The organism is Kitasatospora sp. NPDC057904, assembly GCF_042887925.1.
Taxonomy (GTDB): Bacteria; Actinomycetota; Actinomycetes; order Streptomycetales; family Streptomycetaceae; genus Kitasatospora.
Genome location: NZ_JBHVOL010000004.1, coordinates 520,551 through 574,506, shown reverse-complemented (window position 1 = coordinate 574,506; position 53,956 = coordinate 520,551). Strand labels below are relative to the sequence as shown.

General features: G+C 74.1%; 56 protein-coding genes and 1 pseudogene. 29 read left to right on the top strand and 28 right to left on the bottom strand.

Annotated elements, in window-relative coordinates; translation table 11 throughout:
* Positions 1 to 137: 137 nt before the first annotated feature.
* Positions 138 to 707, top strand: coding sequence for a hypothetical protein (locus ACFVSN_RS14250; RefSeq protein ID WP_380436372.1), 570 nt, complete (start codon positions 138 to 140; stop codon positions 705 to 707).
* A gap of 33 nt (positions 708 to 740) precedes the next feature.
* On the opposite strand, the gene ACFVSN_RS14245 is transcribed toward ACFVSN_RS14250, so the two are convergent.
* Both ACFVSN_RS14245 and ACFVSN_RS14240 read right to left on the bottom strand, forming a co-directional pair.
* Positions 741 to 2,210, bottom strand: a complete 1,470-nt coding sequence (locus tag ACFVSN_RS14245; RefSeq protein WP_380436370.1) for a glutamate synthase subunit beta — start codon at positions 2,208 to 2,210, stop codon at positions 741 to 743.
* A gap of 110 nt (positions 2,211 to 2,320) precedes the next feature.
* The gene (locus ACFVSN_RS14240; protein WP_387591958.1) at positions 2,321 to 2,797 is read right to left on the bottom strand and encodes a hypothetical protein; all 477 of its coding nucleotides are present in this window, start codon (positions 2,795 to 2,797) and stop codon (positions 2,321 to 2,323) included.
* Positions 2,798 to 2,856: 59 nt separating this feature from the next.
* Between ACFVSN_RS14240 and ACFVSN_RS14235 the strand changes: the two genes are divergently transcribed.
* From ACFVSN_RS14235 to ACFVSN_RS14225, 3 genes are all read left to right on the top strand, one after another.
* Positions 2,857 to 3,813, top strand: coding sequence for a helix-turn-helix transcriptional regulator (locus ACFVSN_RS14235; RefSeq protein ID WP_387955233.1), 957 nt, complete (start codon positions 2,857 to 2,859; stop codon positions 3,811 to 3,813).
* Between the two features lie 64 nt (positions 3,814 to 3,877).
* Positions 3,878 to 4,561, top strand: a complete 684-nt coding sequence (locus ACFVSN_RS14230; RefSeq protein WP_359971215.1) for a response regulator transcription factor — start codon at positions 3,878 to 3,880, stop codon at positions 4,559 to 4,561.
* Positions 4,558 to 5,949, top strand: a complete 1,392-nt coding sequence (locus ACFVSN_RS14225; RefSeq protein WP_380436367.1) for an ATP-binding protein — start codon at positions 4,558 to 4,560, stop codon at positions 5,947 to 5,949. The genes ACFVSN_RS14230 and ACFVSN_RS14225 overlap by 4 nt, the downstream gene beginning before the upstream one ends.
* A gap of 70 nt (positions 5,950 to 6,019) precedes the next feature.
* On the opposite strand, the gene efeB is transcribed toward ACFVSN_RS14225, so the two are convergent.
* From efeB to ACFVSN_RS14210, 3 genes are all read right to left on the bottom strand, one after another.
* Positions 6,020 to 7,375 carry an iron uptake transporter deferrochelatase/peroxidase subunit gene (gene efeB / locus ACFVSN_RS14220; protein ID WP_387955231.1) on the bottom strand — a complete coding sequence of 452 codons (1,356 nt, stop codon included), beginning with the start codon at positions 7,373 to 7,375 and terminating at the stop codon, positions 6,020 to 6,022.
* Positions 7,375 to 9,459 (bottom strand): iron uptake transporter permease EfeU, encoded by a 2,085-nt coding sequence (efeU, locus tag ACFVSN_RS14215; protein ID WP_380436363.1) that lies wholly within the window; start codon positions 9,457 to 9,459, stop codon positions 7,375 to 7,377. Before efeU ends, efeB begins: the two co-directional genes overlap by 1 nt.
* 256 nt (positions 9,460 to 9,715) lie before the next feature.
* Positions 9,716 to 10,024, bottom strand: a complete 309-nt coding sequence (locus ACFVSN_RS14210; protein WP_380436361.1) for a hypothetical protein — start codon at positions 10,022 to 10,024, stop codon at positions 9,716 to 9,718.
* A gap of 398 nt (positions 10,025 to 10,422) precedes the next feature.
* On the opposite strand from ACFVSN_RS14210, the gene ACFVSN_RS14205 reads away from it, so the two are divergent.
* The gene (locus tag ACFVSN_RS14205; protein ID WP_380436456.1) at positions 10,423 to 12,048 is read left to right on the top strand and encodes a cytochrome bc complex cytochrome b subunit; all 1,626 of its coding nucleotides are present in this window, start codon (positions 10,423 to 10,425) and stop codon (positions 12,046 to 12,048) included.
* 85 nt (positions 12,049 to 12,133) lie between these two features.
* On the opposite strand, the gene ACFVSN_RS14200 is transcribed toward ACFVSN_RS14205, so the two are convergent.
* A complete protein-coding gene (locus tag ACFVSN_RS14200; RefSeq protein ID WP_380436359.1) occupies positions 12,134 to 12,511 on the bottom strand; it encodes a hypothetical protein in 378 nt (125 codons plus the stop codon).
* Positions 12,512 to 12,723: 212 nt separating this feature from the next.
* Between ACFVSN_RS14200 and ACFVSN_RS14195 the strand changes: the two genes are divergently transcribed.
* The 4 genes from ACFVSN_RS14195 (at position 12,724) to ACFVSN_RS14180 (ending at position 15,497) form a co-directional block, all read left to right on the top strand.
* Entirely contained in the window at positions 12,724 to 13,140 is a 417-nt protein-coding gene (locus ACFVSN_RS14195; RefSeq protein WP_387955229.1) for a hypothetical protein, read from the top strand.
* Positions 13,137 to 14,210: a polyprenyl synthetase family protein gene (locus ACFVSN_RS14190; protein WP_380436355.1), complete on the top strand. Its 1,074-nt coding sequence runs from the start codon at positions 13,137 to 13,139 to the stop codon at positions 14,208 to 14,210. The genes ACFVSN_RS14195 and ACFVSN_RS14190 overlap by 4 nt, the downstream gene beginning before the upstream one ends.
* Positions 14,211 to 14,338: 128 nt before the next feature.
* Positions 14,339 to 14,995 carry an NADPH-dependent F420 reductase gene (locus ACFVSN_RS14185; RefSeq protein ID WP_387955228.1) on the top strand — a complete coding sequence of 219 codons (657 nt, stop codon included), beginning with the start codon at positions 14,339 to 14,341 and terminating at the stop codon, positions 14,993 to 14,995.
* 64 nt (positions 14,996 to 15,059) lie between these two features.
* On the top strand, positions 15,060 to 15,497 hold the full coding sequence (locus ACFVSN_RS14180) for a YchJ family protein (RefSeq protein ID WP_380500547.1): 438 nt from the start codon (positions 15,060 to 15,062) through the stop codon (positions 15,495 to 15,497).
* 42 nt (positions 15,498 to 15,539) lie between these two features.
* Here ACFVSN_RS14180 and ACFVSN_RS14175 read toward each other — a convergent pair whose 3' ends face one another.
* Positions 15,540 to 16,580: a polysaccharide deacetylase family protein gene (locus ACFVSN_RS14175; RefSeq protein WP_387955226.1), complete on the bottom strand. Its 1,041-nt coding sequence runs from the start codon at positions 16,578 to 16,580 to the stop codon at positions 15,540 to 15,542.
* A 210-nt stretch (positions 16,581 to 16,790) separates the two neighbouring features.
* Between ACFVSN_RS14175 and ACFVSN_RS14170 the strand changes: the two genes are divergently transcribed.
* Entirely contained in the window at positions 16,791 to 17,321 is a 531-nt protein-coding gene (locus tag ACFVSN_RS14170) for a GNAT family N-acetyltransferase (protein ID WP_387955225.1), read from the top strand.
* A 12-nt stretch (positions 17,322 to 17,333) separates the two neighbouring features.
* On the opposite strand, the gene ACFVSN_RS14165 is transcribed toward ACFVSN_RS14170, so the two are convergent.
* Positions 17,334 to 18,230, bottom strand: a complete 897-nt coding sequence (locus tag ACFVSN_RS14165; protein ID WP_387955224.1) for a carbohydrate kinase — start codon at positions 18,228 to 18,230, stop codon at positions 17,334 to 17,336.
* Positions 18,231 to 18,513: 283 nt separating this feature from the next.
* On the opposite strand from ACFVSN_RS14165, the gene ACFVSN_RS14160 reads away from it, so the two are divergent.
* The 5 genes and pseudogenes from ACFVSN_RS14160 (at position 18,514) to ACFVSN_RS14140 (ending at position 22,925) form a co-directional block, all read left to right on the top strand.
* Complete coding sequence (locus tag ACFVSN_RS14160; protein WP_387591935.1) at positions 18,514 to 20,043, top strand: M1 family metallopeptidase; 1,530 nt, start codon at positions 18,514 to 18,516, stop codon at positions 20,041 to 20,043.
* Between the two features lie 350 nt (positions 20,044 to 20,393).
* On the top strand, positions 20,394 to 20,918 hold the full coding sequence (locus tag ACFVSN_RS14155; RefSeq protein WP_380436341.1) for a SigE family RNA polymerase sigma factor: 525 nt from the start codon (positions 20,394 to 20,396) through the stop codon (positions 20,916 to 20,918).
* Positions 20,905 to 21,756 (top strand): hypothetical protein, encoded by an 852-nt coding sequence (locus ACFVSN_RS14150; RefSeq protein ID WP_387955223.1) that lies wholly within the window; start codon positions 20,905 to 20,907, stop codon positions 21,754 to 21,756. Before ACFVSN_RS14155 ends, ACFVSN_RS14150 begins: the two co-directional genes overlap by 14 nt.
* A 204-nt stretch (positions 21,757 to 21,960) precedes the next feature.
* Positions 21,961 to 22,140: pseudogene (locus ACFVSN_RS14145) on the top strand (L,D-transpeptidase family protein); the annotation flags it as partial.
* Between the two features lie 89 nt (positions 22,141 to 22,229).
* Positions 22,230 to 22,925: a hypothetical protein gene (locus ACFVSN_RS14140; protein ID WP_387955221.1), complete on the top strand. Its 696-nt coding sequence runs from the start codon at positions 22,230 to 22,232 to the stop codon at positions 22,923 to 22,925.
* Between the two features lie 6 nt (positions 22,926 to 22,931).
* Here the strand turns inward: ACFVSN_RS14140 and ACFVSN_RS14135 are convergent, their stop codons facing one another.
* A complete protein-coding gene (locus ACFVSN_RS14135) occupies positions 22,932 to 24,029 on the bottom strand; it encodes a chemotaxis protein (protein WP_380436333.1) in 1,098 nt (365 codons plus the stop codon).
* 267 nt (positions 24,030 to 24,296) lie between these two features.
* Between ACFVSN_RS14135 and ACFVSN_RS14130 the strand changes: the two genes are divergently transcribed.
* On the top strand, positions 24,297 to 24,518 hold the full coding sequence (locus ACFVSN_RS14130; protein WP_380494165.1) for a hypothetical protein: 222 nt from the start codon (positions 24,297 to 24,299) through the stop codon (positions 24,516 to 24,518).
* Between the two features lie 18 nt (positions 24,519 to 24,536).
* Here ACFVSN_RS14130 and ACFVSN_RS14125 read toward each other — a convergent pair whose 3' ends face one another.
* The gene (locus tag ACFVSN_RS14125; RefSeq protein ID WP_387955219.1) at positions 24,537 to 26,129 is read right to left on the bottom strand and encodes a sigma-70 family RNA polymerase sigma factor; all 1,593 of its coding nucleotides are present in this window, start codon (positions 26,127 to 26,129) and stop codon (positions 24,537 to 24,539) included.
* A gap of 151 nt (positions 26,130 to 26,280) precedes the next feature.
* On the bottom strand, positions 26,281 to 27,102 hold the full coding sequence (locus ACFVSN_RS14120) for a CAP domain-containing protein (protein ID WP_380494169.1): 822 nt from the start codon (positions 27,100 to 27,102) through the stop codon (positions 26,281 to 26,283).
* Positions 27,103 to 27,510: 408 nt separating this feature from the next.
* Here ACFVSN_RS14120 and ACFVSN_RS14115 point away from each other — a divergent pair, with 408 nt between their 5' ends.
* From ACFVSN_RS14115 to ACFVSN_RS14095, 5 genes are all read left to right on the top strand, one after another.
* Entirely contained in the window at positions 27,511 to 29,055 is a 1,545-nt protein-coding gene (locus tag ACFVSN_RS14115; RefSeq protein ID WP_380436325.1) for an ATP-dependent DNA ligase, read from the top strand.
* Positions 29,056 to 29,255: 200 nt separating this feature from the next.
* Positions 29,256 to 29,489, top strand: coding sequence for a ferredoxin (locus ACFVSN_RS14110; RefSeq protein ID WP_380436323.1), 234 nt, complete (start codon positions 29,256 to 29,258; stop codon positions 29,487 to 29,489).
* Positions 29,490 to 29,555: 66 nt separating this feature from the next.
* Positions 29,556 to 30,770, top strand: coding sequence for a cytochrome P450 (locus ACFVSN_RS14105; protein WP_387955216.1), 1,215 nt, complete (start codon positions 29,556 to 29,558; stop codon positions 30,768 to 30,770).
* A gap of 113 nt (positions 30,771 to 30,883) precedes the next feature.
* The gene (locus tag ACFVSN_RS14100; protein ID WP_380436319.1) at positions 30,884 to 31,051 is read left to right on the top strand and encodes a hypothetical protein; all 168 of its coding nucleotides are present in this window, start codon (positions 30,884 to 30,886) and stop codon (positions 31,049 to 31,051) included.
* 139 nt (positions 31,052 to 31,190) lie between these two features.
* Positions 31,191 to 31,526: a hypothetical protein gene (locus ACFVSN_RS14095; protein ID WP_380436317.1), complete on the top strand. Its 336-nt coding sequence runs from the start codon at positions 31,191 to 31,193 to the stop codon at positions 31,524 to 31,526.
* Positions 31,527 to 31,569: 43 nt separating this feature from the next.
* On the opposite strand, the gene ACFVSN_RS14090 is transcribed toward ACFVSN_RS14095, so the two are convergent.
* The 3 genes from ACFVSN_RS14090 to ACFVSN_RS14080 form a co-directional block, all read right to left on the bottom strand.
* Positions 31,570 to 32,412: a hypothetical protein gene (locus tag ACFVSN_RS14090; RefSeq protein ID WP_387955215.1), complete on the bottom strand. Its 843-nt coding sequence runs from the start codon at positions 32,410 to 32,412 to the stop codon at positions 31,570 to 31,572.
* A 57-nt stretch (positions 32,413 to 32,469) separates the two neighbouring features.
* Positions 32,470 to 32,706, bottom strand: a complete 237-nt coding sequence (locus ACFVSN_RS14085; protein WP_380436313.1) for a DUF6296 family protein — start codon at positions 32,704 to 32,706, stop codon at positions 32,470 to 32,472.
* Positions 32,707 to 32,779: 73 nt separating this feature from the next.
* Positions 32,780 to 33,019: a DUF2277 domain-containing protein gene (locus ACFVSN_RS14080; protein WP_380500536.1), complete on the bottom strand. Its 240-nt coding sequence runs from the start codon at positions 33,017 to 33,019 to the stop codon at positions 32,780 to 32,782.
* A 214-nt stretch (positions 33,020 to 33,233) separates the two neighbouring features.
* Here ACFVSN_RS14080 and ACFVSN_RS14075 point away from each other — a divergent pair, with 214 nt between their 5' ends.
* A complete protein-coding gene (locus tag ACFVSN_RS14075; RefSeq protein WP_387955213.1) occupies positions 33,234 to 34,454 on the top strand; it encodes an MFS transporter in 1,221 nt (406 codons plus the stop codon).
* Here the strand turns inward: ACFVSN_RS14075 and ACFVSN_RS14070 are convergent.
* Positions 34,451 to 34,981: a gamma carbonic anhydrase family protein gene (locus tag ACFVSN_RS14070; RefSeq protein ID WP_387955211.1), complete on the bottom strand. Its 531-nt coding sequence runs from the start codon at positions 34,979 to 34,981 to the stop codon at positions 34,451 to 34,453. The two genes, ACFVSN_RS14075 and ACFVSN_RS14070, sit on opposite strands and share 4 nt — an antisense overlap.
* Before the next feature lie 178 nt (positions 34,982 to 35,159).
* Here ACFVSN_RS14070 and ACFVSN_RS14065 point away from each other — a divergent pair, with 178 nt between their 5' ends.
* Together ACFVSN_RS14065 and ACFVSN_RS14060 are read left to right on the top strand one after the other, a co-directional pair.
* A complete protein-coding gene (locus tag ACFVSN_RS14065; RefSeq protein WP_380436305.1) occupies positions 35,160 to 35,714 on the top strand; it encodes a type II toxin-antitoxin system Phd/YefM family antitoxin in 555 nt (184 codons plus the stop codon).
* Entirely contained in the window at positions 35,711 to 36,109 is a 399-nt protein-coding gene (locus ACFVSN_RS14060) for a type II toxin-antitoxin system VapC family toxin (RefSeq protein ID WP_380500533.1), read from the top strand. Before ACFVSN_RS14065 ends, ACFVSN_RS14060 begins: the two co-directional genes overlap by 4 nt.
* Before the next feature lie 68 nt (positions 36,110 to 36,177).
* On the opposite strand, the gene ACFVSN_RS14055 is transcribed toward ACFVSN_RS14060, so the two are convergent.
* Complete coding sequence (locus ACFVSN_RS14055) at positions 36,178 to 36,744, bottom strand: DJ-1/PfpI family protein (protein ID WP_387955208.1); 567 nt, start codon at positions 36,742 to 36,744, stop codon at positions 36,178 to 36,180.
* A 209-nt stretch (positions 36,745 to 36,953) separates the two neighbouring features.
* Here ACFVSN_RS14055 and ACFVSN_RS14050 point away from each other — a divergent pair, with 209 nt between their 5' ends.
* On the top strand, positions 36,954 to 37,502 hold the full coding sequence (locus ACFVSN_RS14050; protein ID WP_387955206.1) for an RBBP9/YdeN family alpha/beta hydrolase: 549 nt from the start codon (positions 36,954 to 36,956) through the stop codon (positions 37,500 to 37,502).
* A gap of 124 nt (positions 37,503 to 37,626) precedes the next feature.
* On the top strand, positions 37,627 to 38,202 hold the full coding sequence (locus ACFVSN_RS14045) for a hypothetical protein (protein ID WP_387955204.1): 576 nt from the start codon (positions 37,627 to 37,629) through the stop codon (positions 38,200 to 38,202).
* A gap of 85 nt (positions 38,203 to 38,287) precedes the next feature.
* Here the strand turns inward: ACFVSN_RS14045 and ACFVSN_RS14040 are convergent, their stop codons facing one another.
* Together ACFVSN_RS14040 and ACFVSN_RS14035 are read right to left on the bottom strand one after the other, a co-directional pair.
* The gene (locus ACFVSN_RS14040; protein ID WP_380436295.1) at positions 38,288 to 40,540 is read right to left on the bottom strand and encodes a transglycosylase domain-containing protein; all 2,253 of its coding nucleotides are present in this window, start codon (positions 40,538 to 40,540) and stop codon (positions 38,288 to 38,290) included.
* Between the two features lie 181 nt (positions 40,541 to 40,721).
* Positions 40,722 to 42,215, bottom strand: coding sequence for an alpha/beta hydrolase (locus ACFVSN_RS14035; protein WP_387955202.1), 1,494 nt, complete (start codon positions 42,213 to 42,215; stop codon positions 40,722 to 40,724).
* A 195-nt stretch (positions 42,216 to 42,410) separates the two neighbouring features.
* Here ACFVSN_RS14035 and ACFVSN_RS14030 point away from each other — a divergent pair, with 195 nt between their 5' ends.
* On the top strand, positions 42,411 to 43,709 hold the full coding sequence (locus ACFVSN_RS14030; RefSeq protein ID WP_387955200.1) for a YibE/F family protein: 1,299 nt from the start codon (positions 42,411 to 42,413) through the stop codon (positions 43,707 to 43,709).
* A 5-nt stretch (positions 43,710 to 43,714) separates the two neighbouring features.
* On the opposite strand, the gene ACFVSN_RS14025 is transcribed toward ACFVSN_RS14030, so the two are convergent.
* The 3 genes from ACFVSN_RS14025 to map all read right to left on the bottom strand — a co-directional run bounded on the left by ACFVSN_RS14025 (position 43,715) and on the right by map (position 45,745).
* Positions 43,715 to 44,140 (bottom strand): acyl-CoA thioesterase, encoded by a 426-nt coding sequence (locus ACFVSN_RS14025; RefSeq protein WP_380436289.1) that lies wholly within the window; start codon positions 44,138 to 44,140, stop codon positions 43,715 to 43,717.
* Between the two features lie 59 nt (positions 44,141 to 44,199).
* The gene (locus tag ACFVSN_RS14020; RefSeq protein WP_380500527.1) at positions 44,200 to 44,892 is read right to left on the bottom strand and encodes an HAD-IA family hydrolase; all 693 of its coding nucleotides are present in this window, start codon (positions 44,890 to 44,892) and stop codon (positions 44,200 to 44,202) included.
* 85 nt (positions 44,893 to 44,977) lie between these two features.
* Entirely contained in the window at positions 44,978 to 45,745 is a 768-nt protein-coding gene (gene map, locus ACFVSN_RS14015; RefSeq protein ID WP_380436285.1) for a type I methionyl aminopeptidase, read from the bottom strand.
* Between the two features lie 107 nt (positions 45,746 to 45,852).
* Here map and ACFVSN_RS14010 point away from each other — a divergent pair, with 107 nt between their 5' ends.
* Positions 45,853 to 46,122 carry a helix-turn-helix domain-containing protein gene (locus tag ACFVSN_RS14010; RefSeq protein ID WP_380500526.1) on the top strand — a complete coding sequence of 90 codons (270 nt, stop codon included), beginning with the start codon at positions 45,853 to 45,855 and terminating at the stop codon, positions 46,120 to 46,122.
* A 64-nt stretch (positions 46,123 to 46,186) separates the two neighbouring features.
* Here ACFVSN_RS14010 and ACFVSN_RS14005 read toward each other — a convergent pair whose 3' ends face one another.
* The 6 genes from ACFVSN_RS14005 to ACFVSN_RS13980 form a co-directional block, all read right to left on the bottom strand.
* The gene (locus ACFVSN_RS14005) at positions 46,187 to 47,581 is read right to left on the bottom strand and encodes an ABC transporter substrate-binding protein (protein ID WP_380436283.1); all 1,395 of its coding nucleotides are present in this window, start codon (positions 47,579 to 47,581) and stop codon (positions 46,187 to 46,189) included.
* A gap of 44 nt (positions 47,582 to 47,625) precedes the next feature.
* Positions 47,626 to 48,510: a carbohydrate ABC transporter permease gene (locus ACFVSN_RS14000; protein WP_380436281.1), complete on the bottom strand. Its 885-nt coding sequence runs from the start codon at positions 48,508 to 48,510 to the stop codon at positions 47,626 to 47,628.
* On the bottom strand, positions 48,507 to 49,427 hold the full coding sequence (locus tag ACFVSN_RS13995; protein ID WP_380436279.1) for a carbohydrate ABC transporter permease: 921 nt from the start codon (positions 49,425 to 49,427) through the stop codon (positions 48,507 to 48,509). Before ACFVSN_RS13995 ends, ACFVSN_RS14000 begins: the two co-directional genes overlap by 4 nt.
* Positions 49,428 to 49,832: 405 nt before the next feature.
* Positions 49,833 to 50,594, bottom strand: a complete 762-nt coding sequence (locus ACFVSN_RS13990; protein ID WP_380500523.1) for an SDR family NAD(P)-dependent oxidoreductase — start codon at positions 50,592 to 50,594, stop codon at positions 49,833 to 49,835.
* The gene (locus ACFVSN_RS13985; RefSeq protein WP_387955197.1) at positions 50,591 to 52,033 is read right to left on the bottom strand and encodes an MFS transporter; all 1,443 of its coding nucleotides are present in this window, start codon (positions 52,031 to 52,033) and stop codon (positions 50,591 to 50,593) included. The genes ACFVSN_RS13990 and ACFVSN_RS13985 overlap by 4 nt, the downstream gene beginning before the upstream one ends.
* A gap of 154 nt (positions 52,034 to 52,187) precedes the next feature.
* Entirely contained in the window at positions 52,188 to 52,769 is a 582-nt protein-coding gene (locus tag ACFVSN_RS13980) for a TetR/AcrR family transcriptional regulator (RefSeq protein ID WP_380436271.1), read from the bottom strand.
* A 220-nt stretch (positions 52,770 to 52,989) separates the two neighbouring features.
* Between ACFVSN_RS13980 and ACFVSN_RS13975 the strand changes: the two genes are divergently transcribed.
* Positions 52,990 to 53,475 (top strand): DoxX family protein, encoded by a 486-nt coding sequence (locus ACFVSN_RS13975; RefSeq protein WP_387955195.1) that lies wholly within the window; start codon positions 52,990 to 52,992, stop codon positions 53,473 to 53,475.
* Between the two features lie 26 nt (positions 53,476 to 53,501).
* On the opposite strand, the gene ACFVSN_RS13970 is transcribed toward ACFVSN_RS13975, so the two are convergent.
* Positions 53,502 to 53,807 carry an MTH1187 family thiamine-binding protein gene (locus tag ACFVSN_RS13970; protein ID WP_380436267.1) on the bottom strand — a complete coding sequence of 102 codons (306 nt, stop codon included), beginning with the start codon at positions 53,805 to 53,807 and terminating at the stop codon, positions 53,502 to 53,504.
* Between the last annotated feature and the right edge of the window lie 149 nt (positions 53,808 to 53,956).

Genomic DNA, 53,956 nt, shown 5'->3' with positions numbered 1-53,956 from the left:
GAATAGTTTCCACGACTCTGTTGACTGACACTTTGTCAACAGTTCACCATTCACGGTCTACCCGCATAGATCCCATGGTGGTGGCATGGACACACCGCCCGGCGAAGGAAGCCGGGCCGCCACAGGAAGCTCCCCACATGCTTCGTTCCCAGCGCCTCGCCCCCGCCGTGGCCGCCGTCGTCCTCACCGTCGGCGCGCTCGCCGCCGGCGGCACCGCGCACGCCGCCGCCCCCACCCAGCACCGCGCCGCAGCGCCGCTCGACCAGACCTGCTCGCAGGCCTACCTCCCGCTGCCCGACCCGGCCTGCACCCCCGGCGCCACCAACCCGGACGTCACCCAGGCCACCATCGACGACACCATCTGCGTGCCGGGCTACAGCACGTCCATCCGCCCGCCGTCCAGCTACACCACCAAGCTGAAGATCCAGCAGATCGCGGCGTACGGCTACAGCGACACCAACACGTCCGACTACGAGGAGGACCACTTCATCCCCCTCTCCCTCGGCGGCCACCCGACCGACCCGAACAACCTGTGGCCGCAGCCGCACTACGCCACCGGCAGCAACGGGTCGACCTCGACGGACAAGGACAGCGTCGAGTACAAGCTCTACCGGGCCGTCTGCAACCACCAGGTGGACCTCGTCCCCGCCCAGCAGGCGATCGTCACCGACTGGACCACCGCCCTGTCGGTCCTCGGCCTGAGCTGACGGCCCGGGTGAGGGGGCAGGTCCACTGCCCCCTCACAGCGTCAACGCCCGCGCCGACGCCCGGATCGGAGCCGGGAGCTCGGTGACGCCCCGCAGGTAGCGGTCCACCGCCGCGGCCGCCGCCCGCCCCTCGGCGACCGCCCACACGATCAGCGACTGCCCGCGCCCCGCGTCGCCCGCGACGAACACGCCGTCCGCGCCCGTCGCGAAGCCGTCGTCCCGGGTCAGCGCGCCGTCCGGGCCGGTGGCGAGCCCGAGTTGGGGGATCAGCTCCTGGTCCGGTTCGGGCCCGGCGAAGCCCAGCGCGAGCAGCGCCAGCCCGGCCGGCAGGCTCCGCTCGGTGCCCGGCCGCGGCCCGCGGTCCGGCGGCTGCGCCTCGGCGAAGCGCACGGCCGCGAGCCGCCCGTCCGGGCCCGCCTCGAAGCCGACGGCCACCGCCGCGAACACCCGTGGCCCGGCCGCCGCCGCGCCCGCCTCCTCGTGCGAGGTCGTCTCCCGGTAGACCTTCGGGTGCACCGGCCACGGCTGCCCCGCCGCCCGGCGCTCCGGCGGGCGCGGGTTGATGTCGAGCTGGGTGACGGACGCGGCGCCCTGGCGCAGCGCCGTGCCGAGGCAGTCCGCGGCGGTGTCCCCGCCGCCGACGATCACGACGTGCCGGCCCTCGGCGGACAGCGGCGAGTCCGGGCGGTCGCCCTCGTCCACCCGGTTCGCCCAGGTCAGGTAGGCGATCGCCTGGTGCACGCCGGGCAGGTCGCGGCCCGGCAGCGGAAGTTCGCGGCAGGCCGTGGCGCCCACCGCGACCACCAGCGCGTCGCACCCGGCCCGCAGCTCCCCCGCCGCGACGTCCCGGCCGACGCGCACGCCGCAGCGGAAGCCGGTGCCTTCTTCCCGCATCTGGTCGAGCCGCCGGTCGAGCCGGTGCTTCTCCAGCCGGAACGGCGGGATGCCGTAGCGCAGCAGCCCGCCGGGGCGGTCGGCCCGCTCGTACACCGTCGTGGCGTGCCCGGCGCGGGTGAGCTGCTGGGCCGCCGCCAGCCCGGCCGGGCCCGAGCCGACCACGGCCACCCGCCGCCCGCTCGGTACGTCCGGCGGGCGGGGCCGGTCCCAGCCGCTCTCCCACGCGCGGTCGGCGATCGCCAGCTCGACGTTCTTGATGGTCACGGCGGCGCCGTCGATCGCGAGCACGCACGCGCTCTCGCAGGGCGCCGGGCAGAGCCGGCCGGTGAACTCGGGGAAGTTGTTGGTGGCGAGCAGCCGGGAGGCCGCCGCCCGCCAGTCGCCGTCGGCCACCAGCCGGTTCCACTCGGGCACGATGTTCCCGAGCGGGCACGCGTCGTGGCAGAACGGGAGGCCGCAGTCCATGCACCGGCCCGCCTGCCCGCCGACGACCGGGAGCAGCGCCCCGGGCCGGTACACCTCGCGCCAGTCCCCCACCCGCTCGTGCGCGTCCCGCCGCGCCCGCTCCGCGCGCGGGGTGGTGAAGAAGGCCATCCGGTCTGCCATAGCGGCCTCCGGCAGGACGTGCCGTGCAGGGAACGTCCGGGGCGCGCCGGACGCGCCACCGTGTGGCCACCGTACGCCCACGAAGGGTGGGGGCGCGAGGGCGGCCGGACCTACGCGCGCCGGGTGAACTCCATGGTCCAGTTCGTCACCCAGGTCGCGCCGCCGTCCGTGGAGAAGGCCTGCTCCCAGCGCGCCGAGTCCGCCGTCACGCCCGACCACACGAACCGCGCCCGCACCGGCGTGCCGTCGTACTCGTCGTCCCCGAAGAACTCGCCGCGCCCGTCCGCCCACCGCCCGGCGACCGGCGGGAACAGCGTGCCCGTGCGGGTGCTGGACCAGTACAGCGACCACACCTCGCGCGCCGGGTCGTACAGCCGCAGGGTGAGCCCGGAGAAGCCCTCGGTCGGGAAGTCGATCTCGTCGACGTTCGCGTTGCCGCCGAAGTGCCGCGAGCCCCGCGTCACGCCCGGGAACTCCTCCCACGGGCTGCGCGGGTCGAGGAAGTCGGCGCGGCGGCGGTTGGCCACGTCCCATTCGCCCACGAGGAAGTCGAAGTCGGTTCGTCCGGTGTTGTTCTCAAGTCCCATGCCTGGACGCTAAGCCGGGTTCCCTGACATCGTGTGTCAGTGAAGTCCGAGGGGTCCCCGTGAAGTCCGCCCGCATGCTGTCGATCCTGCTCCTCCTCCAGACCAACGGCCGGATGACCGCCCAGCGGCTGGCCGAGGAGCTGGAGGTCTCGGTGCGCACCGTCTACCGGGACGTCGAGGCGCTGCAGGCCGCCGGCGTGCCGCTGTACGCGGACGCCGGGCACGGCGGCGGGTACGAGGTGCTGGCCGGCTACCGCACCCGTCTCACCGGGCTCAACGCGGGCGAGGCCGAGGCGCTGTTCCTCGCCGGGCTGCCCGGCCCGGCCGCCGCCCTCGGGCTCGGCCCCGCCCTCGCCGCCGCCCAGCTCAAGCTGCGCGCCGCGCTGCCGCCCGGGCTGCGCGCGGACGCCGACCGGCTGCGCACCCGCTTCCACCTGGAGGCGCCCGGCTGGTACGCGGAGGACGACGAGGTGCCGTTCCTGGCGCAGGTCGCCGACGCCGTGTGGCGCGGCCGGGTGCTGCGGGTGCGCTACCGCCGCTGGAAGGCGCCGACGGACGTCGACCGCCGGCTGGAACCGTACGGCCTCGTCCTCAAGGCCGGCCGCTGGTACGTCGTCGCCGGGCCGGGGCCGCGCACCTACCGGGTCGACCAGATCCTCGAACTCACCGAGACCGACGAGGAGTTCACCATCCCCGACGACTTCTCCCTGGCGTCCCACTGGCGCCGCCACGAGGCCGACTTCCACGCCCGCCTGCACCGCGGCGAGGCCCTCGTCCTGCTCGCCCCCGGCGCCACCGCCCGCCTGAGCACCGCCGCCGCGCGCGCCGCCGAGGCCACCGGCGTCCCCGAGCCGGACGGCCGGACGCGGGCCGTGCTGCCGATCGAGTCGCTCGATCACGCCCACGCGGCCTTCCTCGCGCTCGGCACCGACATAGAGGTCCTCGCCCCGCCCGAACTCCGCGCCCGCCTCGCCGCCACCGCCCGCGCCCTCGCCGACCGCTACGCCGACGGGTGAGCCCGCCGGCCGGCCCCGCCCCCCGCCTGGAACCGCCGTGCACACGCCAGGGAGAATCCCACGCATGACCCACACCGTGCTGATCGCCGAGGACGACCGCGCCATCCGCGACTCCCTCACCCGCGCCCTGCAGCTGGAGGGCTACCGCGTGCGCACCGCCGCGGACGGCGCCCGGACGCTGGCCGCCCTCGACGAGCAGCGCCCGGACGTCCTGGTCCTCGACGTGATGATGCCCGCCCCGGACGGCCTGGAGGTCTGCCGCCGGCTGCGCGCCGCGGGCGACCGCACGCCCGTGCTGATGCTCACCGCCCGGGTCGAGGTCCAGGACCGGATCGCCGGGCTCGACGCCGGCGCGGACGACTACCTGGTCAAGCCCTTCGACGTCGGCGAGCTGTTCGCCCGCCTGCGCGCCCTGCTGCGCCGCAACCCCCCGGAGCAGCCCGTCGAGGACGTCCTGGCCGTCGCCGACCTGCGGGTCGAACCGGGCGCCCGGCGGGCCTGGCGCGCGGGCGAGGAGCTGGAGCTGTCCAGGACCGAGTTCGACCTGCTGGAGCTGCTCACCCGGCACGCCGGCTCGGTGCTCGACCAGGCCACCGTCTACGAGCGGATCTGGGGCTACGACTTCGGCCCCGGCTCCAAGAACCTCGCGGTGTTCATCGGCTACCTGCGCCGCAAGCTCGACCGCCCCGGCCTGGCACCGCTGATCCACACCGTCCGCGGCGTCGGCTACACGCTGCGCGCCTCGTGACCCGCCCGCGCCGCTTCGACCCGCGCCGGCTCCGGCCGCGCCCGGGCCTGCGCACCACCATGTCGCTGGCGTTCGCCGCGCTGGCCGTCCTGGTGGCGGTGCTGATCGGCGCCCTCGGCTACCACGCCGCCGCCGCGCTGATCCGCGACGACGAGAAGGCCGACTTCACCACCGCGCTCCAGTCGGTGGGCAACCAGGTCACCCGGCAGACGCTGTACCCCGGCGACTTCAACGGGCCGACCGGTCTGAGCGAGCAGCTGCTGCGCCCGATCCGGGTCACCGCGCAGGCGCTCGACGCCAACGGCGCCGTCCTCCCGGGCAGCTCCCACGTCGTCCTCCCGGGCGCGCCGGACGACGGCGACCTCGCCCGGGCCACCGCCCCCGCCCGGACGGTGATCGGCGTGCGGCACGTCGGCGACGCGACCTACCGGGTCGGCGTCGTCTCGCTCGGCGGCGGCCGGGGTGCCGTCCAGGTCGTGCAGGAGACCGGCGACGTCGAGGACCTGCTGTACGCCCTGCGGGGTCAGATGGCGGCCGTGGTGGCCGCCGTCGCCCTGCTCGCGGGTGCGGCCGGCTGGCTGCTCGCCCGCCGGATCACCGGACGCCTGGTGCGGCTGACCGACGTCGCCGAACTGGTCGCCGACAGCGGCCGGCTGGACGTCCCGGTGCCGGCCGCCGGGAGCGACGAGGTCGGCCGGCTCGGCCGGGCCTTCGACCGGATGCTCGGCCGGCTCGCCACCGCCAAGGAGAACCAGCGCCGGCTGGTCCAGGACGCCGGGCACGAGCTGCGCACGCCGCTCACCAGCCTGCGCACCAACCTCTCGGTGCTCCCCAGCCTGGACCGCCTGCCGCCCGCCGAGCGCACCGCGCTGCTGGACGACCTGGCCGAGGAGGCCAAGGAGCTGACCCTGCTGGTGGACGAGCTGGTGGCGCTGGCCGCCGAGCAGAAGGCGGACGAGGACCCGGTCGACGTGGTGCTGGCGGACGTGGTCCGCGAGGCCGCCGCCCAGGCCCGCCGGCGCACCGGCCGCGAAATCGCCGTGGACGCCGACGCCACCGTGGTCACCGCCCGCCCGGACGCGCTGGCCCGCGCGGTGGGCAACCTGCTCGACAACGCGGCCAAGTTCGACCCGGCCGGGGCCGCCCCGATCGACGTCGTCGTGAGCGGTCCCAGGGTCGAGGTGCGCGACCGCGGTCCCGGCATCGACCCGGCCGACCTGGAGCGCGTCTTCGACCGCTTCTACCGGGCCACCGCCGCGCGCAGCCTGCCCGGTTCGGGGCTCGGCCTGGCCATCGTCCACGAGGTCGCCACCTCGCACGGCGGCACCGCGTTCGCCGTCAACCGGGACGGCGGCGGCGCCGTCATCGGCTTCACCCTCGGCGACTGACGGGCCGCGGACGCGCGAACGGCCCCCGGAACTCCTCCAGAGTTCCGGGGGCCGTGGCGCGCGCGGGGTGTCAAGCGGAGGCGAACAGCCCCCGGCCGAGCCAGTCGGCGTCGTCCTTCACGCCCGGCAGGACGAAGAAGTACCCGCCGCCGGTCGGCGAGATGTAGTCCACCAGCGGCTCGCCGACGAGGCGGGTCTGGGTGGCCTCGAACTGCCGCACCACGTCCTGCTGGTAGCAGCAGAAGACGAGGCCCATGTCGAGGTTGCCGGCCTTGTCGATGCCGCGGTCGTAGTTGAAGCCGCGGCGCAGGATGCGCGAGGTGTCGGTGTCCGCGGTGCGCGGGTTGGCGAGGCGGATGTGCGCGTTGAGCGGGATCGCCTTGCCGTCCGGGTCCTTGGCGTAGTCCGGGGCGTCGTTCTCCTGGTGGCCGTCGAGCGGGGCGCCGGTGTCGCGGCGGCGGCCGAACATCTTCTCCTGCTCGGTGAGGGTGACGCGGTCCCAGAACTCGATCAGCATCCGGATGATCCGGATGACCTGGTAGCTGCCGCCGGTCGCCCACGCGGGCTCGCCCATGCCGTCGGTGACCCACACCAGCCGGTCCATCTCGCGGGCGGAGGCGGTGTCCGGGTTGACGATGCCGTCCTTGAAGCCGAGCAGGTTGCGCTGGGCTCCGTCGGGGCGGGACTGGTTCTGGAAGCCGTCGATCCGCCAGAGGATCTGCATCGCGCCGCGGGTGTGCCGGGTGATGTCGCGCAGGGCGTGCAGGACGGTGTCCTGGCGGTCGGCGCAGATCTGCAGCGAGAGGTCGCCGTGGAGCTCGGCGGCCTGCAGGTTGTCGTTGGGGAAGGTCTTCATCGGCGCGAGCTTGACGGGCTTGGCCTTGGCGAGGCCGTAGCGGTCGTCGAAGAGCGAGGCGCCGACGCCGACCGTCACGGTCAGGTTGTCGGTGGCCACGACCGGGCCGAGGAGGCCGCTGTCGGAGGGCGGCGCGCCGACGCCGAGGTCCGGCGGGGTGCCGCCGGCGGTGAGGAAGCGGATCCGCTCGGTCAGGGTCCTGAACAGGTCCTCCAGGGCCTTGCGGTCCTGGGCGATCACCTGGCAGGAGACGAAGGCGGCGTAGCCGGGCGCCGGGGTGGTGACGCCGGCCTGGTGCGCGCCGTGGAAGGGCACGACGCCGTTGGAGGCCTGGTGGCCGTCGCCCGCGGCGGCCGGCTCGGCGGAGAGCGTGAACGCCGCACCGGTGCCCGCCAGGACGGCCGCCCCCGCACCCGCGCCGAGCGCCGCCCGCACGAAGCTGCGGCGGGCCGGGCCGGCCGGGCAGCCGCCCTGGCCGGCGGCCTCGGCGGCGGCCTGCTGCGCGGCGGCAGCGGCGGAAGCCCCGTGCGGGAACGGGCAGGAGCCGGTGGCTGCGGTGTGGTCGGTCATCAGGCGGCCTTCCGGATCTCGAGCAGGGCGGGGATGGGGGACAGGTCTTCGAGCAGCTGGCCGGTGGCGCCGTTGAGCCGGCGGCGGGCGTCGGCGGGCAGCTTGTCCAGCGGGGTCCAGCCGTCGGCGGTGCGGGCGGCCGCGACGAGGTCGCCGACGCGCTTCATCCCGGTGTTGACCCGGACGAGGACCTGCGGGTCGCGCTCGTCGAGCAGCGGCTGGAGGAGCGTCAGCAGCTCCTGGGTGCCGGCCAGGTTGGCCTGGGTGGTGGCGAGGCTGGTGCCGCTGCCCATGTCGGTGTCGCCGGTGAGCTCGAACTGGAGGGTGTTCTCCAGGATCTCGTGGGCGCGCAGCGGCAGGTCGGCCGGGTCGAAGTCCTGGGTGGGGAAGTCGTGCACGAGGGTGGCGACGTCGCGGGCGAGGCCGTCGGCGACGGGCGTGAGGTCCGCGGCGGACTGGCCGTGCCACAGGCCGTACTCCAGGCGCAGGAAGCCGGTGAAGCCCGGGTCCGCGGTCTTGTCGGGGAGCCCGTCGGCCCGGCCGTCGATCTTGCCGTCGAGGTCGGCGAAGGTGCCGTAGGCGGCGCCGAGCGAGGCGTACTGGAGGTGCGCGGTGAGCCAGTCCGCCCGGGCGGTCGCGAGGTCGCCGCCGTGGATGTCGGCCTGGAGCTTCTGGGACTGCGTCATGAGGGTCGCGAGGCCCTTGTTGACGTAGTCCTTGTAGGCGTCGAGCGGGGCGTTGAGGTCGCCGTCGCCGACCGGCTTGACGGCCTTGACCTCGCTGCCGCCGGTGACGTGCACGGAGGCCGAGGTGACGGACTTGCCGCCGGTGGGCACGCAGCGCCAGGCGTAGTCGCCGGTGCCGATGGTGGCGGTCAGGGCGCGGGTGGTGCCGGGCGCGAGGCCCTCGACCTCGCCGTAGACGGCGCCGCTGGCCGGGTTGACCAGGTACACCTCGGAGACCTTGTCGCCGGTGTTGCGCATCTGGAAGACCTGCTGGCCGGGCAGCGGGGCGGTGAAGCCCTTGCCGCACTCCTGCTCGGAGACGGCGACGGTGGCGGCGCTGTCCTTCTTGCCGTCGCTGACGGCGATGACGGCTCCGGCGACGACGGCCGGGACGGCGACCAGCGCGGCCGGGAGCACCCACCGCGGCCGGCCGGAGGCGGCGGGCGCGGGGGTCCCGGCAGCCGTCCCGGTGGCCTTCTCCTCCGTCTGCTCGGCCGCCTGCTCGGCCGTCTTCTCCGCCGTCTGCTCGGCGGCGGGCGCGGCCTGGCCGGCGCGCAGGCCCTGCAGGAACAGCGTCATGACGATGCACAGGTAGGCGACGTAGGCGACGACCTGGAGGACCGTCATGGTGACGGTGAGGTTGAGCGTGCCCTGCACGAGCGTGGCGTACCAGGACTGCGCGTCCAGGTGCCCGCTGAGGTCGAACGCGTACGACGTGGAGCCGCCGACCAGCCCGGACTCCTGGAGGTCGCGCAGGCCGTAGCCGAGCACGCCCGCCGCGATGACGATCAGGCCGGCGCCGGTGATGGTGAAGAACCGGGTGAGGTTCATCTTGAGCGCGCGCCGGTACAGGCCCCAGCACAGGCCCGCGGCGAGCACCAGGCCGACCGCGGCGCCGATCAGCGGGCCGGTGGACTCACCCGCGGTGCGGACGTTGGTCCACAGGAAGAGGGAGGTCTCCAGGCCCTCGCGGGCGACGGCGAGGAAGCTGGTGAGCACCAGCGCGCCGGCGCCCAGCGCCAGCGAGGCCTCGACCTTCGAGCGGATCTCGGCCGACAGGCTGCGCGCGGAGCGGCGCATCCAGAAGACCATGGCCGTGACGAAGCCGACCGCGATCAGGCTCAGGATCCCGCCGAACGCCTCCTGGGCGTGGCCGGACAGGTTCGCGGCGGTGAAGGTGAGCACCGCGCCGAAGCTGAGGCTGACGGCGACGGCCGCCGCGACGCCGGTCCACACCTGGGGCAGGCGCCCCTTGCGGTCGAACCGGACGAGGGTGGCCACCAGGATCGACACGATCAGGCCGGCCTCAAGGCCCTCCCGCAGCCCGATCAAAAAGCTGGGAAACGCTTCATCCCACATGCAGCGGGCTCCTCCCCCGGTCACCCCGGGTCGTACCTGTCCTCGGAGTCCCACCGCGGTGACGGGGGACGGCACAGCCGAACGCCCCGGACTGGTTCGGTCCAGGGCGCCTCGGCTTAGCTTAGGCAAACCTTAGAGGTGCAGGGAGCCACTGAACCCGCCACCAAGGTAAGGGTTAGGTATGAAACCCACCTTCCGTCTCAGCATTCGACCCGGCCTCCGGCGCGCCGCCTTCCCGGCGCACCAGCGCTAGGACTCAGCCCCACCACTGCTCGGGAACGGTCTCCGGCTCGGCCGGGACTCCGACGGGATCCGGGACGGGCGCCACGTGCAGGTCGCCGCCGTCCGCCTCCGCGACCTCGTGGCCGGCCTCCCGCAGGACGACCGCCGCCGCTCCGAGGACGGCGGCGCGCACCCCTTCGGGCGAATCGCCGCCCGGCGGCCAGCCGACCACCACCCCCTCCGGACCGGGGCCGATCCGCAGCGGGGACGGGCCGGCGGCGTCGAGTCCGGCGCGGGAGAGGGTCGCGGTCACGTCAGCGAGGAGTTCACGGTGATCCACCATTGGCGCAGCGTAGGCCCGGGTTCCCGCGACCCCGGGCCGCGGCGCGCGCCGAAACGGTTCGGCGGCACCCGAGCGCAGCACCGGCCGCGTCCCGGACGGCCGATCGCGGGCCCCGGGACCCCCGTCCGGCCCGACACGAGCGGCCGGACGGGCCGATGGACGTGCACAGTCGGCCCCCTGCCGACAGCATGACAGAGTAAGCGATCCATCACCCTGAGCAACGGGACCAGCGGTCACCAGCACCGCGGGCCGGATCCGCCCGGCGGTCCCGTATCGAGAGGTCCCATGATCACATCACTCCGCCGGCCGGCGTTCTCGCCGACGGGCCTCCAGCACGGCACGCCGAGGACGCCGGGGAGCCCGTCGTGAGAACCGACCAGCAGTCGCAGCCGGGACCGGTGACCACCAGTACGCGTGACCAGCCCGCGAACAAGGCCGAGGCCCTCGCCGACTGGGCCGACGGCCGCCTCGGCATCTACTCCCTGGCGAAGGCCAACCTGCGCAAGATCTTCCCGGACCACTGGTCCTTCATGCTGGGCGAGATCGCGCTCTACACGTTCGTCATCATCATCCTGACCGGCGTCTGGCTGACGCTGTTCTTCAACCCGAGCATGGGCGAGGTCGTCTACAACGGCTCGTACGTCCCGCTCAAGGGCATCCAGATGTCGGAGGCCTACGCCTCCACGGTCAACATCAGCTTCGAGGTCCGCGGCGGCCTGCTGATGCGCCAGATCCACCACTGGGCGGCCATCGTCTTCATCGCCGCGATGCTGACGCACATGATGCGCGTCTTCTTCACCGGGGCGTTCCGCAAGCCTCGCGAGGTCAACTGGGTCTTCGGCGCGCTGCTGCTCTTCCTCGGCATGTTCGACGGCTTCATGGGCTACTCGCTGCCGGACGACCTGCTCTCCGGCACCGGCATCCGCTTCATGGAGGGCGCCGTCCTGGCGGTGCCGATCGTCGGCACGTACCTGCAGTTCTTCATGTTCGGCGGGGAGTTCCCCGGACACGACATCATCCCGCGGCTGTTCACCGTCCACATCCTGCTGATCCCCGGGATCATGGTGGGCCTGCTCGCGGCGCACCTGATCCTGGTCTTCTACCACAAGCACACCCACTTCGCGGGGCCCGGCCGCACCAACGACAACGTCGTCGGCATGCCGCTGCTGCCGGTCTACACCGCCAAGGCGGGCGGGTTCTTCTTCCTGGTGTTCGGCATCATCGCGCTCATGTCGGCGATCGCGACGGTCAACCCGATCTGGGCCTACGGGCCCTACCGCCCCGACCAGGTGTCCACCGACGCCCAGCCGGACTGGTACATGGGCTTCTCCGAGGGCCTGATCCGCGTCATGCCGGGCTGGGAGATCAGCGTCTGGGGCGGCCACACCCTGAACCTCGGGGTGTTCGTCCCGCTGATGGTCTTCCCGACCGTCCTGCTGGTCATCTGGTGCTACCCGTTCCTGGAGGCGTGGGTCACCGGGGACCGCGGCGAGCACCACATCGCCGACCGGCCGCGCAACGCTCCGGTGCGCACGGCCTTCGGCGCGGCCTGGATCAGCCTGTACCTGATCCTGCTGGCCGGCGGCGGCAACGACCTGCTCGCGACCCACTTCCACCTGTCGATCAACGCGATCACCTACGCGGTGCGGATCTGCTTCTTCGCGCTGCCGGTGGTCGTCTTCGTGATCACCAAGCGGTGGTGCATGGGCCTCCAGCGCCGCGACAAGGAGAAGGTGCTGCACGGCCGCGAGACCGGCGTCATCCAGCGGCTCCAGCACGGCGAGTTCATCGAGGTGCACGCGCCGCTGCCGCAAGGCCGGATGTACACCCTCACCTCGCACGACCAGCCGGAGCCGGTCGAGCTGGAGCCCGAGGTGGACGAGAACGGCGTGGCCCGCAGGGCCGGGCTGTTCACCCGCGCGCGGGCGAAGCTGTCGCGCGGCTTCTACGGCGAGGGCAGCCGGATCGCCAAGCCGACCGTCGAGGAGCACCAGGAGATCAGCAGCGGCCACGGCCACCACTGATCCCCGCACACGCCGAGGGCCCGCCGCAGCGTCTGCGGCGGGCCCTCGGCGTCGCGGCGTCCTGTCGCGGCGCCCTGTCGCAGCATCAGCCCCGCAGGATCGCGGGCACGGCGGCGAACAGCGCGGCCGCCAGCGTCACGGACAGGCAGAGGGCGGCCCACCGGGCGCAGATCCGCCGGCACTCGCTGCGGTAGCGGGCGGCGAGGCGGCGGCAGCGGTCGACGGCACGGTCCACGACCTCCTCGGCGTAGCGCAGCCGGTCGGCGGCGTAGGCCCGCTCCAGGCTCTCGCGCTCGGCGGCCGGCAGCCAGGCGAACTGGCCGGCGAAGGCCCGGGCGTCCCGCTCGGCCGCGGCGACCTCCGCCTCCCAGGCCAGGAAGCCCTCCAGGCGGGCGATCTCCACGCGGGTGTCCACCTTCTGCCGCGGGGTCCGCGCCTTCGGCGGACGCTGTCTGCCACCCATTGACCGCTCCTTCGTGCCGTCGCCAGCTCCTTCGCAGCGAAACCACGCAACTACTATCAGTGACGAACGGAGGGTACCGGGCGACTCGCCGAGCCCCGGGCGCCGAATGGGGCCGCGAACTCCGGACACGCTCCGCGCACGGGCGTGTACCATCGGCAAGCATTGCGACGGTGCACCCCGGGCTGGCCGGGGCACGAGCCAGGAGGTCGGCCATGCCCGATGCCGGTCGGTTCAGCGGGGCGGGCGAGCAGGGCGAGCGGGCGGTCTCGGAAGCCGCCGCCGTCCTGGAGCGCGAGTTGGCGGCCGGTCTGGCCGACGCCAAGGCGGCAGGCGAGCGCCTCGTCGACGAACACCGCGTCGACCAGGAGGAGTTCGGGCGGCTGGTGCGCCGGGTCTCGGACAACACCCACGAACTGATCGACGCCGTCAGCGCCCGGGTGCTGGGCAACACGGCCGGCGACGCCGCCGAGCACACGCGCAGGATCGCCGAGAACGCCCACGACATCGTCGACCTGCTGCTCAACCTCAGCCGCCTCGCGCCGGCCCTCGCCAACCAGGGCCTGAGCACCGCCTTCGGACCGCAGCGCACCGCCGCCGCCGGGGAGCCCGACGAGCGGCCCGGGGAGTGACACCGCCCCGGCTCACGGGCGGCGCCGAACTGGTCGAACGGGTGCTGGCCCGCTACCGGGAGCGCACGGTGGCCGCGCTGCTGCGGCACATCCCCGAGCAGAGTCCGCCCTACCTCTACGACCTGGCCGCCGACTACCCGGCCCGCCCCGGCAAGGGCCTGCGCGCGGCGCTGTGCCTCGCCACCTGCGCGGCCTTCGGCGGCGACCCGGGCCGCGCGCTCAACCCGGCCGTCACCGTCGAGCTGTTCCACAACGCCTTCCTGATCCACGACGACATCCAGGACGGCAGCGAGCTGCGGCGCGGCGAACCCACCCTCCCGGCCGCGTACGGCGTCGAGGTCGCGCTCAACGTCGGCAACGCCACCCACCTGCTCGGCCTCCAGCGGCTGATGGCCAACCGGCGGGGGCTGGGGGGCGAGCTGGCCTGGCGGCTGTTCGAGGAGACCGAGCTCATGTGCCGCCAGTCGCTGGAGGGCCAGGCCCTGGAGATCGCCTGGATCCGCGACAACGCGTGCGCCCTCGTCCCCGGCGACTACTACCGGCTGTGCCTCAAGAAGACGTCCTGGTACACCTTCCTCTACCCGTGCCGCACGGGCCTGCTGGTCGCCGAGGGCCCCTCGGCGGACTCCGGCCGGCTGGACCGGTTCGGCTGGTACCTGGGCGCGGCCTACCAGATCCAGGACGACGTGCTGAACCTCGCCGGGACGCAGGAGGAGTACGGCAAGGAGATCGCCGGGGACCTCTGGGAGGGCAAGCGGACGCTGATGCTGATCCACCTCCTGGAGCGCTGCTCCCCCGCCGAACGCACCAGAGCCGAGCGGTACTTGAGCCGTACGAGGTCCCAGCGCGGCCCGGAGGCCGCCGAGGACGTGCGGTGGCTGCTCGACCGGCTCGCGGCGTACGAGTGCGTGGAGAGCGCGCGGCAGGCGGCGGCCGGGCTGGTCGCGGCGGCGGAACGGGAGATCGACGGGGTGCTCGGCGCGACCGACGCCTGCGGGGAGCAAGAGGCGGACGAGGCACGGGAGTTCCTCCTCGCGCTGCCGGGATTCGTGGTCGAGCGGGGACGCTGACTGCCGCAGGCCGGCCCGCAACCGGGACCCGTTCGCCGGACGGTCCTTCGGGACTGAGCCCGGGTCAACTATCGTCGTCGCCGGCAACGCTCCACGAGGGCGCGTTTCACGGGAGATGCGGAGTAGCTGTGCGCATCGGAATCATCGGCACGGGCGTGGTCGGGCAGACGCTGGCGAGCAAGCTGGTGTCGCTCGGCCACGAGGTCACCCTGGGCTCGCGGACCAAGGACAACGAGAAGGGGCTGGCCTGGTCCGCCGCGGCGGGCCCGCACGGCCACTGCGGCACCTTCGCCGACGCGGCGGACTTCGGCGAGGTGGTGTTCAACGCCACCGGCGGCACGGTCGCGCTGTCGGCGCTGCGGGCGGCGGGGGCCGAGCGGCTGGCGGGCAAGCTGCTGATCGACGTGTCGAACCCGCTGGTGTTCTCCCCCGAGGGCGAGCTCACCCTCGACCCGGTGAACACGGACAGTGTCGGCGAGCAGATCCAGCGGGAGTTCCCGGCGGCCCGGGTGGTCAAGGCGCTCAACACGATGAACGTCGCCGTGATGGTCGACCCGGCCGTCCTGCCGGGCGAGCACAACCTGTTCGTCTCCGGGAACGACGACGCGGCCAAGGCCGAGGCGGTCGCGCTGCTCGGCGAGTTCGGCTGGCCGGCGGAGTGGATCATCGACCTCGGGGACATCAGCGGCGCCCGCGCGACCGAGATGATGATGCCGTTCTGGCTGCGGCTCTACCGCCACTTCGACACCGGCGAGTTCAACTATTCGTTCAAGCGCAACGCGTAACGGCCGCCCGAGGGGCGCGGGGGCGGCGCGCGGGGAGCGGAGCGCACGGGGGACAATGGACCGCATGTCCCGACGTCGCCCCGCTCCCCGAGCCGCCGCCCCCGCGCCCCGGCTGCTGCCCTCCTCCCCGTGCCCGTGCGGCCTGTCCGCCTCCTACGGCGACTGCTGCGGCCGGATGCACCGCGGTGTGGCGGAGGCCCGCACGGCCGAGGCGCTGATGCGCTCCCGCTTCAGCGCGTTCGTCGTGCAGGACGAGGCGTACCTGCTGCGCAGCTGGCACCCGGACACCCGGCCGGACTCGGTGGACTTCGACCCGGCGCTGCGCTGGACCCGGCTGGAGGTCGGCGCCACCACCGAGGGCGGCGCGTTCCACTCCGAGGGCACCGTCGCGTTCCGCGCGTACTGGACGGAGGGCGACGAGGAGGGAGTGCTCAGCGAGAACAGCCGGTTCGTCCGGCACGAGGGCGCCTGGGTGTACCTCGACGCCCTCTCGCTCGGCTGAGACCGGCTGCCCGCTCCCGGCTCCCGGCTCCCGCCCGCACGGCTACAGGTAGTCGTCCAGACGCCCGAGGGCGTAGCCCTGTGCCGTGACCTCGTTCAGGACCTTGCGGAGCAGGTCCGGCATCGTGGCCTTCCAGTCCTCGGTGCCCCGGAAGTGGGTGAGGATGATGTCGCCCGGGTGGAGCTTCTGGTCGTCGTAGCGCCACTCCATGTGGTCCGGGAAGGCCTCCTCGTTCCACAGCGGCACCGCCTGGACCCCGCACGACCCGGCCGCGCGCAGCGTGTCGTCGTTGTACTCGCCGTACGGCGGGCGGAACAGCCGGGGGCGGACGCCGATCTGCTGCTCCAGCTGGTCCTGCTGGGTGCAGATCTCGTAGCGCTGGGTCTCGTAGTCGTGGATCTTCAGGTTGCGGTGGTTGATGGTGTGGTTGTTGATCTCCACGCCCTGGGAGTGGAGGTCGCGGAAGTAGCCGTAGTTCTCTCGGGCGAGGTAGTCGGAGACGAAGGCGCTGAGCGGGATCCCGAGCTCGGCGGCCATCTTGTTGAACTGCGGGTCCTTCTCGGCGCCGTCGTCGACGGTCAGGAACACCACCTTGTCGTCGGTGGGGACGCGGAACACCACGGGCGGGCGGCCGTCCTTGAGCTTCACGCCCTGCATCGCACGCAGCCGGGGCTTGGCGGCCGGGGGCGGGGGCGCCTTCAGCGGCGGCTCGGCCAGGCCCCAGCGCTGGGCGGTCTCGAACGCCGCGCGGACGGCGGTCTCCTGGCGGGCGACGGCCTCGCTGCTGCTCTCCTCCTCCTTGCGGGCGAGGCCCGGCAGCATGGGCGGCGCGGCGGGCGGGCGGGCCCCCGCCCGGTCGACGGCGGGCTCCCCGGCAGCCGCCGCCTCCGCCTGGGCGGCCGGTGCGGCGCTCGGGGCGTTGGCGACCTCCGCGGCCTTGGCGGCGTTGGCGGCGCCGGCGGGTGCGGCCTTGGGCCCGGCGGGTCCGGACGGCCCGGCGCAGCCGGCGACGACGGCGGAGAGGCAGACGGTGGCCAGCAGACCGGTCCGCAGACCCCTCCGGGCCGGGTGACTGCCCTTCAAACCCCCATTAATGCGATGATCTGATGGTGCGTTCATAACGCCACTGCTCCCCCGGAGGGCACCCCCGTCAATCCCCCCGTCACCCGCACGGCAGAACGACCCGCCCGGGACCTTGCCCAAGCTTTGCCCTGCGCAGGACTGCCGGACGGCCCCGCACGCACCGCGAAAACCCTTTGCCGCCGGGCCGCCCGCACGGCGACCATGCGGGGTATGACCACCGGCACCACCGCACCCGGCCCGGCCTGGACCGTCGCCCCCGCCGACGTGACCACCGACGAGGCACTGGCCCTGCTGCGCGAGTACTACTACGACGTCGCCAACCGGTACGGACGGCTGCACCACGGCGAGGACTTCGACGCCGAGGTCCTGGAGGCCGGCCTGGCCGACACCCCCAGCGACGACCTCGCCGAACCCACCGGCCTGTTCCTGATCGGCCGCTACGACGGCCGCACCCAGTCCTGCGCCGGGCTGCGCCGCCTCGACGCCGCCACCGTCGAGCTCACCCGCGTCTACGTCCGCCCCGGTCTGCGCGGCACCGGCGGCGGCGCCCGCCTGCTCGCCGCCGTCGACTCCGCCGCCCTCGCCCTCGGCGCCGGGCGCATCGTGCTCGACACCCGCCTCGACCTCGTCGAGGCCCGCGCCCTCTACACCCGCCACGGCTACCGCGAGATCCCCGCCTACAGCACGGGCCCGTACGCCGAGGTCTGGTACGGCAAGGACCTCACCGAGGCGGCGCGGTAAGGCACTTGGGGCCTACCGGGCCAGCGCCTCGGCCAGCTCGGCGGACGAGGGCGGGTTCGCGCCGGGGCGCGAGACGGTGACGGCCGCGGCCGTCACCGCGTGCGCGAGGCAGACCGCGAGCGGGGCGCCGCCCGCGCGGGCGTGCAGGAAGGCTGCCATGAAGGAGTCCCCGGCGCCGACGGTGTCCGCGACCCGCACCGGGCGGGCGGCGACCTGCTCCCGGGCGCCGTCGGCGGTGAGCGCGACGGCGCCGGCCACCCCCAGCGTCACGGCGACGACGGCCGGGCCGAGCCCGAGCCAGTGCCGGGCGACGGACTCCGGATCCTCGTCCGGGTAGAGCCAGGCCAGGTCCTCGTCGCTGGCCTTGACCACGTGGCTGAGGGCCACGCAGCGCTCGACCCGGCGGACGGCCCCGGCCCGCTCGCCCATCAGCGCGGGCCGCACGTTCGGGTCGTAGCTGACGCTCGCCCGGCCGCGCAGGCGCTCGACGACCCCCAGCACGGCCGCCGCGCCCGGCTCGGTCACGGCCGCGATCGAGCCGATGTGCAGGTACCCGGGCACGTCAGGCCCCAGGAGATCGACACCGTGGGGAGTTCCGAGCGTCCAGCCGATGTCGAAGGCGTACTGCGCGCGCCCCTCGCCGTCCAGCTCGACGACGGCCGAGGGCGTCCGCGCCACGGCCTCCGCGCGCACCGTCACCCCGGCCGCCTCCAGGTGCGCCCGGATCAGGCGCCCGTGGGCGTCGTCCGCGAGCTGTGTGAGGAGCGTCGCCGCCCGCCCCAGACGCGCCAGGCCGTACGCGACGTTCGCCGGGCTCCCGCCGGGGTGCACTCGGTCCGGTACGCCGTCGGCGCGGACGACGTCGGCGACGCACTCGCCGATCACCAGGAAGTTCGGGGACGTGGTCACAGCGGCTCCTGGCGGTCCGGCGCGGAAGGGTCGGACCGCAAGCCTACGGCTGTGGGCGGGCATGAGAGTACGGCCGCCGGACCTGGCCAGGTTCTCCGACGGCCGTGGCCCCGCCCGTCAGGGGGCGGAACTCTTCGACCGTATGACGGAGGGCCACCGCGCCGCTACCGCAGTGCTCCGTCCGGGGGACGCGACCGTGTCGCGGTAAACCCGCCCGGGAGGCCGCGTCCGTCCACTACCATCCGTGCCCGGAACATCTCCCGTGCCGTCAACCCGGAGAGCGGTGGTCGCCCTGATCCCCCTGCGTCGGACCCGAGCCCGCGGCCGTGCCGGGCTCGCCCTGGTGCTCGCGCTCAGCGCGGCGCTGCTGACCACCGGCGGGCCCGCGGCCACCGCGGCGGACGGGCTGGGCGACCCCGTCTTCCCGTTGCTCGGCAACCGCGGCTACGACGCGCTCGCCTACCACCTCTCGTTCGCCTACCGGCCGGACACCCGCACCGTCGACGCCACCGCGGTGATCACCGCGCGGCCCTCCCGCGACCTGGCGAGCCTGGACCTCGACGCGCTCGGCCTCGACGTCCACGAGGTCCACGTGGACGGCCGGCCCGCCGCGTTCCACACGCACGACGAGAAGCTCACCGTCACCCCGGGCCGGGCGCTGCGCCGTGGCACTACCGCGCGGGTGCGGGTCACGTACACCGCGGACCCGCACGCCAGGCTCCCCCACACCGGCTGGGTGCCGACCGCGAACGGCTTCGCCGTCGCCGGGCAGCCCGCCAGTGCGCACACCGTCTTCCCGTCCAACGACCACCCCAGGGACAAGGCCCGCTTCACGATCGACGTCACCGCCCCGGACGGGCTGCTCGGCGTCGCGAGCGGCGAGCTCACCCGGACCACGCCCCTGGGCGACGGCCGCACCACCCGGCGCTACGTCTCCCGCGAGCCGATGGCCACCGAGCTCGTGCAGGTCTCGGTCGGGGACTACACCGTCCGCGAGCGCACCGGCCCGCACGGCCTGCCGCTGCGCGACGTCGTGCCCACCGCGCGCGCCGCCGACCTCGAACCGGCCCTCGCGCTCACCGCCGACCAGCTCGCCTGGGCCGAACGGCACCTCGGGCCGTTCCCGTTCGAGGCGTACGGGATCCTGCCGGCCGACACCGACGACCCGGACGCGTTCGGCTTCACCGGCCTGGAGACCCAGACCCTGACGCTGTACAAGCCGAACTTCCTGCGCCAGCCCGAGGCGGCGATCGGCTCGCACATGATGCACGAGCTGGTGCACTCCTGGTTCGGCGACAGCGTCTCCCCCGCCACCTGGGCGGACCTCTGGCTCAACGAGGGCCACGCCGACTACTACGGCCTGCTCTACCGCTACGAGCGCGGCTGGCCGGACGCGTGGGGCTACACCACCCTCGTCGACCGCATGCGCTACCTGTACGGCCTCGGCGACCAGTGGCGCCACGACGCCGGACCGGTCGCCTCGCCCACCGCGGCCGACCTGTTCGACAGCCAGCGCTACACCGGCGGCGCACTCGTGCTCTTCGCGCTGCGCGAGCGCGTCGGCGAGGACGCCTTCGACGCGATCGAGCGCACCTTCCTCGCCCGCCACCGGTACGGCAACGCGACCACCGCCGACTACATCCGCACCGCCTCCGAGGTCTCCGGGCAGGACCTCACCGCCTTCCTCACCGACTGGCTCTACGGCCACCGCACCCCGCCCATGCCGGGCCACCCGGACTGGACGGTCGGCGCGCAGCCGATGGCGGCCCGCGGGGCGGCCGGGCCCGTGGAGCACGGCTCCGGCACACTCTGACGGCGGGGCCGATCCCGTACGCCCCGGTCCGGTACGCCCCGATCGCGCCCGGCCCGTGCGTCCGGGCGCCCCGTGCGCGCCCCTGCGCCGCACGGGACGGGCGGCGCATCGTGGTGCCACGGCCCGCCCGCCGCCCGGCTCAGTCCCGGCCGGCTCGCGGGCCGTCCAGCGTTCCGGCCGGGCCGGGCCGCGGCCGTCCGCCGGGGCCTGGGAAAATATCCCCGGAACGGAGACAACCCGAACCGCGGGCCACCGCGTTCCACCTGCCGTGAGGACAACACCACGCACGCGGCCGACCGGGCCGCCACGGCGGACGGGAACGACGGGAACACCATGGCAGGGGCGGCGGGATGAGGGACGCGACACCGGACTTCGAGGAGTTCGTCGCCGCCTGCGGCCCGAAGCTGCTGCGCACGGCCTGGCTCCTGACCGGCGACCCGCACCAGGCCGAGGACCTGCTGCAGACCGCGCTCGCCAAGGTGTGGCCCAAGTGGGACCGGATCTCGATCGAGCACCCCGAGGCGTACGTGCGGAAGGTCCTGGTGAACTCGCACGTCTCCTGGTGGCGCCGCCGCTGGACCGGCGAACTCCCGCACGAGGAGCTGCCCGAGCCGCCGGTGCAGCGGGCCGACCCCTTCGAGGACGTCGTGCTCAGCCAGGTGGTGGCCACCGCCGTCCGGGCGCTGCCGCCACGGCAACGGGCCGTGGTGGTGCTGCGCTTCTTCGAGGACCTGAGCATCGAGGAGACGGCCGACGTGCTGCGCTGCACGACCGGCACCGTCAAGAGCCAGACGCACCGGGCGCTCGCCTCGCTGCGCGGCAAACTGCCGGTCAGGGAACTGATGTTGGACGGGGGACGGCGTGACGGGAACTGACTTCACCGACCCGGACCGGCCGGACGGACCCGGCGGCGCCGACACCGGGGAGGAGCAGGAGCTGCGGATCCTCCTCCAGCAGGCCGCGCCGCACCTCGCCGCGCCCGAGGACCGCATCCAGCGGATCCTCGACCGCGCCGACCGCACCCGGCGTCGCCGGCGGGCCGCCGGACTGGGCGCCGGGCTCACCGGCGGACTGCTCGCCGCCGTGCTGGCCGCCGCCCCGGCGATCGCGCCCTCGGGCCCCCACTCGGGCCCGCTGGGGGCCGCAGGGGCCCCGGTGCCCGCACCGAGCGCGGCCGCGCCCTCGCCCTCCCCCGCGCCCGAAGGCCCGGACGCCGTGGGGCCGTTGGGGCCGGCGATCTCGTTCAGGTCGGTTCCGGAGATGGTCGTCAACGTGCCCAAGGGCTGGTTCACCCAGGACAGCGGCGGGTCGAGCCCCCAGCGCAGCATCGGCACCCTCGCCAATCAGGAGCTCATCCCCCTGTCCAGCTGCCCCGCGCAGCAGTCGATCTGCTTCCCGGTCGGGAAGCTGTACGCCGGCGGAGTCGTCCTGACCTTCCGGCTCGTCGACGACGCCGGCACGTTCTACAGGTACGTGGGCCAGTCCGGCCCGGGCGAGGTCACCGCCGTGGGCAAGGAGTGCGCGAGTGCCGGAGGCAGCGACCAGCTGGTCGGCTACCGGACCGTCGGGACCGGTGCGACCTCGACGCTGGTCGAGCTGACCGCGTGCTTCCGGGGGCCCTCCCTGATCGCCGCCCAGCAGGTGGCGCAGGTGCTGGAGTCGGTCCGCTCCGCGGAGCGGAACAGCCCTGCCGCCAAGGACTCGGTCGGCTGAGCTCCGCCGCCCCTGCCCCCCGTACTCCTTCCGAAAGCCGAACCGCCATGTCCCTACCCCGTTGTGCCCTCGTCGGGCTGGGCGCGCTGCTCCTGATGAGCTGCGCGCCCGGCCCGGCCGCTTCGCCCGCCACCTCCGTCAGCGCCGCACCGACCGCCCCACCGGCGACCGCTCCGGCCGTCACACCCGCCGCCGCGGGCCGCCCCGCGCCGCCCGAACGGCAGCGGCCGCGGCGGCGGCATCTGGCTCCACGTCGACCACGGCGGCCCGACCCACGGCTGCGTCGGCCTGCGCGTCGACGACATGCGCGAGCTGCTCCGCGCGCTCGACCCGACGTTGCACCCGGTGGTCGTCATGGGCGACGCGGCGGCGCTGGCGCGGTGAGCTGTCCATCCCCTCTCTTCCAGATTCGGCGATCGGCCGGGGAAGAACAAGACTGCAATTTCCGGGCGGAGAGGGGGACCCTGGCACCCATGACCTCTTCTCGCCCGGACACCGGGACCAGCAGAGACTCCCTCCCCTCGACTGCCGCGTCCCTGGCCCACGTCCGCTGGATCGCCGGCGGCACCGGCAGCGGCAAGAGCACCCTGGCCCGCCTGCTCGCCGCCCGCCACGGTCTCCCGGTGTACGACGGCGACCTCGCGGAGCACCGGTGGCTGACGCTCTGCACGCCGGAGCAGCACCCGTACCTCTCCGCCCTGCGCGACCTGCCGCCGGGTGCGATGTGGGACGGCCGCACGGCGGACGAGGTGCTGCGCGCGATGCCGAGCATGCACGGGGAGATGCTCGGCTTCGTCGTCGACGACCTCCTCGCCATGCCCACCGACCGGATCGTCCTGGTCGACTACTTCGGGATCCTGCCCGCCGACCTCGCGCCGCTGCTGAGCCGGCCGGGCCAGGCCGTCTTCCTCCTGCCGACCGCGGAGTTCCGGCGGGACGTGCTCCGCGCGCGCTACGCGGATCCGCAGCGCGCGCGGGCCACGTGGGGCGGCCGCGACCCCTCGGCGGTGCTCGCCGAGCGGCTCGCGCGCGACGCCCTCTGGGACGCGGAGGTCCGTGCCCAGGCCGCCGGCCACCGGCTCGACGTCCTGACCGTCGACGGCGCCACGCCGGCCGCCGACCTGGCCGACCGGGTGGCCGCCCGCTTCGGCCTGGACCCCGGGGCGTAGCGGGCGTCAGTACCGCAGGACGGCCGCGATGTGGTCGCGCGAGGCGAGCTCGCCGGACGGGACGAACTGCACGCGGGCGCCGGTGTCGAGGGCGCGCTCGACGATCTCGTCGACCATGTCCACGCGCACGTCCGGCCCGCCGTCGTCGGTGGGCACCAGGTGGGTGTCCGTCACCCGGACGGGCTGCCAGTAGTCCTCCTCCACCGCGACGACGGCGGCCCGGCCCTGCGTGACGTTCTGCCAGACCTCGTCGATGCCGGCGGCCAGGCCCTTCACGCCCTGGGCCTGGCTGAGGCGCTCCTGGACCTCGGCGACAGCCTTGCGGCCCTGGTCGGCCACCGTCGCCCGGACCGCCTCGGCCACCGCGGCCGGGGAGGCGTGGCCGAGTCCGCCGCGCGCGACCTGGGCGGAGGCGCGCTTGGCCGCCGTGCCGACGTCGTCGAGCAGGGAGATCGCCGCCGCCTCGCCGAGCACGTAGAGCGGGCGGGCGTCGGCCTCCAGGACGGCGGCCAGGGCGGTGTCGGCCGAGCGCAGGAACCGGCGGGTCTCCTCGTCGGTGAAGGTGCTCGGCACGTTGCCGATCCGCTCCGTGCGCTCGACGTCCCAGTCCGGCCGGACCTGGTCGACCGGGAAGCCGCCGTCGTGCGGCACCAGCTTCGGCCCCGAGCCGCTGAACAGGGCGGCCCGGTCGGCGGAGACGGTGAGCACCCAGTAGGGCGCGCCGGAGACGTACGCGGCGACCAGGTTGCGGGTCAGGAAGGTGTCCGAGACGACGACCCGGGCCGGCACCGAGCGCGGGAGCGACCACACCTGGTGCTCGCCGGGCGCCGCGAAGATCACCAGGCCGTCCTCGGCGTGCACGAGGTCGACCTCCGCGAGCGCGCGGTCCAGCTGCTCGACGACGTCCAGCCGGTCCGCCCGGCTGACCGCCTCGTCGGCCTGCAGCCTGGCCTTCGCCTCGGCGACGAGGTTGCGCAGGCGCACCGGGTCCTGGGTGTTGTCGGGCTCGCTGCGGTGGGTCGGCAGCAGGACGGAGACGGCCGGGTAGCGCCGGGGGCGGCGCAGCTCGGCGAGGACGGCGGAGGTGAGCTCGGCTGCGTGCATCGGGTGCCCTTCGTGTCGCGGGGGTGGCGGGGCCTGGGACGGTCGGCGAACCCGGCCGGAAGGGAGGGGCGGAAAGATCGATTTGCCGGATTCGTTCCGGAACCCCTCCCCATCCCACCCCGCTCCTAAGCCCCCCGCCACCGGAACGCCCGCGCGCCGGGCCCGTAGCCCGCGCGCCAGGCCCTCGACCCGCGCGCCCGGCCCGCGCCCCCTGCCCCGTGACCCGCGCGGTGCGGGCTCGTTAGCCCGGGCATGAAGAAGCGCAGCATGCTTGCCGTGGCCTCGCTCGCCGTCGGCGTCGTCGCCTCCCTGACCGCCCCGAGCGCACACGCCAGCGCCGTGGGCGGGCAAGAGGGGCTGCCCGCGCCGCTCGGCTCGACGGCCGACCTGGCGCCGGGGCAGGTCGGCGACGCCGGTGGCGTGGTCGGGCACGCCACCGGCTACGTGACCGGGCAGGCGGACGGGCTCGTCCCGGTCACGCCGGCGTAGTCGGGGCGGCGGCCCGGCTCAGGAGAGCGGGGCGCCGAGGTCCTGGGCCCAGTAGGTGCCGGCCGGCCCGGCGGCGACGCCGACGCCGACGTCCTTGAAGCCGCAGTCCAGCAGGTTGGACTGGTGGATGCCGCCGTCCATCCAGTGCGAGACGACGGCCGAGGGGTTGGTCGTGCCGCGGTCGAGGTTCTCGCCCCACTGGGACCAGCGGTAGCCGGCCGCGGTGATCCGGGCGTCGGGGTGGACGCCGTCGGGGTTGACGTGGTCGAAGAAGTTGCGGGCGACCATGTCGTCGGCGTGCTTCTGGGCGGCTCCGTGCAGCCGCGGGTCGATCCGCAGTGGGGCGCAACCGGCCTTCGCCCGTTCGGCGTTCACCAGGTCGACGAGTTGGCGCTCCAGGCTGGGCGGGGCGGTCGCCCTGGACGCGGTGGGCGACGGGGTCGGCGTGGGCGTGGCCGTGGGGGTGTCGGTCGGGGTCGGCGTCGGCGTGGGAGTGTCGGTCACGGCCGCCGGGGCCGGTACCGGGAGGGCGAGCGGCGTCCAGGTCGGGGTGTCGGGCGCGGCGGCCGGGGTGGTCGGCTCCGGTGCCGCCTCCAGCGGCTTCTCGGCGGGGGCCGGCCAGACCAGGGCGAGCGTCGTGACCGCCACGGCGGCCGCCGCACCGCTCACCAGGACGGCCTTCTTGGCGGCGAGCGCGGCCCAGCCGCCGTGCGAGCCGGCCCCGGTGGCGCCCGCGGTGCCCGCCGCGCCGCCGGCTCCGCCCGCGCCGGTGGCGCCCGTCCCCGCCGCGGAGGCGACCGCGGCCGCGGTGACCTTGAAGTGCAGCAGCACCGGCGACCCCATCGGGATCGGCACCAGCGCCAGCCCGGCGAGCAGCCCCTCCGCCGGGAAGAGGTCGCGGCCCAGCCGGTCGCAGGTGGCGCAGCCGCGGATGTGCCGGGCTATGCGCTTGCGCCACACCGAGTTCGGCGTCCCGTCGAAGCCGGCGGTGACCTCGGCGAGCTCCGGACAGCGCGGGTAGGCGCCGAGCGCCCGGACGACCACGCGGCCGGACTCCAGCTGCTTCTTCATCCGCTGCACCCGGACGGCGGTGTGCTGCGGGCTGAGGTCGAGCGACTCGGCGAGTTCGGCGCGGGTCAGCTCGCCGTTCGCCTCCAGCCACCACAGGGAGAGCAGTTCGCGGTCGTCCGGGTCGAGCCAGCGGGTCGCCTCCGCGACCTCCCGGCGCTGGCCGGAGAGGCCGAGCCGCAGGATGGTGAGGTCGGTGAAGTCGGCGCGGGGGTCGGCGACTTCCCACGTCTCGTCGAGGCCGCCGACGGTCGGCTGCTGCTGGCCCGCGGCGTGCCGGCGGCGGACCTGGTTCATCGTGATCGCGACCAGCCAGGAGCGGAACGACGACGGGTCGCGCAGCCCCTCCAGGCCGTCCAGGGCGCGGATCATCGTCTCCTGCGCGACGTCGTCGACGTCGGCGTGCCCGCCGAGCGCGCGCCCGGCCACGTTGTAGACGAGCGGCAGCCAGGCGGCGACCAGCGCCTCCTGGGCCTGCCGGTCGCCCGCCTGGGCGGCGCGCACCAGGGTCGTCCCGGTGCCGCGCACGTCTGTGTTGCGCACGTCAGCGTTCTGCACGTCAGCGTTCATCGTCCGCACTCCGTCTTGCCGTCTTCCGCCCGCCGATGCCTCCTCGGAGACCCCTGGGGAGTGATCAGATAACAACAATTTGCGCGGAATCGGAAAACGGGCCGGTGACGGGCCCGCGGCGGGGTCACGCCGGGGCGGCGAACACCTGGGTCCACCACGGGCCGCCGGAGCCGGTCCGGACGCCCACGCCGAGCTGCTTGAAGGCGCAGTTGAGGATGTTGGCGCGGTGGCCGGGGCTGTTCATCCAGGCGTCCATGACGGCGGCCGGGTCCTTCTGGCCGCGGGCGATGTTCTCGCCCCAGGTGCTCCAGCGGTAGCCGGTCGCCTCGATGCGGTGGTCGGCGTGGTAACCCTCGGGGCTGGCGTGGTCGAAGTAGTTGCGGTCGGCCATGTCGTCGCTGTGCGACTGGGCGGCGGTGGCCAGGCGGGGCTCGGCCGCGACCGGGTCGCAGCCGGCCTTGGCCCGCTCGGCGTTGACGAGGTCGACGACCTGCTGGGCGTACGAGGGGGACGCGCCGCCGCCGACCGGGGTGGGCGCGGACGTCGCCGCGGGGGCGCTCCCCGTGGCGGTGCGCTGGGCGGTGGTGGGCTTGGCGGTCGGGGTCGGCTTGGTGGTGGCGGTGGCGGTCGGGGTGGGCGTCGCGGAAGCGGAAGCCGTGGCGGTGGCGGTGGCGGTGGCGGAGGCGGTGGGCGACGGGGTGCCCGGGTCGGTGGCGGACAGGTTGACGGGCGACTGCGGCGTACCGGGCACGAGGGCCGGCCCCCCGCCGGCCCCGGGCACCTGGATGCCCTCGTGGGTGCCGGCCTCGGCGGCCATCAGCGCGTCCAGTGCCACCGCCTGCCCCGGGTCCCGGTCGGACTGCTTGCCCGCGTACGCCGCGTACCCGGCGCCCGCCAGCGCCGCGAGCAGGCCCGTCCCGGCCACCGCGACGACGACCGTCGACACCGGGACGAACGCGCCGCGCCTGCGGCCCCGCCTGCCGCGCCCTTCGTGGCGATCGGTGTGCCGCTCGGCTGCCCGGCGCGCGGCACGCCCTCCGGAACGGCCGCCCGCGCCGTCGGCCGATCCGGTCGCCGGGAGGATGGTCGTCCTGTCTTCGCTGTTCACCTGGCCACGCTTTCTGTCCGGGTCGGCGGTCGGGTGCCGACACCTGGGAGACCCTCCGGCGCGCCGCCGATAACAAAAATTCCGAACGAATGTCCGGCGGACCGGTCACGGACCCTGCCGCGAGGACCGGGCACCGTCCGGACGGTGCCCCCGTGCCGCGCCCCCGTGCCGCGTCTCCCGGCGGGCGCTGCGGAGGCCCGACAGGGATTCTGGAGGTGTCCGAAGCCGTCCGCCCGAGGAGGTGCCATGGCCCTGCGCGAGCTCGCCCTCACCTCCCGGGCCGTCGCCGCCGAGTCCGGCCGCAAGGCGAAGACCGCGCTGCTCGCCGCGTGCCTGCGGGAGTTGGGACCGGACGAGGCACCGGCGGCCGTGGCACTCCTGTCGGGCGAGTCGCAGCGGCTGCGCACCGGCGTCGGGTACGCGGGCCTGCGCGACCTTCCGCCGCCCGCCGACGGGCCCGGCGAGCTCGGCGTGCGGGAGGTCGAGCGGGAGCTGGAGCGGATCGCCGCGGTGCACGGGGCCGGGGCGCAGGGCGAGCGGCGGCGGCTGCTGACGGAGCTGTTCGGCCGGGCGACCGAGGTCGAGCAGGGGTTCCTGCGGGCCGTGCTGGTCGGCGAGTTGCGCCAGGGCGCGCTGGACGCGGTGGTCGGGGACGCCGTCGCGCAGGCGGCCGGGGTGCCGGTCGCGGCGGTGCGGCGGGCGCTGATGTTCCGCGGCTCGGCCCGGGCGGTGGCCGCGGCGGCGCTGACCGGCGGGGTGCCCGCGCTGGCCGCGTTCCGGCTGGAGGTGGGACGCGCGGTGCGGCCGATGCTGGCCGCGTCCGCACCCGACGTGGCCTCGGCGCTGGAGCGCACCGGCCCGGCGGCGCTGGAGTGGAAGCTGGACGGCATCCGGGTCCAGGTGCACCGGGACGGTGGGGACGTCGCCGTGTTCACCCGCAGCCTGGACGACATCACCGCGCGCGTGCCCGAGGTGGCCGAGGCGGCGCTCGCGCTGCCGCTGCGCTCGGCCGTGCTGGACGGCGAGGCGATCGCGCTCGGGCCGGACGGCCGCCCGCGCCCGTTCCAGGAGACCGCGGCGCGGACCGCCACCCGCCGGGACCCGGACCGGCTGCGGGCCGAAGTGCCGCTCAGCGCCTACTTCTTCGACCTCCTGCACCACGACGGCGAGGACCTCGTCGACCGCCCCGGCGGCGAGCGCTGGGCGGCGCTGGCCGACGTGGTGCCGCCCGGCCTGCGGGTGGCACGCACGGAGACCGGGGACCGCGCCGAGGCGCTGGCGTTCTTCCGCGACACGCTGGCCCTCGGCCACGAGGGCGTGCTGGTCAAGGACCCCGCGGCCGGGTACGCGGCCGGCCGGCGCGGCGCGGGCTGGATCAAGGTGAAGCCCCGGCACACCCTGGACCTCGTGGTGCTGGCCGCCGAGTGGGGCAGCGGCCGGCGCCGCGGCCGGCTCAGCAACCTGCACCTGGGCGCCCGGGCGGCGGGCGAGCCCGGGCTCGGCCCGTGGGTGATGCTCGGCAAGACGTTCAAGGGCCTCACCGACGAGACGCTGGCCTGGCAGACCGCCGAACTCCTCGCCCGGGAGACCGGCCGGGACGACCGGACCGTGCGGGTCCGGCCGGAACTCGTCGTGGAGATCGCCTTCGACGGCGTCCAGCGCAGCCCCCGCTACCCCGCCGGGCTGGCCCTGCGCTTCGCCCGGGTGGTGCGCTACCGGCCGGACAAGGACCCGGCCGAGGCCGACACGGTCGCCGCCGTCCGGGAGATCGCGGCCGCCGAAGGGCTGTGAGCGGGGTCGCACCGAACCACCCTTGACAAACTGACGTCAAATCAAACCTCGTGCTGCCAAAGGTCGTTCCGTCCCGGACCGAATCGGCCAATCTGCGCAAACCCGCCACGACACCCTCCGGGTGCGCCGCACCACCGGGTTAGGTTGGCAATGCCCAGGTTGGCATTGCCAACGAGCAACGAGTGCAGGAGGGAACGCCCATGAAGGTGAGCCTCGACCGGGACCGCTGCTGCAGCTCCGGCCTGTGCGTCTCGAACGCCCCGGAGATCTTCGACCAGGACGACCACGACAGTCTGGTGAGACTGCGCCGGACGACCTTCCAGCCGAGCGAGTACCCCGACCTCAGACTCGCCGCCGAACTCTGCCCGTGCGGCGCGATCACCGTCACCGAGGACACCGCCCCGGCCGACGGACCCGCCGCGACCGGCCGTTAGCCCAGCGCCTGCGCTCCACCCGACCCCACCCGGGAGATCCCCACCGCGACGCCGAGGAGTACCGCCTTGACGACCACGCCCGCGCCCACCACCCCGGTGCTGCCCGCCCCGCACGACATGCGCTGCCCGTTCAGCCCGCCGCCCGCCTACACCGACGCCGCCCGCACCGGCTCCGTCAGCCGCGCCGCCCTGCCCGACGGCACCCCCATCTGGCTCGTGACCGGCTACGCCGAGGTGCGCACCGTCCTGTCCGACCAGCGCTTCAGCGCCGACGCCCGCCACCCCGCCTTCCCCCTGTTCGCCCCCGACCGGCGCGAACTCATCGCCGAGAACCCGGCGTTCATCCGGCTCGACGACCCCGAACACGCCCGGCTGCGCCGCATGGTCACCGGGGACTTCCTGGTCAAGCGGGTCGAGGCGATGCGGCCCGAGATCCAGCAGATCGTCGACGACGCCCTCGACCGGATGACCGACGGCGTCACCGAGGCCGACCTGGTCGGCGCGTTCGCCCTCCCGGTCCCGTCGCTGGTGATCTGCCTCCTGCTCGGGGTCCCCTACGAGGACCGGGAGATGTTCCAGGCCCTCAGCGCCACGCTGCTCAACACCTCCGCCCCCAAGAAGGAGGTCGCCCGGGCCAACGACGAGATCCTCGACTACCTCGGCGGACTCGCCGCCCACAAGAAGGAGCACCCGGCCGAGGACATCCTCAGCCGCCTCGCCGCCCGGGACGACCTCACCCTGCGCGAGATCGCCTCCACCGGCGTGCTGCTCCTGATCGCCGGCCACGAGACCACCGCCAACATGATCGGGCTGTCCACCGTGCTGCTGCTCCGGCAGCCCGAGCGGATCGCGAAGCTCGCCGACCCGGCCGCCGTGCCCGGCGCGGTCGAGGAACTGCTGCGCCACACCACGATCGTCCACACCGGCCTGCCGCGCGTGGCCGTCGAGGACATCGAGCTGGACGGCACGCTCATCCGGGCCGGGGACGGCGTCTTCGCGATGCTGTCCACCGCCAACCGGGACGAGGGCATGTTCGGCGGCCCCGACCGCACCTCGCCCGACGACGTCGACCTCGACCGCGACGCCCGGCGCCACCTGGCCTTCGGCTTCGGCGTGCACCAGTGCCTCGGCCAGCCGCTGGCCCGGGCCGAGCTGCAGATCGCGCTCGCCACCCTGTTCCGCCGACTGCCCGGCCTGCGGCTCGCGGTGCCCGAGGACGATTTGCGGTTCCGCTCCGAGAACATCATCTACGGACTGAAGTCGCTGCCCGTCACCTGGTGACCCGGCTGGCCCCCGGGCCGGGGCGGGGGCAGGCTGGAAGGGCGAACGACAGACCCGGCCTGCCGCGCCCCGTCGAGGCGTGCCCGGACCGGCCGAGGAGACGGAGCCCGCAGATGACCGACATGAGCGACCGGGCCCACGTGAGCACCGAGACCGACGAGGACGTCCGCGCCGCGGACCCCGAGGAGGGCGTCACCTCGATGCAGAACCTTCACGCGCAGGACGAGTCCCGGGCGGAAGGCGAACCCATGCTGGACGAGAACGGTACGAGCAGCAGCTGACCAGCTGACGGACGAGGGCGTGTCTTCCGGTCCGAGCCGGAAGACGCGCCCTGAGGCCGCCCGGACGTCCCGGGCGGCCTCCGGCTACCGCTGGTGTCGCTCCCGGACGGGCGGCCGACCGGCGGGGGAGGATAGGCGCATGACCGAGCACACTCAGGGCGGCGGGCGGGTCCAGCCGCCCGCGGACCCGCGCGCTTCGTGGGCGACCTGGACCACGCAGTCGATCATCAGCGGGCCCGGCGGGGTCACCACCGCCGAGGTCGGGCCGATCTCCGGCGACCTCACCGTGCACACCACGTGGGTGGACGGCGAGGCCCGGCTGACCGTCCAGTACACCGGCGCGCTGGACTGGTACACGGTGTCCGGCAGCCCCGTTCCGGCGGCGGACGAGACGACCGCGCGGGCGATCCACCAGGCGATGGTCAACGGCGTCAAGGCCGGCCGCGGCGCCGCGGCACCGCCCGTCGCGGGGTAGCCGGGCAGCGGGGAGCCGGGCAGCGGGGTAGCCGGGCAGTCGGCTACCGCGCGGCGGCGTCCCAGTAGGAGGCGTCCGCCGGACGGCGCCGGCGCAGGTCCTCGCGGACCTCGCCGGCCAGCCGTCGGGTGTCGCGCCGGTTCACGGTGGCACCGATGCCCGCGCCGACCAGCAGCGGCGTCACCGAGGGCAGCCGGCGCAGCGAGCTGCGGGTCAGCCGGCGCCGGACCTGCTGGCGCACCTCCGCGCCGAGCGCCAGCGCGGCGAAGCCCGCCGGGCGGGCCAGCAGCGTGGCGTCGACGCCCCGGCGGTTGGCCCACGCGGAGACGTAGGCGGTGGCCCGCTGGGTGACGCTCCCGGTCGCCGGAACGCCGTAGACCTCGTGCAGCTCGGCGATCAGCTTGACCTCCACGGCCGCCACGGCGAGCGTCTCGGCCGCGATCTCCACCGGCATCGCGGGCGGCACCGGCAGCATCGCCGCCGCGCCGACACTCGCTCCGAGCGCGCCCGACGCCCTGGTCGCGCCGAGCACCAGCAGGTCGGCGAGCTGCTCGGGGTCGGCGGCGCCGGGGTGCTGGGCCCGCAGCGTGGCCAGGCTGCGGACCGGGATGCGCGGCGCAGCCCGCACGAGCTGGTCGGTGAGCGCCCGGCCGCCGATCGCGGCGCCCTTGGCGGCGGCGCGGCCACCCGTGCCGAGCCGCCGGGCGACGCCGCGCACCAGGGACCGGCCGCGGCCGCCCTCCGCCCGGTACTCGGCCACCTGCCACTCGCCGACCGGCCGCTCGGCCTCCTCGACCAGGCCGGCGAGCTCGTCCGCGAGCTGCTCGGGGACGGCGGCACCGGGCTCGGAGCGGTCCGAACGGCCGGGCTTGCGGAAGATTGCCATGCACATCCGCTACCCGGTCCGGGCGGGTGCTAGTCGGTTCGTCGCGCCCTCAGGCCCTTATGGCAGCGGCTCGGCGTGCACCGGGAGGTGCGGGGACTGGTGACCGCCGCTGGCGAGCATGCGGACCTCGCCGGCGTCGCTGATCTCGGCCCGGACGATGCCGCTCGCGTCCTCGTACACCGGATGGCCGCCCGGGCCCGTCGCGCTCGTGCGCGCGACCACGACCACGTCCTGCGGCGCCTGGGTGCCGGGGGTGCCGGGGAAGGTGAGTGCGTAACGTGTGGGCGGGTTCATCACCGACCTCCTCCTGGTACCTGTACGCCCTGCCCGCGTCCCGGGGCCGTCTCCCGGCCCGGTGGGCGGCGGTCTACGCGGTGGCCTCGGCCGTGGCCCGGGCGGAAGCGCCGCGGACCTCCAGTTCGTCGAGCAGCCGGGCGGTCGCCTCGGTGACCGCCTCGACGGCCCGGTCGAAGGCCTCCCGGTTGTGCGCGGCCGGGGCGCGGAACCCGGACACCTTCCGGACGTACTGCAGCGCGGCGGCGCGGAAGTCGTCCTCGTCGGCGTCGGGAGTCACGGGGGGTCGCAGCGTCTTGATGTTGCGGCACATGCCCCCAGTCTCCCGCGCGGGCGGCCCGCTGGCGAGCCCTTCCGACGAGCCCGTGACGTCACCCGGCGTGTCCGCCCCGGCCGGCCGCCTCCGCACCACCCCGCGTCACCGGCCCGTCATGATCGGCTTACGGGACCGTCACCCGGGCGGATTAGGATGCCGGACGAACGAATGCGCCCCGATCCGTCCGCACTTCTCCCCCGGAGCCACCCCCTTGCCTCTCGCGCTGGTCGCCCTGGCCGTCACCGCGTTCGCCATCGGCACCACCGAGTTCGCCGCCATGGGGCTCCTCCCCCAGGTGGCGGACAGCCTGCACGTCTCGATCCCCCAGGCCGGCTGGCTGATCTCCGCGTACGCCGTCGGCGTCGTGATCGGCGCTCCGCTGCTCACCGCGCTCGCCGCCGGACGCCCGCGCAAGGCAGTGCTGGTCGCCCTCGCCGGGGTCTTCGCCACCGGCAACCTGCTGTGCGCGCTCGCCCCCGACTTCTGGACGCTCGCCGCCGCCCGGCTCGTCACCGGGCTGCCGCACGGCGCGTTCTTCGGCGCCGGAGCGGTGGCCGCCGCCGAACTGGTCGCCCCCGACAAGAAGGCCCGCGCGGTCGCCGTCATGTTCTCCGGCCTGACCGTCGCCAACATCGTCGGCGTGCCCGCCGCGACCCTGCTCGGGCAGCACCTCGGCTGGCGGGCGACGATGCTCGTCGTCGTCCTCATCGCCGCCGCCGGCACGCTCGCCATCGCCCGCCTCGTACCGCACCTGCCCTCCCCCGCCCAGTCCGGGCTCCGGCACGAGCTGCGCGCCTTCCGCAGCGGGCAGCTGTGGCTGGCGCTGGCCACCGTCGTCTTCGGGTGCGGCGGGTTCTTCGCGTGCTACAGCTACATCACGCCGCTGCTCACCGAGGTCTCCGGGTACGCCACCGGGTCCGTGACGCTGGTGCTCGCGCTGTTCGGCGTCGGAATGACGATCGGCAACGTGCTGGGCGGCTTCGCCGCCGACCGGGCGCTGCGGCCGACCGTCTGCGCGGCGTTCCTGCTGCTGGCCGCCGCGCTCGGCCTCTTCGCGGTGACCGCGCACGCGGAGTGGTCGGCGGCCGTGACCGTCGTGCTGATCGGGCTGTTCGGCTTCGCGATCGTGCCGGCCGTGCAGACCCTCGTCATGCAGAAGGCGCGCAGTGCGCCGACGCTGGCCTCGGCGACCGTGCAGGGCGCGTTCAACCTGGCCAACGCCCAGGGCGCGTACTTCGGCGGCCTCGCCCTGGACGCCGGCCTCGGCTGGACCTCGCCGACCCTCGTCGGCGCCGGGCTCGCGGCGTCGGGCGCGGTGGTCGCGCTGCTCGCGTGGGCCGCCGACCGGCGCCGGCCCGCGGACGGTCCGCCCGCGGTGCCGGTGCCGGCCGGGGAGGCCCGGGAGGCCGCGGCCGTCTGGGGCACGCCTTAGCCGACGGGCTCGATGTCCCGGTGGGCGTCGGCCAGGAGCTGGTAGCCGGCGCCGTTGAGCTTGATCCCGGCCCGCTCGTCCTCGGTCAGCTCGCGCCGGACCTTCGCGGGCACGCCGGCGACCAGCGAACCCGGCGGCACCTGCATCCCCTGCGGCACCACGGCACCGGCCGCGACCAGCGAACCGGCGCCGATCCGGGCGCCGTTGAGGACGGTGGCGTTCATCCCGACCAGGACGTCGTCCTCGACGGTGCAGCCGTGCAGCACGGCGTTGTGCCCAACGGAGATCCGCTCACCGACCACCAGCGGGAAGCCCGGGTCGGCGTGCAGGGTGCAGTTGTCCTGGATGTTGCTGCCCGCGCCGACCACGATGGCCTCGGCGTCGCCGCGCAGCACCGCGCCGTACCAGACGCTCGCCCCGGCGGCGACGGTCACGTCCCCGACCACGACGGCGTTGGGCGCGACGAACGCCCCGGGATCGACGGCGGGCACCCTGCCCCCGACGGCGGCGATCAGCGGCTCTGCCATGTCTCGTCCTCCTGCTGACGATCAACTGCTCTCTCGCCGGTCACCGTAGGACGTCGGCCGACGGCACCGGAAGAGGGGTCCGTCCCAGCGACCGCCGCCTGTCCCGCAACCGGCAGCCGCATCCCCCGTTTGGGCGACTTTGCATCGGAATGGCCGAGGCGAGTTGTAAAGTCTTTACATGACCACCGCTCCGCACGACCGGTCAGAGGTTCCGGCCACCGTGCCCACGGTGGCGCTGGCCGATGCCCGCGCCGAGCTCTCGAAGATCGTCACTCTGGCCGAACACACCGGCCGCATCACCGCCATCACGCGCTACGGCAAGCCCGTCGCCGCAGTCGTGCCGGCCGCGTTGCTCCACCTGCTGTCCGGCGCCCACATCGGGCCTCGCCCCATGGCGGCCACGGACATCGAGCGGATCGCCGCTCGGGCCCGGTCCGCGGACACCCAACCCTCCAGCGACGACATCCGCACGGTCATGGACGACGTCAAGGCCGACAGTCCCGATCCCCATGCCGTCGCAGCCCCCGCCGACTTGCGGGAAGAACGCGTACGCGCCATCGCCGAGGCGCTCAGCGAATGGATCGACACTCCGCTCTCCGCCGTCATCGACGTGCACCGGCCGCGCGCCGAGCCGCCCGTTGACAGCGAGCCCGGAGCCGCTGACAGCGAGCCGACCATAGGTGACGTGCTGGAAGCCCTGGCCATCCGAATCAGCCGCGAGGCAGCGGAGTGATCGTCATCGATGCCAGCGCGACCGTCGAATTACTGGTCGGCACCGGACCCACCGCCGACCGCGTACGGGAGCGCCTCATCGGCGAGGACGTGTACGCCCCGGCACACCTCGACCACGAGGTCAGTCGTGTGATCTGCCGCCTGTGGCAGAAGCACCTGCTCGCCGAGGCCGACGCAACCGCTGCGGTCAACGATCTGGACGCCCTCGACGTCCAGCGCATCCCGATTCCCGGGCTGCTCCAGCGGGCTTGGTCGCTGCGGGACAACACCTACGTGGGTGACGCGTTCTACATCGCGCTCGCCGAGACGTTGCTCTGCCCGCTACTCACGACCGACGCGAAGATGGCAGGTGTCCCTGGGATCACGTGCCTCGTCGAGCACGTCCCAAAGGTCTGACATCGCACGGTACTTGCCCCATCCGGCCGCGCCCCCGGGGTGGGGCGGGGGCGCGGCGGGGGCGCAGGTCAGGAGGCGGGGGCCTTCGTGCGGAGGACCTCGATGAAGGCGCGGAGCCAGGCGGGGTGGTCGGGCCAGGCGCGGGCGGAGACGACCACGCCGTCCACGACGGCCTCGGCGTCGACGAACTCGGCGCCCGCGGCCTTCACGTCCGGGGCGAGCGCGGGGTAGGCGGAGCTGCGGCGGCCGGCGAGGTCGCCGGTGGCGGCGCTGATCAGCGGGCCGTGGCAGATCTGCGCGACCGGCTTGTCGCCCGCGAAGAAGTGGCGGACGATGCGCTGCACCTCGGGGTCGTTGCGCAGGTACTCGGGGGCCCGGCCGCCGGGGATCACGAGCGCCACGTAGTCGGCCGGGTCGACGTCGGCGAAGGCGACGTCCGCGGGCCAGGTGTAGCCCGATTTCTCCGTATAGGTGTCGAATCCGTCGACGAAGTCGTGCACGACGAACTGGAGGCGCTTCTTCGTCGGCGCCGCGATGTCGACCTGGTAGCCCTCCTCGCGCAGCCGCTGGTACGGGTAGAACACCTCCAGCGACTCGGCGGCGTCCCCGGTGACGAGCAGGATCTTCGATGTCATCGCCGACATCCCTCCGTGTGATCGATCGTCAGGCACGAAACGGGCCGCGGGCCCGGTACAACCTCCCGCACCCGCCGCGGCGTTCGCAACAGGGCGCACCGGGCGAACTGCGGCGCGTGACGGTTCTCGCGCGCCCCGAAAGGGCCGTGCGCGCCGGGCCCTAGGCGTCCTAGACTCCTCACCGCACGAACCACGTTCCAAGGAGTCACATGTCGGACCGCACCACCTACCTCGTCCTGGCGGGCTACGAGAACTCGGGGCCCGAGCACTGGCAGACCCGGTGGGAGGAGGCCGAGCCGGAGGCGTTCCGGCGGGTCCAGCAGGCCGACTGGGACCGGCCGGAGGCCGGGGACTGGGTGGCCCGGGTGGACGCCGCGGTCGCGGAGGCCGCGGCGCGGGGGCCCGTGGTGCTCGTCGCGCACAGCCTCGGCTGCATCACGGCGGCGCGCTGGGTGGCCGGTGCCGCCGCGGAGCGGACGGCCGCCGTGCGGGGTGCGCTGCTGGTCGCGCCCGCCGACATCGACAACGCCGACGTCCCGGTGCTGGCGGGCTTCCGCCCGGTGGTGCTGGCACCGTTCCCGTTCCCCGCGGTGGTGGTCGCCAGCACCGACGACCCGTGGGTGACGACCGATCGGGCGCGGGAGTTCGCCGGGGCGTGGGGTGCCCGGTTCGTCGAGGCCGGGGCCCACGGGCACCTCAACTCGGCGGCCGGACTGGGAGACTGGCCGGCGGGCCGGGCACTGCTCGCCGAGCTCTGACGGCAGCGGGCCACCAAAGACGGGCAACCGAAGACGGGCAACGACACCGAGGCTCCCCCTCCGGGAGCCCTCGCACCGACGACCGGGGGGACGACGGGGGATGCGCGGACGAGTCACGCCGCGGATGCGGCGCACACTGGTGCGGGCGCTCGCGGGCGCCGGGCTGGCGGCCGTCCTGCTCTACACCGTGGGGCAGTGGGAGAGCCGCTCCGGCGGCCGGATGCAGGTCGCCGACCTGCTGAACCGGCCCGAGGCGCTGCTCGGCGCGGCGCTGGCCGCGATGATCGGCGCCGCGTGGCTGGCCGACCGGCGCAGTGCCGTGCGGTCGGCCACCCGGGCGGTCACGGTCACCGCCGGGGTGGTGTTCCTGCTCGGCGCGGTCGCCGTGCACAAGGTGTCGGCGGCGGAGACGCGCAGCCGCGAGAGCGCCCCGGCAGGGGCCGAGCGGGCGCTCGTCGTGGTGCACCGCTCGTACGGGACGGGGCCGGAGCCGGGCGAGCACTGGCAGGTGCTGCTGGAATCCGGCAGCGGCTGGGACGCCCGCCGCTGGACGCTGGCCGACGTCGGCGGCGCGCCGGGCGACGGGCGGCTGGTGCAGGCGAGTTGGACGGGCCGGGACCGGATCACCATCGTGACGGACGCCTACCAGCGGGTGTTCACCCTCGACCCGGACACCGGCGATCCGGTGGAGGCGCGGTAGGCGAACGGACGGAGGGCCCCGCAGGAGCGTTCCTGCGGGGCCCTCCGTCCGTCGTCCGCCATCTGCCGTCCGCCGTCCGCCCGGCTCAGCCGTCGTCGGAGTGGTCGGGTGTGGGCGTGCCGTGCGGGCGTCCGGGGCCCTGGGTCGTGCCGCCGGGGCTGCCGGAGGCGGACGGGCTACCGCTCGGGCCGGCCGGGTCGCGCTTGGGCGGCGGGTCCGGGATGTAGACGGTCGTGAAGTCGTCCTCCGGCATGGACTTCACCGCGTCGCTCATCGCCTGCCGCCAGATCGGCCCGGGGCCGGTCGCGCCGAAGACCTCCTCCTGGTAGTGGCCGCCGATCCGGATGTTCTTCATCGGCACCTTGGTGCCCGGGCTGCCCAGCCACACCGAGCCGGCCAGGTTGCCGGTGTAGCCGGTGAACCAGGCCGACTTCTTCTCGTCGGTGGTGCCGGTCTTGCCGGCGATCTGGCGGCCGTCGTCGAGGCCGAGGTCCTTGCCGGTGCCCTTCTCGGTCACGCCGAGGAGCACGGTGTTGACGACGTCCGCGGTGTTCTGGGACATCACCTGGTCGCACTTGGCGGGGGGCACGGGGACGTCCTTGCCGTCGACCGTCGAGATCCGGGTGATCGCGGCCGGCGCGCAGTACCTCCCGCGGGCGGCGAAGGTCGCGTACACGTTGGCCATGGTCAGCGGGCTGACCTCCTGCGTGCCGAGGCCGATCGCGGGCACCTCCTGGAGCGCCTCGCCGCTGGCCTTGGCCGTCACGCCCAGCTTGTTGGCCATCTGCTTGACGGCGCAGAGGCCGATCTCCTGCTCCATCTGCACGAAGTAGGTGTTGACCGACTTGGCCATGGCCTCCTTGAGCTCGTAGGGGCCGACCTCGCTCGCGCTCTCGTTCGGGATGGTGCCTTCCTTCTTGCCCTTGCTCAGGTTCTTCCACGTGCCGTTGCAGGTCGACATCGTCGGCCAGTCCATCCGGTTCGGCGCCGAGTAGGACTGGGTGGGCGGCAGCCCCGCCTCCAGGGCGGCGGCGGCCACGATGGGCTTGAAGTTGGAGCCGGGCTGGAAGCCGATGCCGCCGCCCATCACCGCGTCGACGTTGTAGTTGACGACGGTCTCGTTCTTCTCCTTCGCGAGGCCGTACGGGCGGGTCTGGGCCATCGCGAGGATGTCGCCGGTGCCGGGTTCGACCATCGTCATCGCCGCCGAGACCGGGTCGGTCACGTACACCAGGTCGGAGACGGCCTTCTGGGCGGCGGCCTGCTTCTCCGGGTCCATGGTGGTGAAGATATTGAGGCCGCCCTGGTCCCACAGCTTCTTGCGGTCGGCGGCGCTCTTGCCGAACGCCGGGTCCTGCTTGACGACGTGGCGCACGTAGTCGCAGAAGAAGCCCATGCCCGCCCTGGCGGTGATGCAGCCGTTCTGCGGGTCGCGGTAGTTGAGGCCGAGCGGCGCGGCCTTGGCCTCCCGGGCCTGATCGGCGGTGATGTGCTTGTTCTCCACCATCTTGTCGATGACGGTGTCCCGGCGCTTCTGCGCGGCCACCGGGTGGAGCTTGGGGTCGTACTGGGACGGGTTCTGCACCAGCCCGGCGAGCATGGCCGCCTCGGGGAGGGTGAGGTCCTTGGCGTCCTTGGCGAAGTAGCGCTGGGAGGCGGCCTCGATGCCGTACGCCTGGTGCCCGTAGAAGGTGATGTTCAGGTAGTTGGTGAGGATCTGGTCCTTGGTCAGGTCCTCCTCCAGCTTGATGGCGTACTTGAGTTCCTGGATCTTGCGGCCGAGCGTCTTGCGCTGGGCCTCGGCGACCGCGACCGGGTCGTCGCCGGCCTTCTCGACGTTGACGTTCTTCACGTACTGCTGGGTGAGCGTGGAGGCGCCCTGGACGGTCGCGCCGCTCTCCGCGTTCTTGGTGATGGCCCGCAGGATGCCCTTGAGGTCGACGGCGCCGTGCTCGTAGAAGCGGGCGTCCTCGATGTCCACCTGGGCATGTCTGATCAGCGGTGACATCTGCTCGGCCGGGATGACCGTGCGGTCCCGCTCGTAGACCTTGGCGATCAGGCCGCCCTTGGCGTCGAAGATCTGCGTCGCCTGCGTCAGTGGAGGCGTCTTGAAGTCGTCGGGGATGCTCTCGAAGCTTTCCGCACCGTTCTTCGCACCCAGCCCGATCGCGCCGGCCCCGGGGAGCACGATCCCCGCGAGCAGGACGCCACCGAGCACACTGCTGCCGAGGAACGTGGCCGTGTGCCCGACCAGCCCGAGCGGGGTTTCCCGGCGCCGGGGTCGTGGCACCCACGTGTCGCCGGGGTCCGGGGCAGGTATGCGGCTCTTCCGTGACATAGCTGGAACACTACGGCCACGAAAAGCCGCTGAGGAGCGGGTGTTGGCCAAGCTTTGTCACAAAACCGCGACAGGTTCGACTCATTCGAGACGATCGGTCACACGTCCGGGCGGAGGCCGGGGCGATCACTCACGGTTTGTCGGCCCCCGCCCGGTTTGGCACGTGTGGATCATGTGCGCGTCATCCGGCCGGGCAGGTCACGTCCTCGGCGGGGAGCCGCCCGGTGAGCAGGAACGCGGTGACGGCCGCGTCGCCGCAGGCGTTGCCGTTGGCGGCGTACGCGTCGTGGCCGCCCGAGTCGATCGACACCATGCGGGCCCGCGGGCCGAACGCCTCACGGAGCTTCAGGGCACCCTGGTGGGGGGTGGCGGGGTCGCGGAGGTTCTGGGCGAGGAGCACGTTCGCCGGGCCGCGGGAGGTGACGCGGGTCGGCGGCTCGGCGGGCTTGAACGGCCAGAACGCGCACGGCATGACGTTGACGGGCATGCCGGCGGTGAGCGGGCGGGCGGCGCGCTCGGCGGCGGTGTCCCGGGCGTACGCCGCGGGGTCGGTGGGCCACGCGACGTCGTTGCACAGGGTGCCGACCGAGACGGCGATGGTGTTCTGGACGGCCTGCTCGGGCGGCGTGACCGGGGCCGGCAGCGGGCGGCGGCCGAGACCGGCCAGCATCAGCCGGGCGAGGTCGGGGAACTCGGCGTCCGCGTAGAGGCTCTGCAGCATCGTCTCGCGCAGCACGTTGCCGTTCAGCTCGGCCGGGTTGGCGCCGGGCCAGGGCAGCGGCGTGCGGTCCAGGCGGGCGGCGAGGTCGAGGAAGAGCGGGCGGACCTCCTCGGGGCTGTCCGCGACGCGGTCCGGGTTCCCGGGCGCCGAAGCCCACTTGGCGAAGTCGGGGAACCGGTCCTCCGCGCCGGGGCCGAAGTTGGCGAGCCAGCCGCGCTCGACGCGGGACGGGTCCGGGTCGTCGTTGCTGTCGAGGACGACCCGGTCGGTGCGCCCGGGGAACATCGTGGCGTAGACGGCGCCCGCGTACGTGCCGTACGACGTGCCCCACGCGGAGAGCCGGCGCTCGCCGAGGGCCTGGCGGACGCGGTCGATATCGCGGGCCTCGTTGCGGGTGGAGATGCTGCGCAGCACCGGGCCGCCGTTGCGGGCGCAGGTCTCGGCGACCCGGCGGGCGGTGGCGAGGTTCTCGTCGATCGAACCGTCGGCGGCGGGCCAGGGGCGCAGCTTGACCATCGCGAGGTCGGGCGTGTCCAGGCCGCAGCCGACCGGCGTCGAGCGGCCGACGCCGCGCGGGTCGAAGCCGACCAGGTCGAAGCGGTCGAGGACGGACTGCGGCAGGTGCCGGGCCGCGCTCGTCGGGAGGTTCAGGCCGGAGCCGCCGGGTCCGCCGGGGATGGTGAGCAGCACGCCGTGGCGCTCGTCCGGCTTGGCGGCGCGGATCCGGGAGACGGCGATCGTGATCTGCTCGCCGTGCGGATCGGCGTAGTCCAGCGGGACGGTGACGGTGGCGCACTGCTGGCGGGGGTCGACGGTGCCCTCGCAGGAGGTCCAGGCGAGGCCCTGGCCCGGACGGTCGGCGGCTGCGGCCGCGGCGGGCAGGGCGGTGAGGGAGAGCGCGGCCACCGCGGCGACGGCGGCGGCCCGCTTGAGGTTCGACTTCGTGTTCGGCATGGTCAGAATTCTTCGCCGGAACGCCACTTGACCCCATCCGGCCAACCGGCCGGTCCCCGGTAGGGTAATCCCCCGCCCGGCCGCTGCGGCACGCCCACGGGTTGGTCACTGCGGTGGTCCGGCCGGTCCGGCGCCGATGATTTCGGGGGGCTGCGGCGGACCTTGGCAGCCGCGCGACCGCTGAGGAGGCGTGAGGTGGACGAGGGGACGCACGAGCACGACGACGGGCAGGAAGGTCACCAGGACGGGCACGGCAAGGAGCACGGGCACGGCGGGGCCGGGGCCGCGGCGCACGGGCACGGGCACTCCCACGGACCGGCGGCGCCCGTCTCCGCCCGCCTGCGCCGGATCATCGCCGCCGTGCTCATCCCGTTCGCGCTGGCCGTCCTGGCCGGGCTCGTGGTGCTGTGGCCCGGCGGCGTGCCGTCGCACCCGCGCACCGGGGTCGGGTTCGACCAGCAGGTCCAGCACGGCCGGGTGACCAGGGTGCAGGAACTGCCGTGCAGCGCCGTCAACCCGGCCGACCAGGGCACCTGCCGGCAGGACACCGTCGAGGTGACCACCGGTCCGGACAAGGGCCGCACCTTCGCCGTCGTCGTGCACCCGGGCGAGCCGCGGCAGTACGACGTGGGCGAGGAGGTCGTCCTCACGTACGCGCCGGACGCTCCGCCGGACCTCCAGTACAGCGTGGTCGACGTCGACCGGAACCTGCCGATGGGGGTGCTCGCGGGCGTCTTCGCGGTGGCCGTGGTCGCCGTCGGGCGGTGGCGCGGGCTGGCCGCGCTGGTCGCGCTCGCGATCAGCTTCGCGGTGCTGTCGCTGTTCATCCTGCCGGCCGTCCTGCGCGGCTCGGACCCGCTGCTGGTGGCCATCGTCGGGGCGAGCGCGATCATGCTGATCGCGCTCTACCTGTGCCACGGGCTGTCCGCCCGGACGTCGGTCGCGGTGCTCGGCACGCTCGTCTCGCTCGTCCTGATCGGCGTGCTGAGCCTGGTGTTCGCCTCCTGGGCGCACCTGACCGGCAACACGTCGGAGGAGACCGGGCTGGTCCACGACCTGTACCCGGGCATCCAGATCCGCGGCCTGCTGCTGGCCGGGTTCGTCATCGGCTCGCTCGGCGTGCTCTTCGACGTGACGGTCACCCAGACCTCGGCGATCTGGGAGCTGCACGCGGCCGACCCCGGCATGGGTGTGCGCAAGCTCTACCGGACGGGCATGCGGATCGGCCGCGACCACATCGCGTCCACCGTCAACACCCTGGTGCTCGCGTACGCGGGCGCGGCGCTGCCGCTGCTCCTGCTGTTCTCGATCGCGCACCGCAACGTGATCGACGTGGCGACGAGCGAGCTGGTCGCCGAGGAGATCGCGCGGACCCTCGTCGGCAGCATCGGGCTCGTCGCCTCCGTGCCGGTGACCACCGCGCTGGCCGCGCTGATCGCCGCGGCCGACCACCCGGGGGCGGCGGCGCGCGGCGGTCGGCACCGGCACGCGTAGGGGCTCTACAGGCCCAGCAGCGCCGGGTCGGAGGCGGCGGCGCGCAGCGCCTCGCGGGGGTCGGCGACCAGCCGGCGCTCCGTCAGGTCGAGGATGCCGCCGACACCGGTGACCTCGGCCGCGACGACGCCGTCGGTGCGGGTGATGCGCTGCACCACCTGGAAGGTCTTGCCGTCGCGCCACACGAACGCGCAGCTCACGTCGACGGTGTCGCCGGCGCGCAGCTCGCGCAGGTACCTGACGGTCGTCTCCAGCACCACCGGGCCGACGCCCTTGGCGACCAGCTCGGCCTGGCGGATGCCGGCGGCCCGGAGGTACTCCCAGCGGGCGTGTTCGGCGTACTGGAGGTAGACGGACTGGTTGAGGTGGCCCTGGGTGTCGGTCTCGTACCCGCGGACCGTCACCCGCGTCGTGAAGTCGTGATCGGTCATGGTCGGCACGCTACTCCGGGGGCCGGCGGGGCTGCCGTGTGGTGTCGGTCACCAGGGGCTCACGGGAGGAGGTCGAGGAGCGGGGCGAGGGCGGCCGGGCGGCGGTCGACCGGCAGGTGGTCGACGGGGTGGAACGCGCAGCCGAGGGCCGTCGCGCCGCCGTCGCAGGTGCGGTCGTCGCCGACCATCAGGACGTCGGCCGGCGCGAGGCCGAGCCGTGCGCAGGCCGCTTCGAAGATGACCGGGTCCGGCTTCTGCGCGCCGACCTCGACGGACAGGACGTAGACGTCGACGAGCTCGTCCAGGCCGTGCGCGCGGAAGACCGGGCGCAGGTCCCAGCCGATGTTGCTGACCACGGCCACCGGGACGCCGCGGCGGCGCAGCTCGCGCAGCGTCGGTTCGGCGTCGGGGTAGGGCTGCCAGCTGGCCGGGGCCATGTGCGTGTCGTAGAGGGTGTCGACGTCGAGCCCGGCGGGCGGCTCGGCGGCGCGGGCCAGCGCGGTGTACGCGCTCCGGTGCAGCTCGGCGCTCAAGTCCCGGACGTCCCAGGCCTCCTGGACGTCCGCCGGGATCCGCCGGGGCGCCACGCCGCCCGGCAGGGCGCCGAACTCCTCCAGGCGGGCGACCAGTTCGGCCCGCTCCCGGTCGGTCAGCGCCGGGCCGGCGGCGGCCGTGTGGGCGTCGAGCCACCGGGCGGTGGAGACGACGCGGAAGAGCGTCCCGGAGAAGTCGAACATCACGCCTTTGGTCACGCCGCCGAGACTACCGGGCACCGGGGGCGGGCTCGCCGGCGTCCGGCGGTTCGACGGCGGACGTTCAGCGGACGGACATGTCGCCCTACGGGAGGGTGAGGATCCGCGGGCCGTCCTCGGTGATGGCGACGGTGTGTTCGATGTGGGCGGCGCGGGCGCCGTCCGTGGTGCGGAGCGTCCAGCCGTCGGGGTCGGTGGCGTAGTCGTCCCGGCCGCCGGCGATGAGCATGGGCTCGATGGCCAGCACCAGGCCCGGGCGCAGCGGGTAGCCCCGGCCTGGGCGGCCCTCGTTGGGCACGTGCGGGTCCTCGTGCATGCGGCGTCCGATGCCGTGGCCGCCGTAGCCGTCCAGCAGGCCGTAGCGGGCGCTCCGGGCGACGGTGCCGACGGCGTGCCCGATGTCGCCGGTGCGGTTGCCCGCGACGGCGGCGGCGATCCCGGCCTCCAGGGCGCGGCGGGTGGTGTCGATCAGCGCGGTGTCCTCGGGCCGGGCGGTGCCGACGGTGAAGCTGACGGCCGCGTCGCCCGCCCAGCCGTCGAGGAGAGCGCCGCAGTCGATGCTGACGAGGTCGCCGTCGCGCAGCCGGTAGCCGTCGGGGATCCCGTGGACGACGGCGTCGTTCACCGAGGCGCAGATGACGGCCGGGAACGGGACGGACGCGAAGGAGGGCCGGTACCCGAGGAACGGCGAGGTGGCCCCGGCCGCCCGCAGCACTCCTCGCGCGATCTCGTCCAGCTCCAGCAGGCTCACCCCGACCGCCGCTTCGGCCTGCATGGCGGCGTGGGCATTGGCGACGACGCGGCCGGCTTCGCGCATCGCGGCGAGGGCGGCGTCGGACTTGATCTCGACCATGGGGGTGGGGCGTCCTCTCGGAATCCAATTCTTATACCGGTATTTGTATCACGGTCGAGGGCGGGAAAGGGACACCTCTCCGCCCGGGAAGGCTTAGGATCGGCAGCATGGTGAGGACTCCGCTGACCCCGTGGGAGCGCGAGCGCGGCGAGCGCTTCGGGGCGTTGCTGCGCGAGGCGCGCGGCACGCGCAGCATGGTCGAGGTGGCCGCGTCGGCGGGGATCTCGGCGGAGACGCTGCGCAAGATCGAGACCGGCCGGGCGCCGACGCCGTCGTTCTTCACGATCGCCGCGCTCGCCTACGCGCTCGACCTCTCGCTCGACGAGATCGCCGCGGCCTGCGCCCTGCCGGAGGACGGCGAGGCGCTGTCGGCGTGAACGCGGACGCCCGCCCGGGCGCAGGTGCACCGGGCGGGCGTCGCCTTCGGGTCGACGGAGGGCGTCAGCCGACCGAGCTGTTGTAGCTGTCGATCGCCGGCTGCAGCTCCTTGGCCGCGTCGGCGAGCGCCTGCTGCGCCGTTTTCGAGCCCTTGATCGTCTGCTCGATGGCCGTCTCCACGCCCTTGCGCGCCTGCGGCATCACACCCAGCAGGCAGCCGGCCGTGGCCGGGGTCGGCTTGGTGGCCTTCAGCTGGTCGATGGCGGTCTGGAACTGCGGGTACTTGGCCACCCACTCCTTGTCCTTGGGGTCGTCCAGGGACTTGGTGTTCACCGGGAAGTAGCCGGTGCCGCTGTGCCAGGCGGCCTGCTGCTCCGGCGACGTCAGGAACTTCTCGAACTCCCAGGACGCGCGCTTCTCGGCGTCCGAGTGGCCGGGACCGCTGATCCACAGCGAGGCGCCGCCGATCACCGGGCCGCCCTGGTCGCCCGCGGCGACCTTCGGGAAGGCGGCGGTGCCCACGGTGAACTTGGCCGCCTGGGTGTAGCCGCTCAGGACGCCGGTGGACTCCAGGTGCATCGCGACGGTGCCGGCCTTGAACGCGGCCTGGGCGTCGTCGGTGTTGCGCCCGGTGTTGGCCGCGTAGCCGTTCTTGACCAGGTCGGCCCACCACTGGACGATCTGCGCGCCCTGGGCGGAGTCGAAGACGACCTTGCCGGCCTTGTTGCTGCGCCCGTTGTCCTGGTCGCAGTACATCGTGCCGGACTCGGCCAGCAGCTGCTCGACGAACCAGCCGTAGATGGCGGCGCCGAAGCCGTAGCGCACCGTCTGGCCGCTCGCGTCCTTCTTGGTCAGCTTCTGCGCGAGGTCGCCGAGTTCGGCGAGGTTCGTCGGCGGCTTGGCCGGGTCGAGGCCGGCCTCCTTGAAGGCGTCGGTGTTCAGGTAGAGCAGCGGCATCGAGGAGTTGAACGGCATGCTCTGGAGCTTGCCGCCGGCCGAGTAGTAGTTGCGGATGTTCGGGTCCAGGTCGGCGAGCGAGTAGCCGTCCTTGTCCGCGAAGGCCTGGGCGGGGACCGTCTGCCTGGAGTCGATCATGAAGCGGGTCCCGATGTCGTAGACCTGCACGACGGCGGGGGTGCCCTTCTGCTGCACCGCGGCCTTGTACTTGGCGACCAGGTCGTCGTACTTGCCCTGGAACTCCGCCTTGACCTCGATCTTGCCCTGGTGGGCCGCGTTGAACTGGCTCACCAGGCCGTTCAGCACGTCGGCGTTCTTGCCGGTCATCGAGTGCCAGAACTCGACGGTGGTGACGCCGGATGCCTGGTCGAGGGCCTGGGCGCCGGGGGCCGCCGCGTCACCGGAGCCGCCGGAGCCCGACGTCGAGCCGCTGGAGCTGCAGGCGGTCAGGGACAGGCCGGCCACCAGCAGGGCCGCGAGCGCGCGTGCACTCTTCTTCACGGGGGTTCTCTCTCTGTGGGGTGCGGGAGGGACGGACGAGCTGATCAGCGCACGGCGCCCGCGGTCAGGCCGCGGACGATGAACCGCTGGCCGAAGACCACCAGGGCGAGGGTCGGCAGCAGCGAGAGGACGACGCCGGCGAGGATCAGGCCGGGGTCGGACATCTCGGAGTCGCGCAGCGAGGTCAGACCGATCTGCAGCGTCTGCATGTTCGCCGTGCGGGTGATGATGAGCGGCCAGAAGTACTGGTTCCAGGCGGACAGGAACACGTAGATCGACAGCGCCGCCAGGGCCGGCTTGTTGAGCGGGACGACGATCTTCCACAGGAAGCGCCAGTGGCCGGCGCCGTCGATCCGGGCCGCGTCGCGCAGCTCGGCGGGCAGCTGGCGGAACGACTGCCGCAGCATGAACGTGCCGAAGCCGGAGGCGAGGAAGGGCAGCACCAGGCCGAAGTAGGTGTTGCCGAGGCCCCAGTCCGACAGCGTCAGGTAGTTGGGGATGATGATGGCCTCCCAGGGGACCATCAGCGTCGCCAGGAACACCCCGAACACCACGGCCCGCGCCCGGATCGGCAGGAAGACGAAGGCGTACGCGGCCAGGATCGAGGTGAACAGCTGGGCCAGGGTGATGGCCGTCGCCGTGATCGCCGAGTTGGCGTACTGGCGGGCCAGCGGGATGGTCTCGACGGCGCCGGAGAAGTTCCGCCCGGTGACGGAGTGGGGCACCAGCGCCGGCGGGTACGAGGAGAGTTCGGACGGGCCCATGAAGGCGCCGGCCACCGCGTAGTACACCGGGAAGGCCACGGTGACGACGGCGACGGCGAGCACCAGGTAGACGGCGGCGCGGGCGAGCAGCTCGCGCGGGGACCGGCCGGCCAGGACGCCCGTGCGGCGACGGGGCTCGGCGGCCTCCGTGACGACAGTGGTCATGCGTAGTGCACCTTCCGCTCCAGGACGCCGAACTGGACGGCCGTGCAGGCGAGGACGACCAGGAGCAGCACGACGGCCTGCGCGCTCGCGGTGCCGAAGTCGCTGGAGCCGTACGCGAACGCCTTCTCGTACACGGAGTAGACGAGCGTGCGCGTGGCGCCGTCCGGACCGCCCTTGGTGAGGATGTGGATCTGGCCGAAGCTCTGCAGCGAGTGGACGGTGGAGACCACGGTGAGGAAGAACAGGTGCGGGCCGAGCATCGGCACGGTGATCGAACGGGCCAGCCGCAGGCCGGTCGCGCCGTCCAGCCGCGCCGCCTCCATGATCTCGCCGGGGATCGATCCGACGCCGGCCGAGAGCACCAGGACGTTGTAGCCGAGGTTCATCCACACGGTCGTGGCGGCGACGGACACCAGCGCGTACCGGTCGTCGGTGAGCCAGCCCACCGGGCCGAGGCCGACGTGCGAGAGCAGACCGTTGATCACCCCGCTCGCGGGGTTGAAGAACACCGCGAAGACCACGGACGCGCTGGCCACCGAGAAGGCGAACGGCAGCGCGAACGCGGACCGCAGCAGCCGCACACCGCGGATCCGGTTCTCCAGGAGCAGCACCAGCACGAGCGCGCCGAGGACCCCGGGCACGACGGTGAGCAGCGTGAACAGGGCGGTGGTGACCAGTGTGCGGCCGAAGTCGGCGGAGCTCAGCAGGTCGGTGTAGTGCTGAAACCCGACGTAGCGGGAGGGCGCGCCGAACAGGTCGTTGGCGTGGGCGCTCAGGTAGAGGGTCCGCCCCAGCGGGTAGCCGATGAACAGGACGAAGACGGCCAGCGAGGGCAGCAGGAAGGCCCAGGCGAGGCCGTGTTCGCCCCAGCGGCGGCTGCGCCGCGGGTGGGGCGCGGGGTGCGGTGCGGTCGGCATGGGTGAGCGCGTCCGCCTTTCGTGATGTCGGTTCCGGCCGAAACCGTGTCCTGCCCGTGCGACGCGCCGGGAACCCTGCGGTGATCAACCGGTGACCACGGGATTACGCGTTCGCGTCAAATCCGGACGGTCGTGCGCGGAGCAGCGTTCGGGCCGTCGGTGGTGCGGCGTACGGTTCCCACGTGAACGACGGGATCGTCGACGTGCGGGCCGGAATGGCCGAAACCTTGCGGGGGCGGGAGGGCGCCTGGGCGTTCGTCAGGCCCGGCCGGACGCACTGGTGCTCGTGATCGAGGACGACCTCATCGCGGCCAGGGCCCGTACGGAGGAAGCGTTGAACGCGCTTTGAGAATGCTGCGGCCCAACGGCTCGGCGTGGCCGGACCGTTGGGCCGTGGTGCGCTCGTCAGGCCGTCACGCCGCCGTCGAGGACGAGGTCGGCGCCGACGGTGTACCCGGCCTCGGGCGAGGCGAGGTAGAGGACCGCGGCGGCGGCCTCCTCGACCGAACCCGTCCGGCCCAGCGGGACGGCGTCCTTCATCCGCTCGGCCTTGTCCGCGGCGCTCTCCCCGGGGCGGGTGGACATCGTCGTCTCCACCGGGCCGGGGCTCACCAGGTTGATCCGCACGCCGTCCGCGATGTGGTCGCGGGCGGCGGCCCGGGTGATCGCGGTGACGGCGGCCTTGCTGGCGGCATAGGCACCGAGGCCGGCGACGCGCTGGTGCACGCCGATGTTGGAGGAGATGTTGACGATCGCGCCGCCGCCGTTGGCGCGCAGGTGGGCGATCTGGTGCTTCATCGCGAGGAAGGTGCCGGTCAGGTTGATGCCGATGACGCGGTCCCACTCGGCCTCGTCGATGTCGGCGACCGGGCCGGCGCCGCCGAACACGCCCGCGTTGTTGACGGCGACGTCCAGTGCGCCGAGGTGCTCGACGGTCTCACGGACCAGCCGGGCCGCGTCCGCGCCGTCCGTGACGTCGCCGGTGAGCGCGACGGCCTTGCCGCCCTCGCGCTCGATCAGCTCGACGGTCTCGGCGAGCGGGCCTCCGGTGCGGCCCGCGACGGCGACCCGGGCGCCCTCCCGGGCGAAGGCGAGCGCGACCGCGCGCCCGATGCCGGTGCCGCCTCCGGTGACGAGGACGGCGCGGTCGGCGAAGCGCTTGCTCATGACGTGAACTCCTTGATGTGGATCGTGCTTTCGGATGATGTGGCAGTGCGGGTGGTTCGGGTGGTGCGGGTGGTGCGGGTGGTGCGGGTGGTGCGGGTGGTGCGGGGCAGCGTCGCGACCGCGGCGCCGGTGAGCGCCAGGGCGGCGGCGCCGGCCGCGAAGGCCGCCGCGTAGCCGCCGACGACGGTCGGCCGGGTGGCGGCGAGCGCCATCAGGGCGGCGACGCCGGCGGTGGGGCCGAGTTCCATCGCCGTGTTGAACAGTCCGGCGGCGAGGCCGGTCCGCTCGGGCGGCACCCCGCCGGTGGCGAGGACGGCCGCGCCGGCGAAGGCCGGTCCGGCCCCGGCGGGCAGGAGGAGCAGGCCGGGCAGCAGCCCGACGGCGTACCCGCTGCCGGGTGCGAGGCCGGCCAGCAGGGCGAGGCCCGTGGCCGCCACGGCCAGGCCGCCCGCGGTGACCGTGACGGCGCCGTACCGGGCCGTCAGCGGCGCGGCGAGGCGGCCGGCGAGCACCAGCACCGCCGCGTACGGGAGGAAGGCGGCCGAGGTGGCCAACACGTCCCAGTCGCGGACCTGTTGGAGGTAGAGGGCGAGCAACAGGAACGTCAGCGCGGTGCCGGTGGCGGTCACCATGACGGCGGCGAGCGCGGTGGCGCGGCGGCGGTCGGCCAGGAAGCCGGGCGGCAGCAGTGGGTCGACGGCGCGCCGTTCGGCGGCGGCGAAGGCGAGGAGCAGGACGAGTCCGGCGGCGAGCGGGGCGAGCACGACGGGAGTGCCCCAGCCGTGGTCGGTGGACGCGACCAGGCCGTAACTGGCCGCGCACACACCGGCGGTGGCGAGGACGGCACCCCGCAGGTCCAGGCCCGGCCCGCGCCCACGACCGGGCTCGGCGGGCGGCAGGCCACCGGAGCGCACCAGGGCCAGGGCCGCGACCAGCACGGGCACGGCGAACGGCCAGCGCCAGGACGCCCACGCCGCGACCACGCCCGAGATCAGGCTCCCCGCGGTCGCCCCGAGCACCGAGAGCCCGCCCCACGTCGCCATCGCCCGGCGGTAGTCGGCGGCCCCCGGGTGCAGCGCCCGGACCACCGCGACCGCCGCCGGGGCGACCAGCGCCGCACCGGCACCCTGGCCGAACCGGCCCGCCAACAGCGCGGCGAAGCCGGGCGCGACGGCGCAGGCGGCGGAGGCCGCGCCGAACAGGGCGAGCCCGGCCCGTAACACGCGGCACCCGCCGTACCGGTCGGCGAGCCGCCCGCCGAGCAGGAGCAGCGAGCTGAACGAGAGCCCGTAGGCCGCGCTCAGCACCAGCACGCCGGACGGGCCGAGCCCGAACTGCCGCGCCACCAAGGGCAGCGGGACGGTGAGGAGCATGAGCGTGAAGATCAGCGCGACCTGGACGGCGCCGAGCAGCGCGAAGCCTGTTCGCGCCGTTGCCATTGCCGCTGCCATTGCCGCTGCCATTGCCGTTGCCTTCGCCGGAGCCCGAGAGCCCGGCATGGACAACCCCCTCATGGCCACTCCCCCTATGTAGACCGTTCGGTTCAGAATAAGGACACAAAAAGGCCGCGCGGCCGCCACCCCGCGACCTCGGTCAGCCCAGCAGCACGAGCGCCTGCTCGGCGGCGTCCCGCACGCGCGCCGGCCCGTCCGCGACCTTGCCCATCACGCGCATGCCCTGCATCAGCACCATGAGCGTCCGCGCCAGCGCCCGGGGGTCGCGCCCCTCGGACAGCTCCCCCTGCGCCTCGGCGCGCACGAGCGCGGCGGTCAGCAGCGCCTCCAGGTGGCCGAGGCTCGCCTCCACCCGGCGCGCGGCCGACGGGTCGTGCGGCGCCAGTTCGACCGCCGTGTTGACGACGAAGCAGCCGCGCTCCCGCTCGCTCCCGGTGGATTCCGCCGCGTACCGACGGACCACCGCGCGGACCGCCGGCAGCACCGGCCCGGGCCGGGAGAGCTCGGCGAGCAGCACCGGGTCGGTCTGCTCGCCGTAGCGCTCCAGCGCGCGCAGGTACAGCTCGTGCTTGCTGCCGAACGTGGCGTACAGGCTCGCGCGGCCGATCCCGAGCCCCTCGACCAGGTCGGCCATGGACGTGGCCTCGTAGCCGCGCCGCCAGAACAGCTCCAGGGCCGCCTGCAGCGCCGCGTCCGGGTCGAATTCCTTCGTTCGCGCCATGGTGGAACGCTAAACCTTTCTGGACCGCTCGGTCAATATAGAAGTTTGCAAGGGGCTCGTCCGACTCTTCTCCTGCCGATCGACGGCCGGCCCGCACGCCGGCCGACTTGACGGAATTCGCCAGAGCCGAGGGGAATCTGACGGACCATTGTCAAGTGGACTAGACCATAGCTACCCTTGCCGACCACCCCTCCTCCCCCACACCAGGAGGCGTTGCCCCATGTCCGTCCACTTCCCCACCACCCCGCGCGCAGTGACCGACAGCGCCCGCCCGCTCGCCCTGGCGGCCTTCCGGGTCGTCGTCGGCCTGCTCTTCGCCTGCCACGGCGCCGCCTCCCTGTTCGGCGTCCTCGGCGGCGCCAAGGGCGGCGGCACCGTCCCGTTCGGCCAGTGGCCGGGCTGGTGGGCCGCCCTGATCCAGCTGGCCGGCGGCCTCCTCGTCGCGGTCGGCCTCGGCACCCGCTGGGCCGCGCTGCTCTGCTCCGGCTCGATGGCCTACGCCTACTTCACCGTCCACCAGCAGCACGCGCTGCTCCCGCTGCAGAACGGCGGCGAGCCGTCCGTCATGTTCTGCTGGGCGTTCCTCGCCATCGCCGCCATCGGCTCCGGCCCGTACGCCCTGGACCGGCTGCTGCCGGGCCGGACCCAGGCCGCCGACCACGCCACGGAGCCGGCGGCGGAGCGCGCCCGGGTGAGCCAGCCCTGACCGTTCTCCGCGAGGTGCCGGCCGGGCTAGGACCGCTCCCCCTCCGCGAGGTGCCGTTCGACGGACGCGACCTTGGCGGTGAGCCCGTCGGTGACGCCGGCCCGGTCGTCGATCTTGATGACCGTGCTCACCCGGCCGCTGTAGGCCTTCACCGCCTCGATCGCCGCCCTGATCACCGGCATCACCTCGTCCCACTCCCCCTCGACGCTGGTGAACATCGCGTCCGTGCGGTTGGGCAGCCCGCTCGCCCGCACGACGCGGACGGCGGCGGCGACCGCCTCCCCCACGTCCTCGCCGATGCCCAACGGGGTGACCGAAAACGCAGCGATCACGGCTGCACTCCTCTCGAACGGCACTGGTCGCGGGGGCCGGGCCCCCCCCGGGCCCCCCCCCCCCGGAACACCCACCAGCCCCGGGCCCGGCCCCCCCCCCCACCCGCGGGGGGGGTACCGGCCCCCGCGCCCCCCGGCCCGCCCCCGGG

What these genes read in the sequence shown, in the direction of transcription:
- ACFVSN_RS14250 (WP_380436372.1), top strand. Translation starts at nt 138, where the DNA reads ATGCTTCGTTCCCAGCGCCTCGCCCCCGCCGTGGCCGCCGTCGTCCTC.
- ACFVSN_RS14245 (WP_380436370.1), bottom strand. Translation starts at nt 2,210, where the DNA reads ATGGCAGACCGGATGGCCTTCTTCACCACCCCGCGCGCGGAGCGGGCG.
- ACFVSN_RS14240 (WP_387591958.1), bottom strand. Translation starts at nt 2,797, where the DNA reads ATGGGACTTGAGAACAACACCGGACGAACCGACTTCGACTTCCTCGTG.
- ACFVSN_RS14230 (WP_359971215.1), top strand. Translation starts at nt 3,878, where the DNA reads ATGACCCACACCGTGCTGATCGCCGAGGACGACCGCGCCATCCGCGAC.
- efeB (WP_387955231.1), bottom strand. Translation starts at nt 7,375, where the DNA reads ATGACCGACCACACCGCAGCCACCGGCTCCTGCCCGTTCCCGCACGGG.
- efeU (WP_380436363.1), bottom strand. Translation starts at nt 9,459, where the DNA reads ATGTGGGATGAAGCGTTTCCCAGCTTTTTGATCGGGCTGCGGGAGGGC.
- ACFVSN_RS14210 (WP_380436361.1), bottom strand. Translation starts at nt 10,024, where the DNA reads ATGGTGGATCACCGTGAACTCCTCGCTGACGTGACCGCGACCCTCTCC.
- ACFVSN_RS14200 (WP_380436359.1), bottom strand. Translation starts at nt 12,511, where the DNA reads ATGGGTGGCAGACAGCGTCCGCCGAAGGCGCGGACCCCGCGGCAGAAG.
- ACFVSN_RS14195 (WP_387955229.1), top strand. Translation starts at nt 12,724, where the DNA reads ATGCCCGATGCCGGTCGGTTCAGCGGGGCGGGCGAGCAGGGCGAGCGG.
- ACFVSN_RS14180 (WP_380500547.1), top strand. Translation starts at nt 15,060, where the DNA reads ATGTCCCGACGTCGCCCCGCTCCCCGAGCCGCCGCCCCCGCGCCCCGG.
- ACFVSN_RS14170 (WP_387955225.1), top strand. Translation starts at nt 16,791, where the DNA reads ATGACCACCGGCACCACCGCACCCGGCCCGGCCTGGACCGTCGCCCCC.
- ACFVSN_RS14155 (WP_380436341.1), top strand. Translation starts at nt 20,394, where the DNA reads ATGAGGGACGCGACACCGGACTTCGAGGAGTTCGTCGCCGCCTGCGGC.
- ACFVSN_RS14140 (WP_387955221.1), top strand. Translation starts at nt 22,230, where the DNA reads ATGACCTCTTCTCGCCCGGACACCGGGACCAGCAGAGACTCCCTCCCC.
- ACFVSN_RS14135 (WP_380436333.1), bottom strand. Translation starts at nt 24,029, where the DNA reads ATGCACGCAGCCGAGCTCACCTCCGCCGTCCTCGCCGAGCTGCGCCGC.
- ACFVSN_RS14130 (WP_380494165.1), top strand. Translation starts at nt 24,297, where the DNA reads ATGCTTGCCGTGGCCTCGCTCGCCGTCGGCGTCGTCGCCTCCCTGACC.
- ACFVSN_RS14115 (WP_380436325.1), top strand. Translation starts at nt 27,511, where the DNA reads ATGGCCCTGCGCGAGCTCGCCCTCACCTCCCGGGCCGTCGCCGCCGAG.
- ACFVSN_RS14110 (WP_380436323.1), top strand. Translation starts at nt 29,256, where the DNA reads ATGAAGGTGAGCCTCGACCGGGACCGCTGCTGCAGCTCCGGCCTGTGC.
- ACFVSN_RS14100 (WP_380436319.1), top strand. Translation starts at nt 30,884, where the DNA reads ATGACCGACATGAGCGACCGGGCCCACGTGAGCACCGAGACCGACGAG.
- ACFVSN_RS14095 (WP_380436317.1), top strand. Translation starts at nt 31,191, where the DNA reads ATGACCGAGCACACTCAGGGCGGCGGGCGGGTCCAGCCGCCCGCGGAC.
- ACFVSN_RS14090 (WP_387955215.1), bottom strand. Translation starts at nt 32,412, where the DNA reads ATGGCAATCTTCCGCAAGCCCGGCCGTTCGGACCGCTCCGAGCCCGGT.
- ACFVSN_RS14085 (WP_380436313.1), bottom strand. Translation starts at nt 32,706, where the DNA reads ATGAACCCGCCCACACGTTACGCACTCACCTTCCCCGGCACCCCCGGC.
- ACFVSN_RS14080 (WP_380500536.1), bottom strand. Translation starts at nt 33,019, where the DNA reads ATGTGCCGCAACATCAAGACGCTGCGACCCCCCGTGACTCCCGACGCC.
- ACFVSN_RS14070 (WP_387955211.1), bottom strand. Translation starts at nt 34,981, where the DNA reads ATGGCAGAGCCGCTGATCGCCGCCGTCGGGGGCAGGGTGCCCGCCGTC.
- ACFVSN_RS14065 (WP_380436305.1), top strand. Translation starts at nt 35,160, where the DNA reads ATGACCACCGCTCCGCACGACCGGTCAGAGGTTCCGGCCACCGTGCCC.
- ACFVSN_RS14055 (WP_387955208.1), bottom strand. Translation starts at nt 36,744, where the DNA reads ATGACATCGAAGATCCTGCTCGTCACCGGGGACGCCGCCGAGTCGCTG.
- ACFVSN_RS14050 (WP_387955206.1), top strand. Translation starts at nt 36,954, where the DNA reads ATGTCGGACCGCACCACCTACCTCGTCCTGGCGGGCTACGAGAACTCG.
- ACFVSN_RS14045 (WP_387955204.1), top strand. Translation starts at nt 37,627, where the DNA reads ATGCGGCGCACACTGGTGCGGGCGCTCGCGGGCGCCGGGCTGGCGGCC.
- ACFVSN_RS14040 (WP_380436295.1), bottom strand. Translation starts at nt 40,540, where the DNA reads ATGTCACGGAAGAGCCGCATACCTGCCCCGGACCCCGGCGACACGTGG.
- ACFVSN_RS14035 (WP_387955202.1), bottom strand. Translation starts at nt 42,215, where the DNA reads ATGCCGAACACGAAGTCGAACCTCAAGCGGGCCGCCGCCGTCGCCGCG.
- ACFVSN_RS14025 (WP_380436289.1), bottom strand. Translation starts at nt 44,140, where the DNA reads ATGACCGATCACGACTTCACGACGCGGGTGACGGTCCGCGGGTACGAG.
- map (WP_380436285.1), bottom strand. Translation starts at nt 45,745, where the DNA reads ATGGTCGAGATCAAGTCCGACGCCGCCCTCGCCGCGATGCGCGAAGCC.
- ACFVSN_RS14010 (WP_380500526.1), top strand. Translation starts at nt 45,853, where the DNA reads ATGGTGAGGACTCCGCTGACCCCGTGGGAGCGCGAGCGCGGCGAGCGC.
- ACFVSN_RS14000 (WP_380436281.1), bottom strand. Translation starts at nt 48,510, where the DNA reads ATGACCACTGTCGTCACGGAGGCCGCCGAGCCCCGTCGCCGCACGGGC.
- ACFVSN_RS13995 (WP_380436279.1), bottom strand. Translation starts at nt 49,427, where the DNA reads ATGCCGACCGCACCGCACCCCGCGCCCCACCCGCGGCGCAGCCGCCGC.
- ACFVSN_RS13990 (WP_380500523.1), bottom strand. Translation starts at nt 50,594, where the DNA reads ATGAGCAAGCGCTTCGCCGACCGCGCCGTCCTCGTCACCGGAGGCGGC.
- ACFVSN_RS13985 (WP_387955197.1), bottom strand. Translation starts at nt 52,033, where the DNA reads ATGGCAACGGCGCGAACAGGCTTCGCGCTGCTCGGCGCCGTCCAGGTC.
- ACFVSN_RS13980 (WP_380436271.1), bottom strand. Translation starts at nt 52,769, where the DNA reads ATGGCGCGAACGAAGGAATTCGACCCGGACGCGGCGCTGCAGGCGGCC.
- ACFVSN_RS13975 (WP_387955195.1), top strand. Translation starts at nt 52,990, where the DNA reads ATGTCCGTCCACTTCCCCACCACCCCGCGCGCAGTGACCGACAGCGCC.